The organism is Mucilaginibacter polytrichastri, from assembly GCF_001911425.1.
GTDB classification, from domain to species: domain Bacteria; phylum Bacteroidota; class Bacteroidia; order Sphingobacteriales; family Sphingobacteriaceae; genus Mucilaginibacter; species Mucilaginibacter polytrichastri.
In genome coordinates this window covers 686,787-744,457 of sequence record NZ_MPPL01000001.1, presented here as the reverse complement: position 1 = coordinate 744,457, position 57,671 = coordinate 686,787, and the positions used below count along the sequence as shown (strand labels likewise).

Sequence of the window (57,671 nt, the reverse complement as noted above, 5' to 3'; positions counted from 1 at the left end):
CGAATCGTTAAACTGCCTTCCGTAAACTGCTATTCTCATACGGTATTAAAAATTGAGGTAATTCATCAGCGCATCATAACGATCCATCGCATCGTCATTACCATCACTATTACCAAATACGGCTTTTACATCATAGCCGTATCGTAAAAATGTAGCTGATATACCCGAAACTTCTTGTTTATTAATTTTAAGCGTCACTTCCATCCGGGTAGAGTCCGGAAAAGTGCGAACGTATGAACTTAGTATCTGTGCATTATCAGATTCAACAATTTGGGCCATGTGGGCCAGCGAATTATTTTTATTGGTGATCTCGAGCACTATAATTACGCCCGGGCCCGTTGCCGATGTAAGTTCGGCTATGCCATTAATCATGGCGTTGGCTGTAATAACCCCCATGTAGCCTTTGTTTACATTAAGTACCGGTACAACAGTAATTTGCCGCCCATATAAAGTACTTATCACTTCGTAAATATGCTGATTTTCCAGCACATAAGGGGTGGTAAGCGATAATGGTAAAGCGCTTAAAAGCGTGTCATGATTCGGGTCTGTCAGTTCTTCTTCGGCCAGTAAACCCAAAAACTGATCGTCGTTCACAATGGGCAGGTGCCTCACTTTAAATTCCGCCATACGGTCAAGCGCCTTCTGTATGGTATCAGCGGGGCGCAGCGGTGGTATCGCGTCAACAATCAGTTCTATTGCAAGCATATTATACTTTTAATTTACCTTTTGTAAAAACTCTGTCAAATGCCTATTAAACTCCTGCGGGCGCTCCATCATTGGTGCATGGCCGCATTGGTCTATCCAGTACAATGTGCTGTTGGGTAATAATTTATTAAACTCAACGGCCACTTCCGGCGGTGTAATATGATCATTTTTGCCCCATATAAGCCCTACGGGGATTTTTATTTTATGTAAATCCTTGCCCATGTTATGCCTTATTGCTGATTTGGCCATGGCCAGTATTCTTATTACGCGATTACGGTCATTAATGGTTGCATAAACTTCATCAATTAACGCATCTGTTGCAGTAGCCGGGTCGTAAAAAGTATATTCTACTTTTTCCTTTACAAAATCGCGGCTCTCCCTGCGTGGAAATGACCCTCCGAATGCGTTTTCATACAAGCCGGAGCTACCGGTTAATACCAGCGTTTTTATCATATCCGGGTGCGCCAGGCAGTAAATTAAACCTACGTGCCCCCCCAAAGAATTGCCTAATAATGTAATATTAGTTAATTTTTTATACTTTATGAATTTATGCACAAATTTTGACAACGACTTTACACCCGTTGTAAGCAATGGTAAATCGTAAATAGGCAGTATCGGCAGCACTACGCGGTAGCGATCTTTAAATTCATCTACCACATCTTCCCAGTTACTTAATGCGCCCATTAAGCCGTGCAGAAGTAACAGCGTTTCGCCTTTTCCCTCTTCTATGTATGTGAAACCGTTTTCCTCTTTAAGCTCGTAACTCATATAAACTAAGTAGTATTGGTGTTGTACCGATTTTTATTTCAGTATAAAAAGTATTGTTTATACGCTATAAAGATACTTTTAAGAATTTGAGTTGCAACAATTATAGCAACTAATTATGCCAGCAATTGTTTAACTACTTCTGATATTGTTTTGCCATCGGCCTTGCCTGCAAGTTCTTTGTTGGCAGCACCCATTACCTTGCCCATGTCTTTAACAGATGTGGCTCCTACCCTGCTAATAAGGTCTTTTAGGTAAATTTCTACCGCTTCTTTGCTCATTTGCTGAGGCAGGTAAGCTTCAATAACAGCCTGCTCTTCTACCTCTATCTGGTAAAGGTCATCTCGATTCTGGGTCTTGTAAATGTCTGCCGATTCCTTGCGTTGCTTAACCAGTTTTTGCAGAACTTTAATTTCACCTTCTTCACTTATTTCTTCTGATGCGCCCTTTTCGGTACGGGCCAGTAATAAGGCCGATTTAATGGCACGTAGGCCACGCAGTTTATCGGCCTCTTTGGCCAGCATGGCTTTTTTAATATCCTGATCTATTGTTGTAATTAATGACATAGTGTTTTGGTTGTTAAGTATATTGAGTTACTAAGCTATTGGTTATTGAGGTACAGGTAAAAATTACTTAATAACTCAATAACCTAATAACCATTAACCCTTCCTAAATATATTTGTTGCCGTGGCCTGTGCTGTTGGCATTACAATGATCTCGTTAATGTTTACATGCGCAGGGCGCGATACCACGAACCATATGGTTTCGGCAATATCATTGGCCACCAATGGGTCGAAACCGGCATATACTTTTTTAGCACGGTCTTTATCGCCTTTAAAGCGCACTTCAGAAAACTCGGTTTCTACAGCGCCCGGGTGTACTGCTGTTACCCTGATACCGTGGCTCAGCAAATCAATCCGCATACCTTCGCTTAGCGCCGTAACGGCCGACTTGGTGGCACAATATACATTACCGTTTGGATAAACTTCTTTACCTGCGATTGAACCCAGGTTAATAATTTGCCCCTGGCCGTTGTTAATCATCCAGTTGGCTACCACCTTGCTTACGTAAAGCAGGCCTTTTATGTTGGTATCAATCATGGTGTCCCAGTCATCAAAACTACCGTTCTGTATCGGGTCGAGGCCCTGGCTTAGGCCTGCATTGTTAATCAGCACATCAACATGTTTCCAATGTTCGGGTAAACTTTCCAGGTTGCTGATTACGCTGTCGCGGTTTCGCACATCGAAAGCCGAAACGGCAACTTCTACATTGTATTTGGCATTGATCTCCTGGGCCAGTTTTTCTAACCGGTCGTGCCGGCGGCCGGTAAGTACCAGGTTGTAATGTTGCGCAGCAAATAAATGGGCACAAGCCTCACCGATCCCTGCGGTGGCGCCTGTTATTAAAGCAATTTTAGCCATAGGTGTGTAACTACGGCAGCGAAATTATGTTTTTTTAATTTACTTATTCGAAGTATAAGCTAAAACTTATAGTATGGAGGAATAATTTACTTAACGGAGATGTAAAAGGGTTAGCTTTATCTGAAGCTAGCATATTATTAAAGGAGTTACTCACCTTTAGTTCCGGAGATAATTTAAAATATTCAAAGTAAATGTCGAATCCAACACCGGCTTCCCAGGCATTGTAATTACGCTTTAAGGTAATGGCCTTATCTTCGAGGTTAGCTTCAACATTGTTTGGCTTTTTATTAATAGCAAAAGAAGTTTTTAATCCGCCAATTAAATAAACACGCATATCGCCAATACGGTCTGATTTTAGTTTTAACAGCAATGGAACATCAACCGATGTGGTTTGAATCTGCTTAGAATCATTACCAAGTGTAGCATCAAGGTAAGTATATAATATTTGTTTATCTGCAAACACCAGTTCGGGCGTGGTACGTATCTCGAGATGCTCGTTAAAACTATACCGGGTTACAAAACCGATACCAAAACCAGGCAGGCTGTTTGAACTTATAGAGGCACGTCGGCCTTTATAAGTTGTTGTTACATCAGCCCTGTCTACAACAGTTTGCCAATCGGCTTGCTTAACAATCTTAAAATCGCTGTTGATATATTGAAACGTAAAGCCAAAGCTCAGATCCTGCTGATCGGCACCACCGCCCCATGATGGGACTATGGTATACTGCGCCCATGATTTACAGGTGCAAAAAAACAGTAAAAATAAGATCAGCTTCCCCGCTCTTGTCATTTAATACCCGTGTAAATAGAACAGATGCCAAATGTTAACGATCTGTGCTTAGTTTGCTTATACCCCACCTTATCCATTAAAGTTACAAAACTCTTTCCATCCGGAAACGCTGCAACAGATTCGGGAAGATAAGAATATGCTCTTGAATCTTTAGAAAAAAGCTTACCTATTGAGGGAGTAATATAATTAAAGTAAAAACTATACAACTGTTTTACGGGGAAACTTTTGGGTTTAGAAAATTCAAGTATCACGGCCTTGCCACCCGGTTTTAACACGCGCAGCATGTCGGCCAATCCTTTTTCGAGATTCTCAAAATTGCGCACACCGTAAGCAACGGTTATGGCATCAAAGGTACTGGTTTCAAAAGGCAGGTTCTCAGAATCGCCGCTACGTACTTCGAAACGGGCTGAGAGGTTGCGCTTGGTAATTTTTTGCCTCGCCACATCCAGCATTCCTTCAGAGATATCAACACCCGTTATTTTTTCAGGATTAAGCATCCCCAATGCCTCAAAGGCGAAATCGCCGGTACCGGTTGCTACATCTAATATGTATTTGGGCTGATCTTTCTTTAATTCGTTGATTGCTTTTTTGCGCCAGATGATATCGATCCCCAATGACATAAAGTGATTAAGGAAATCGTAAGTACCAGATATGTTGTTAAACATATCGGCTACCTGCTCTTTTTTGGTAGCCTGCTGACTATTATAAGGAGTTACAGTTTTGCTCATATATTGAGCGATAAAGATAAGGAGATATTTGTTATTTGTTGCTGTAGAATACCCAAATCGTCATTGCGAAGCGCGAAGCAATCCCCGACCAACAGAGCTGACACGTAAATAAAGTACAATCCGTTTTATTATTAGGAATTGTAGAGCAATTTATGAATAGTTAGTTGAATGTATTAGTTTCTGATTTATTAAAGAAAGTGCAAATTGGTCGGGGATTGCTTCGTACCTCGCAATGACGCGCGCAATAGAAGTAATCCCTAGTTAGCCAACCCCTCCATTTTACCAATCCTGCTGTGTTTGTATCCATAAGTAAAATATATCACCAAGCCTATTACCAGCCAAATGAGGAAACGCAACCAGTTGGTATAACCCAACTCTGTCATTAAATAAAAGCAGCTCAACAAACCTAATACCGGGATTAATGAGAGCTTTTTAATAAAACATATAACGCTTAATGCTGCAGCGAGGATAATAAACAGAAAATACGGGAAGTTTTGGTGACGATCCAGTCCGGAGAATAAACCCATAATTGGTTTCCAGAAAAAGTAGATGCCTATAATAAATAGGGCTGGCACAATCCATTGCGAATTGATGTATGGGATCTGGAATTTACCTTTTACAGAAGCTTCTTTTGGCAGCAATAGCACACCACCGCAAACCAGTACAAATGCAAACAGGGTACCAATACTGGTTAAGTCTGTTACCTCGGTAAGGTTCATAAACAATGCCGGTATAGCTACCACAAAACCTGTAACAATAGTTGCAAATGATGGAGTTTGAAATTTAGGGTGAATGCGGGAGAAAGCCTTTGGCAATAATCCATCGCGGCTCATGCTCATCCAAATGCGGGGCTGGCCCAGTTGGAATATCAGCAATACACTTGCTGTAGCAATTACAGCACTGATGGAGATTACATAGCTGATCTTTTTTAACCCAACGTTAGCAAAAACAAATGCTAGCGGGTCGCCAACATCCAGTTTGCTATAATTAACCATGCCTGTAAGCACCAGGGCTATCAGCACGTATAATACGGTACAAATTATGAGGGAGTAGATCATACCACGGGGCAAATCGCGCTGCGGGTTTTCGCATTCTTCGGCCGTGGTTGATATAGCGTCGAAACCGATATAGGCAAAAAATACACCCGACACCCCTTTCATTACACCACCAAAACCATTAGGCAAAAACGGGTGCCAGTTGGCTGGGGTTACATAAAAGAAACCTAAACATATTACGGCAATTACTACTGCAATTTTTAGGATCACCATGGCATTGGTTACCTTTTTGGTTTCGCGGATACCGATATATACCAGGTAAGTAATTACAAAAACAATGGCTAATGCCGGGATATTGGCGATCAGCTTAAAGTTACCAAAACCCGGTGCTGTAGACCATGCAATGGCCTCACTGCGCAATTTTTCGGTAATGTCTGCAACATGCCCGCTGGCTGTTAGCTGCCGAATGGTACCCTCGGCACGGAAAGCACTTAGGTAATCCATTGTTAAATATTCGGGGATATGGATATGGAAACCTTCGAGCAGGTTTACAAAATATTCGCTCCATGATATGGCTACGGCAATGTTACCAATGGCATACTCCATCAGCAGATCCCAGCCGATAATCCAGGCAATTAACTCGCCGAACGATGCATAAGCATAGGTATAAGCGCTGCCCGCAACCGGGATACGTGAAGCAAACTCGGCATAGCACATAGCCGAGAAACCGCAGGTAATAGCGGTTAGCACAAATAATATAGTAACACCCGGCCCGCCATTAAAGGAGGCCACCCCAATAGTAGAAAAAATACCAGCACCCACAACAGCTGCAATACCCATTAGGGTAAGGTCTTTTACATTTAATACTTTTCGGAGATGCGATTCGCCTGCATGTTCGCTATCGCTGAAACCACTGGCAACATCAGCAAGTATGGTATCGATCGACTTTTTACGGAAGATATTTTTCGACATTAAATTCTAATCAATTTACGGAAGTCAAACATAACTATTTTTTCGGTCTATTTGGAGGCATTGTGCTAAATTGCGCCATGAAGATGCGTATAACCGAGGTATTATATCGATTACGATTATTTTTTATTCCATATCTACTCATTCTGTGCAGTTGTTTGATCATTAAGCTGATATATAGCCGCGAGGACATCTATTTTGCTGTCAATAAACACCATAACGACTTTGCCGATTACTTTTTTATTGGCGCAACGGCGGTTGGCGATGGCCTTTTTATGCTCCTGGTAGCCATAATATTAGTATTATACAGTTATCGTAAAGCTTTTTTAATGGCGAGCAGCTTTTTACTGACCACCGTTGTTGCACAGGTTATTAAACGTATTATACGCGCTCCCCGCCCATCGCTCTATTTTACAGACCATAACCATATCTATTACGTAAAGGGTGTAAAGTTACTTTCTTCAAACAGCTTCCCGTCCGGCCATACCGTGCAGGCATTTACTATGGCAGTGGTACTGGCTTATTTTGCGCGGCAAAAAGGCTGGGGCTTTGTATACCTTTTATTGGCCTTGTTTATCGGTTACTCGCGCATGTACCTGAGCGAGCACTTTTTTGAGGATGTAATGGCAGGATCTATCATTGGTACTATTACTACAATAATATGGCTCACTATCATAGATAGCAAGCCATTTATACATACTCCAAAATGGAACAGTGGTTTATTAAGTAAGAAAAAATCTTAACCTACTATTTGCTTTTTCTTCCGGCTGCGCACAACCAGTATAATTATAACAATTAGCAACACACCGCCTGCTATAAGCGCTATTTTAAGTGCTTTATGCATCCCGGTAAATTTGCCATATGTGGTGTACTGATCGGTACCATCTAATGATGGGGCTGTTTTTATAGAGGCAAAAAATTGGTCGGCATCTTTTTTGGCCAAGTCTGCACGCTCTTCCGGGTAAACAAACTGGAAGGTGTAGGTGGCAGCCTTGGTATATAACAACCTAAACCTGCGCACTTGTACACCCTGATCGTCATTATTATCGGTACGCAATAAAAAGTCTCTTACTTCTACGTTATTAATAATAGTGTCTTTATCGTTCATTACACTACTATTACCTGCGCTGCTTTGCAGTTTCTTAATGTATTCTTTAAAAACCTTGTTAAGGTCTTTCTCTTTCTTAAGCGTTTGATTTGATGGATTTGGCGCTTTAATTACGCTGATATAACCTAGCGTACTATTACCGGTAAATACTAGCTGACCAAGCGTGTCTTTCTTTACAAAATCAACCGGTAACGAAACCGTCACCAGGCTATCAATCTGCACGGGCTTATTTACCTGTGCTTGTGCTGTTGCAAATGCAAATATGGTTATGTAAAAACCTATCAGTATCTTTTTCATAGTCCTGTTATAACTAAAAAAACACCGATAGGTTTTAAAGAGTATACGCTAAGTATGTTGAATACTATAGTTTTTCGAGTTCGCTTTTAACAAAAGCAACCAGTTGTTTCACATAATCTGCGCTGAAATCAAATTTAATTCCGGCGGTTTCATAGATCTCTTTAATGGTTTTGGTATAACCCAATTTTAAGGCATCCATGTACTGCTGAAGCCCTTTTTCCGGGTTTTCTTTATAGTTTTTCCATACCGCAATGGCACCTAACTGGGCCATGCCATATTCGATATAATAAAACGGCACTTCAAATATGTGCAGTTGCTTTTGCCATAAATTTATTTCTGCCTCTTTATTACCACTCCAGTCAACAAAGCTGGCTCCAAAACGCTCGTAGATTTGCACCCAGGCTTCGCTGCGTTGCTCGTCGGTATGGTCTGGGTTGGTGTAAATCCAGTGCTGAAACTGATCTACCACGGCTACCCAGGGCAGGGTTTTAATTACATCGATCAGCTGATCGCGTTTGGCACGTTTCAGTTCTTCCGGGTCGGTAAAAAAAACGTCCCAATTATCCATAGAAATCAATTCCATCGACATAGAAGCCAGTTCGGCAACTTCAGACGGACAATGTTTAAAGTCGTTCAGTTCCAGATCTGCTGTCAGGAAGGTATGTACGGCATGGCCGCCTTCGTGTACCATGGTAGTGAGGTCGCGGAAAGTGTTGGCCGAGTTCATGAAAATAAAAGGCGCACCGGTTTCGGCCAACGGATAGTTGTAACCACCCGGGGCTTTACCTTTACGGCTTTCCACATCAAACAGCTTGTTTTCCTTCATGATCTCCAAACGCTCGCCCAGGTAACGGCTGATGTTGCTGAAACATTGGATCGATTTCTCGATCAGTTCTTCACCGTTTTGGAAAGGTTTTAAAGGAGCATGACCAGTAATATCCACATCGGTATCCCATGGTTTCAAAGCTTCCAGCCCTAAAGCCGCTTTACGTTTTTCGGCTTGTTCTTTCAGTACAGGCACCACTTCCAGCTCAATGGCTTCGTGGAAACTATAGCAATCTTGCGGGGAATAATCAAACCGGCCCAATGCCTGAAACATGTAATCACGAAAATTCTCGAAGCCGGCATTCAACGCTACCTTGTGGCGAAGCACCCGCAGCAGATCGAATAGTTTATCCAGCTCCTGCTTGTTCTCTAAACGGCGACCGGTAATCTTTTCCCATGCCTCCTGGCGTTTCTCGCGGTCAGGGCTTTTTAGTATCGCAGCGGCCTGTTCTAAAGTAAATTCTTTATCTCCAATGTGTACCGACATGCCGCCGGTAATAGATTGGTATTTCTGCTGCTCTACCTGGATCTCAGTCTGGATCGGGATATTTTCCTCACGGAACAGCTCCAATGATTTTTTGATACTGCGCAGGTAAACAAAATATTTATCATTATCCAGTTTGTCGAAATATTCGCTCCCAACCAGTTTTTCATTCAGCTCATTGCTGTAAGGCGCAATCTTCGGCTCAATTTCAGTAGCGAAGTATTGGAAATTCTGTAATAGTTCTTCACTTACCGTATCGCAGGTCATGCGGATGTAGCGCCATGCAAAATCTTCTTCAATAGCGGCTTCAAACTCGCTACGATCGCGCAGCCAGTGTTCTAATTCTTCAACAGAGTTAATCTGACGATCACGCAATTCGATCAAAAGTGGCTCTAAGTTTTCCCACTTCATTTCCAGATTTTCGGGTATATAATGTTTTGCTTTTTTATGAATCATGGTGTTTGATCTGCAAATGTGCAGATGTGCAAATATGCAGATTATTGTGAGAATCAGAATTTACAGGATTCAAGAATTAACAGAAATTATGGCCAATTATTGTACCAACCTGAATTTAAGAATTTATCTGAATATTAAAATCGTCATTTCAAGCATTCTGTTAATTCATAAATTCTGCAAATTCTGGTTCAAGAATATCTGGTTCAAAACTATCAGATTCAAAACTATTTAAACAGTGTTTGCGACAGCGTTATAATGCCATCACGGTAAGTGGTCGGTTTTACATTAAAGTATTTCTCAAACTTGTCTGAATTAAAAATATAATCGTGATCGTACTGATAGTACATCTCAACAGAATCTTTTACCAGCGGGTTAAATAAACCGAACAATTGCAGCATCAATTTATTAATGGCCATATAAGCCGGTTTTACTTTAAATACATCGGCTGCCAGTTCCATAAACTGCATACCGGTTAAAGGCGCGGCTGTAGGCACATGCCAGATCTGGTTATCGCTTTGGGGAGTTTGGCCGAGCAGGTACAGGGCCGTGCCACAATCGGGCAGGTAAGAGAATGAGTGCAGGGTTTTAGGTTTACCGATCCATTGCGCCCTTTCGCCTTTGGCATATTTGGCCAGCACCATACTGTCGAAAAAGCTGTTCATGCTTTCGGCTCCATAGAAATCTGCTCCGCGAATAATGCTCGCCTGGATGTTGCCTTGCTTAACCTCATCCATTAATTGTGTGGCAATTTTAGCGCGTACTTCACCTTTTTCGCTTACAGGATTATAGGGTGTGGTTTCAAGCATAGTTCCGTTTACAACACCGTACATGTATACGTTATCGAAGAAAATAAAGCGGGCGTTGGTTTCTTTGGCGGCGTTAATCATGTTCTGCATAATTACTGGCCATTGTTGCTGCCAGATAGTTTTATTGTAAACCAAGCCTGCGCACAGGTAAATAACATCAGATCCTTTTGCGGCTTGCAACACTTCTGCATAGTTTAACAGATCTGCTTTTTGCCAGTTGATGTTGTTACCGGTAAATGTAGATGGCCGCCTGCTAACCAGGCGAATAGTTTCATTATGACTAATTAATTGGCGGGTTAACGCATTAGCGACAGGGCCACCTGCGCCGAATATGGTGTGTATCATTTTTTTCTGTTTGGTATGATACAAACGTACAACCATCCTGAAACAGAAAACGTTATCTTAAGATAAGAAATACATGTGGTAAAAATTAAACTAAGATGCGCCTGCGGATGCGCGAAAGGGAAACAGGCGTAATACCTAAAAAATTGGCAATGTAATGCTGAGGCATTCTACGTAGAATATCGCGGCCCGATTCGAGTAATTTGATATACCGTTCCTCTGGCGATTGGGTAATGAAGGCGGTAATCCTATCATCATAACAGCACAAATAATACTCTGCTATTAAACGGCCAAAACGTTCCATTTTGTGACCCAGTTTTTCGCAGGCCAACATTTCCTGCATACTTTTATAGCTAATCAGGATAAGCTCCGTATCTTCTAATGCCTGGATATAGTTATTAGCAGGTTCGCGTTTTACAAAACTTTTATAAGAGCTCATAAACTCATTCTCAAAACTAAAATAACCTGTAATATCGGTACCATCATTAGCCATGTGAAAATACCGTACAGAACCCTTATTGATAAAGCCGAAATGGTTGCACACCTTTCCGGCTTCTATAAAATATTCTTTCTTTTTCAAGCTAACAAACTCCATGTAAGTGCAAAACAACGCCCACTCGTCTTCATTAAAAACAGCGAAGGGTTGCAGATGCTCCCTATAGTTATATTTAGCTTTTAGCGGATCCATAATCTATCAATCAAAAACAACGTGGCAAATACCACACTTGCTATGCCGTTGGTGGTCATAAAGGCAAAATTTACACGGCTCAGGTCGTTGGGCTTTACCAAGCTATGCTGGTAGTACAGCATGCTACAAAACACACCTATACCCAGGTAATAAGGTATACCCACGTGTGTAAAAAATACCGGCATAATAATAAACGCCGCCGATAGCACATGCAAAAAGCTGGACAAGTTTAATGCCTTCACCTTACCCAAATAGGCAGGTATAGAATGTAGTTTTTCGCTGCGGTCAAAGTCTTCATCCTGCAGGGCATAGATGATATCAAAGCCGCTTACCCAACATAAAACGGATAAGGAAAATAGCAATGGCAAAATATTAAACTCGCCGGTTACAACCAGGTAGGCACCTATCGGGGCCAATGACAAACCTAAACCCAACACCAAATGGCACAATGCAGTAAAGCGCTTGGTAGCACTATAACCCATTACTACCAACAACGCCACAGGCGAAAGGTAAAAACATAATGGATTAATAAACCAGGTAGCCGCCAAAAATAGCCCACAATTTACCAAAGTAAAAGTAAGCGCCGCCGCCGGGCTAATCCTCCCTGCCGGGATATCGCGCACTTTGGTACGCGGGTTCTTAATATCAATGTCTCTATCCAAATAGCGGTTAAAGGCCATGGCCGAATTACGCGCAAAAACCATACACAGCACCATCAGCAACAGCTTCTGCCATTCGAATTTATGAGCTGTGGTTGTTACTGCCAGAAAGAAGCCGATAAATGCAAATGGCATTGCAAATATGGTATGTGAAAAGGTTACTAGAGAGAAGTATTTTTTCATGTGTTATTATTTTTCATTACCCTCTAGAGAAGGGTTAGGGGTGTGTTTTTGCATTATTATTTTTAGATGTGAAGTCTAAAATATATGTTTCAATTGTTCTAAGCACATTATCCAGATCATGCATTACTTCAGCTTCATCAAATCTAAGTACTGTCAGATCATATAATTTCAGTTCGGCGTCTCTAATTAAATCCTCATTATATTTTTCTTCGTGATTGTGATATCTACCATCTAATTCTATGACTAAATTTAACTCGTAACAGTAAAAATCGACTATGTAATTTAGTAATGGTTTCTGACGATGAAAGTCATAACCATAAAATTGTTTATTTCTTAATGTTTGCCAAAGAGCTATTTCACCAGGTGTACTATCATTCCGAAGTTTCCTTGCAAATTCTTTTAGTTTTGAATCATAAGGGATGATCTTCCGTTTCACTTGATGATAACTTTACTCATGTAGAAACACACCCCTAACCCCTCTCGAGAGGGTAACTATATAGCAGTTGGGACAAAGGTATAAATAAAAAGCCCTGATCTATAAAATCAGGGCTTTTACCATTAATCTACTTTATTGTAATTAGTACTATTGTACTGTATTACTTTTACGTCATTAGTTGTAAAACCTAAACCGCTTTGAGCGTTTGGATAAGTAACCTCAAAGCTATCCAAGTTCTTATCACTCAATGTAATTTTGGTCGGGTAAGTCTTTTTGTCTCCTAATAAAGATTTACCAGTCACATCTGCAGTATACAGCTCTATGCTGGTATTACTGGTGAAGTGTAAGAACTCATAAAAATCTGTTTTGCTTATGACACCAGTAAAGCTAAATTTTTTCCATGTGGTGTTTACAAGTTCTGTTTTTGGATACCTTAATGTATCATCTGTTGTTTTGCTACATGCCGTTATGCAGCATGCGATAAGCAGTGATAAGATTGCTTTTTTCATTTATGTGAGAATTTGGGTTAAAAAATAAGCGTGACTGATATTTACCTTTCGCTACCCTGGCTTCTCACGGCCAAACACACAAAAAGATACAGCCACGCTTTTACAGCGTACTTGGTATCTCGGTTGTGTGCTTGCTAATTGTGAGAATTTGGGTAGCACTCCGATGTTAGTACAATATTTTATTTTGCCGGTTTATTTTCCGGGGGTTTACCTAAAAAAGATGCCGCTATTACATCTTCAAAACTGCCTTTGATAGCCAGTTTTGTTTCAGTATGCTTTTTGGATCTTTTTTTAGGTTGTTGTTGCTCTTCCTTTTCTTTATCCATAAGATTCAAAGTTATGAAATTAATTTCGCGTAGGTAAGACGTTTGCCGTTTACGTTTTTAATGGCATCGGTAAACCTTACCGTATCCAGTACTTTACGTGTGTTATATTTAAATCCAAACTCATGGCAATATCTATGCAAGTGCTTAGGACTTACCTGATGAAATGTGCCAATGATGCCGCGTTTTAAATGACTCCAAAACCCTTCCAATGTGTTAGTGTGGATATTACCAGGCCTAACATATTCGTTTTCAGAGTGCATAACAACCTCATGGGTGTAAGTCTTATCTAATCCTTTATATGCACCGAAACCGTCAGTAATAACAGTTGATCCGGGTTTTACATTGGCATATATAAACGGCTTAATTGAATCTCCATTAGCCAAAGGCGTAACAATAGTAATGATGCTGCCATCCCTTTGCAGCATTGCCACTACAGGCGTTTTATTGATTGCGCCTGTACCTTTCTCATTTAATAATCTACGTGCCTTTGAGTGTTTATTACGGTGCTTACCGCCGATGTATGTTTCATCAACCTCAACCGTTCCCTCTAACATTTGCGGTGCATTATTAGTAAGCATTTCGCGTACACGGTGTAATAAAAACCATGCTGTTTTTTGCGTGATATTTAGATCCCGGCTTAACTGTAAACTACTGATACCTTTTTTATGAGCAGTTGCAAGATAAATGGCAGCAAACCAATAGCGTAATGATATTTTAGTATTCTCAAATATAGTTCCAGTTGTAACGCTGAATTTCTTAGCACACTCTTTAGCCTTGCATTTATAACCCCTGTTGGTTACATAAGCACCAACATTACCGCAATGCGGGCATGACGGCGTATCACCCCAACGCGAATCAGCAAGATACTTAACGCACGTTGCATCATCTTTGAAATAATCAAATAGTTGTAAAAGGCTTTTAAATTGAGTTGTCATTATCGTATAGTTTGCTGACACAAAGATATAGCTTTGTCCCGATAACTTCTAATTTAATTAATAATATTTTGTAGTTTAGCAGGACAACAACAACCTTATCATCATGTCAAATCAGCAGGATATATTAAGTAATCCCCATTTATTAAGGGGACATATTTTAGATCAAACAATTACGTTTGAAAGAAAAATAGACGACTATTTATCAACTTATTTTGCTGGTAATATTGTTTACTGAAAGAATAACACTGGATACAAAGAAGCAAATATTTGTTAGTATACTTAATCAACGCAATAAAGAGTTTACAACTAAGCATCCTAACTTTATTAAAACATTAGATAAATTAATACCTCATAGAAATATATTTGCTCATTTGGAGGTTGAAAAAGTTAAAGATAATGGGGATTTTGTATTCAAAAAATACAAATCAGGAAAACTAATACCTCAGATATATAGCAGGGAAAAGATGTGGAATATATTTATGGAGATGACTTATGTTAACCAACAACTTAACATACTTATACAGGAAATGCCCCCTCTGTCTTGATACCCGGCCGAGTACTTCAAACTTCATAGGAGGCACCCATTGTCTTAAATTTCTTGATGTAAATATACTGATTAACAAATACTTAATCAATAAAAAATGAATTTATCTTTGTCCCAACTGCTATATAGTTACCCTCGAGAGGGGAATGAAAAAGGATAAGTTTTTAGGTTCTTATTCCCCTCTCGTGAGGGGTTAGGGGTGTGTTCTGCGTTATTTTCTACTTATAATCCATATTATCAATCCCCTTAAACCGGGCATTAACACCATCAATAAAATTAAGTACTTCGTCGCGGCCAAGTTTATTTTCGGCTGATGTTACAAAGTAATCAGGCATCGGGTCGAAGGTTTCGGTTAGCTTGCTTTTAAACTGAGCCACGTTCTGGTCTGTTTTTAAGCCCGATTGCTTATCGGCCTTGGTAAAAATAATTACAAAGGGTAAACCGTGTTCGCCAAGCCAGTTACAAAATTCCAGATCGATCTTTTGTGGCTCCAGGCGGCTATCAATCAGTACCATTACGCACTGCAAACTCTCGCGCTTATCAAGGTAAAAGCGGATAAACTTGTTCCAGTCTTCCTTTTTACTTTTCGAAATCCGGGCATAGCCGTAGCCGGGTAAATCAACCAAAAACCAATCGTCATTGATCAAAAAATGGTTGATCAACTGGGTTTTACCGGGTGTTTGTGAGGTTTTAGCGAGGCCTTTTTTTGCGGTTAGCATATTAATAAGCGACGACTTACCTACATTTGAGCGCCCTATAAATGCATACTCGGGTTTCTCTGGTGGGGGTAGTTTTGATACCTGCGTATTACTGCAAATAAATTCTGCCGATTTTACAATCATAATGCAAAGGTAGAGTTTTAGTTTAAAGCATGGTAATATCACCAATTTTACACTGATGCAACACTAAATGCAAAGGTTAATATTAAATTTGAATGTTTAAACATATATTTTATGGCTGATTATCAAATCCCGGCTCAAACCCGTATAGGGCACGTTCATTTAAAGGTTAGTAACCTGCAACAATCATTAGATTTTTATTGCGGACTGCTCGGTTTTGAGCTGATGGTTAATTATGGCGACAGCGCTGCTTTTATATCGGCAGGTGGTTACCATCATCATATTGGCTTAAACACCTGGCATAGTAAAAATTCGCCCCCTGCACCCGAAACCGCACCTGGTTTATATCATACTGCTATCTTATATCCCGAGAGGAAAGATCTGGCAGCAATATTACAGCGGTTGATCGATGCTAAATACCAAATTACAGGAGCATCTGACCATGGTGTTTCTGAAGCTATTTACCTGAATGACCCTGACGAAAACGGAGTGGAGTTATATTGGGACCGCCCGCGCGAACAATGGCCAACAGACGAGCATGGCAATTTTACCATGTACACCCGCCACCTGGATATGCAAAGTTTAATGGCCACATTGGACGAAAATAATTTATCGTAGAGACACAATACTTTGTGTCTCGTATACAGAACCGCCTAAACGCAAAGACACAAAGTATTGTGTCTCTACAGTATAAAGTATAGAACAAGAAAGGCCGTCCCGATTTTATCAGGACGGCCTTTCTTGTTGATATTTTAATATTATTTTACCCGATGTATCTGCACCGTTTCGGGGTCAGCTAACATCAGTGGTACTTTTTCAACCGTTACAAAGCTCAGGTCGAGGCCAAAGTTGCGTTCTTCAGACAAGCTGATCTTCTTTAACTGGGTATAGAGCTCCATCACACCTTTTTCATATAATGACAGGGAATGTGAGCGTGATACCACTTTCTCGATAACTACGAAGCGGAAATCACCAACAATTTTGTGCTTGTTCAGCGATTCGTACCTGCTGGTAATATCTACCTCGCCTTTTTTAACCAGGTCTTCTACCACTTTTCTAAACAAGAGGTTAATCTGCTGTTCCACTCGGAAACCCAGTTTAAAGTCGATACGGATAAGTTTGTTCGGCACCAGGAAGTCAACTTCGTATTCACGGGTATAAGGTTCATCCATTACGTCAACGTGTACCAGCCAGTACACATCGGCACGCTTAGGCTGCTTTTGCAGTATGGAGTAAATGATCTTAGATTCTATTTCCGAATTAAAGTTAGCGCTGGTTAAGTATACCAGTTGCGAGGCATACTTGCTTACGCTATTATCGTCGCTCAACTCTTTAATAATGGTGTAATAATCTTCTATTTCTACAAACTTCACATAGCGGTTCCGGATTTTACGGGCCGTGTGCCATGTCCACATTATGCAGAACAGCACCGCACCTACAGAAAGCGTAAACCATCCACCATGTACAAACTTAATTAAGTTACCAAACAGGAAGGTACCCTCTATGGTAAGATAAACCACTAAGAACAGGGTAATAACATAGGTAGGATATTTGCGCCGCCGTAAAAATTTAGATACCAGTATGGTGGTCATTAACATGGCTACCGTTATACTTAAACCATAGGCAGCCTCCATCCTGTCAGACGCTTTAAACAGCAATACCACGCCGATACAACCGGCACATAACAGCCAGTTAACGCTTGGCACATATAATTGCCCTTTCTGTTCAGACGGGTAATTGATCTTTACTTTAGGCCAAAGGTTTAAACGCACGGCCTCGGCTATCAGCGTAAACGACCCCGATATTAAAGCCTGGCTGGCAATAATAGCAGCGATAGTGGCAATGCTGATACCGTAGATCAAAAACCAGGTAGGCATGATTTCATAAAAAGGATTATGAATATTTAAGTCTTTGGTTTCGCCCTGAAATTTAAGCAACCAAACAGCCTGGCCCAGATAATTGAGTATCAAACAGCTTTTTACGTAAACCCAGCTTACCCGGATATTGTCGCGGCCGCAATGCCCCAGATCCGAATACAATGCCTCGGCACCTGTGGTACACAGGAAAACCGCACCCAAAATGGTCAATGCCTTCGGGCTGGTACTTAACAGTTCGAAAGCATAATAAGGGTTAAGCGCTTTAAGTACATAGGGAGCCTGGGCTATTAAAACAATGCCCAAAACACCCATCATACTAAACCACAGAAACATAATTGGCCCAAAAGCCTTGCCTACCAATGAGGTACCAAACTGCTGAATAAAGAACAGGAAGGTAATAATGGCAATAACAATGTAAATGGTTGGCAGCTGAGGGTAATATGTTTTTAAACCTTCAATAGCCGCCGAAATGGTAATAGGCGGTGTAATAATACCGTCGGCCAGTAAAGCGCACCCTCCTAACACGGCCGGTACAATGAGCCATTTGGCCCGCCTGCGTACCAGCGAGAAAAGTGAGAAAATGCCGCCCTCGCCTTTGTTATCGGCTTTTAATGTAATAACTACATACTTAAGTGTGGTTTGTAAAGTTAATGTCCAGAAAATACAGGATACTCCACCGAGCACCAGCACCTCAGAAATGCGCTGACCGCCAACTATAGCTTTAAAAACATATAATGGGGATGTTCCGATGTCACCGTAGATAATACCCAAACTGATAAGGATACCAGCAGCGGTGAGCTTGTTTAAATCTTTGTGTTGTGTCACTATATTGTTAAAAGATGCTGCAAAAGTATTAAATGTTTGGTTATAACATAACGGCGTCCATACTCGTATAATTAACACGTAAACAACATTACAACCATTAAAGGTTTAATTTTGTTAAAATTTGTTAAAATTATTAAGAAAAACGCATTGTACTTAGTACATTAAGCTGGTTAATTTATAGTTTTGCAATGTGAACTTGAATTATGAGGCAAAAATTTACTTTTAATTTTTTATGGATACTATTAATTGCGGTGGCAATATCCATAAATTTTGCCTTCGGTTTTTCGCAGCAGTTTAAAACCGACACCGCCTACCTGCGGATCAAAAACGCAAAAGCCAACCCGCATAGCTCTTATTTAAAAAACGGTTTCCATTTAAATTTCCCTGCTATCAAGGCATTTGTGTCGCCGGCATCAAAAGTGGGTATGGCTAAACCACCCGATGACAGCAAGTTGCTAAGTAACGTAACCATTTTCCCCAACCCGGTTACAGACCAGATTAATCTTAAATATACCATTACCCGTAATACCAATGTAACCATTAAAGTTATGGATGTGCTGGGTAATAACGTACTTACCCTGCTATCGCAACGGATGGATCCCGGAGAACAAAAGTTTTCTTATAACCTCAACAAGCAACTTACCAGCGGCTTTTACTTTGTACGGGTTGTAGTAGGTACAGAATCTGTGATCAAGCGCATTTCTGTGCTTTAGATAGCCCCCTGAAGGGGAATAAAAATCTTACTTGCATTTCTTACCCTTTTGTAATTTCGATCGTAGGGCGAAACCTTCTGCGCGCGAACAACTGTACAAGATTTCTCCCTACGGTCGAAATGGCTACATATTATCTAAACGCTCAACGCAAAATTTTAATTACAGCCAACATCCTGCATGTTTTAATGTTTAGCTTTGGCATTTACACCTGTTTACTTGTATGAAAATAATTGCCATCGGCCGTAATTATGCCGAACATGCCAAAGAGCTGAACAACCCTGTACCTACAGTACCGGTTATTTTTATGAAGCCCGATACTGCTTTGCTAAAAGATAATAAACCTTTTTACCTGCCCGATTTTTCTGACGATGTACATCACGAAATTGAGGTGGTTTTAAAAATAAGTAAGGAAGGCAAGCATATCGACGAAAAATTTGCAGCCGGATATTACGACGAGATTGCTATTGGCATTGACTTTACCGCCCGTGATATTCAACAAAAACATAAAGAGAAAGGCCTGCCCTGGGAACTGGCCAAAGCATTTGATAACTCTGCCCCGGTAAGCAATTTTTTGCCTAAGGATAAATTTGCCGACCTGTATAACATCGGTTTTAAACTGGATGTTAACGGCCAGGCACGCCAGGCAGGCAGTACTAAAGACCTAATCTTCTCTTTCGAAAAAATCATTGCCTTTGTATCCAAATACATCACCCTTAAAAAGGGCGATTTAATTTATACCGGTACCCCCGAAGGCGTAGCCAAAATAAACGTAGGCGACCACCTGGAAGGTTACCTCGAAAATGAAAAACTTTTAGACTTCTACATTAAATAACGCATGCTGAAATACCCCGCTGTTGCTGCTCTATTACTTGCACTTTTTACACAAAATAAAAAAGCACAAACGCCAACCATACAAAGCAAAACCTACCCGCAAAATATATTCCGCTACCCGCTCGATATCCCGCCCAGCACGGCCGGGGGCTTTGGCGAACTACGTGGTAACCATTTCCACTCCGGTTTAGATTTTCGCACCAATCAGCGCGAAGGCTATCCTGTACACGCTGTTTATGATGGCTACATATCACGTTTAAGGGTACAGTTTGGCGGTTTTGGTAATGCACTTTACATTACACACCCAAACGGTTATACCTCGGTGTATGGCCACCTGCAACGGTTTAGCCCCGAGATATTGCAAGTGCTGCGCGAGCAGCAACGCATTCAGCAAAAAGACCTGGTTGATATTAGCCTTACCCCTATGCAGCTGCCTGTTTACAAAGGGCAAATTGTGGCATGGTCGGGCAATACGGGAGGGTCTGCCGGGCCGCATTTACACTTTGAGCTGCGCGACAGCCAGAATGAAGAAACCATTAACGCCCAGTTATTCGGCCTAACTATTCCAGATCGTGTACCTCCAACCATTTCGGCCATAGCACTGTATAAACTTAATGGTAATCCATTCAGCGAGAAAACGGCACATACTTTTTACCCGGTAGCCGGGGCTGCAGGTCATTACCATTTGGCCAATTCGCAGGTGTTAGAAATTGGCAGCGATGCCGGTTTAGGTATTGCCTGTGTGGATCAAAACAGCGCATCGGCCAACCGAAACGGTGCTTACTCTATCGAGGTTAAGCTAGATGGCACCATCATTTACACCATGGCCATGGAGCGCTTCGCCTTCGATCAAACGCATGCCATTAATGCATACATAGATTATCCTACAGCTCAAACTACCGGCCGGATGATGCAGAAATGTTTCATTTTGCCGGGTAGCAAAATAACCATCTACCCCCAATCTGTAAACCGGGGTATTATTAAATTAACCGATGATGCCGTGCATGATGTAGAGTACGTGGTAAAAGACGTGGCCGGCAATACATCAACCCTGGCCATAAAAATAAAGGCCGGGCCGGAGAGTAAAGCAATAGCTGCACAACCTGCCGCAGGTACAACCCGTTTACACTACGATCAAAACAATGTATTTAGCAGTGATAATTTAAAAATGATCATTCCGCCGGGTAATTTGTATGACGATCTGGATTTCACCTTTGCCAAATTGCCTAAGCATGCCGGGGCATATTCGGCTACCTATCACCTGCATAACCGCCTAACCCCAATCCACGACCAGTTTGAAGTATGGATTAAGCCCGACAGTACCATCGGTACATTAGCGAACAAAGCCGTTATAGTTGGAGCCGATGAAGCAGTTTACGAAGATGGTTATGTGAAAGCCCACGCCAAAGGCTTTGGCGATTTTTACGTACGTTTAGATACCGAACCGCCTTTTATTCGCCCCCTTAATATCATTAATGGTGGCAGCATGGCCGGTAAATCAAAAATTTCTTTTAAAATTGGCGATAGTTTATCAGGAATTAAAGCTTACCTCGGCAAAATTGATGGCGAATGGGTATTAATGGAGTGGGATTATAAAACTAAGCTTCTAAATTATACCTTTGATACCAGCATAGCCCCCGGCAAGCATAAACTTGAATTAACAGTTACAGATAATAAAGATAACGCGGCTACATACACCGCAGATTTTTACAGATAATGGCAACTTTAACAACAGGCACCAAAGCACCCGACTTTACAGCCAAAGATCAGAACGGAAAAATAGTTTCACTGGCAGATTTTAAAGGAAAAACGACCATCCTTTATTTTTACCCAAAAGATGATACCCCCGGTTGTACTGCCGAAGCTTGCGATTTTAGAGACAATTACCAGTTTTTAAGCAGCCAGGGTTACGAAGTAATTGGGGTGAGTGTTGATGATGAAAAATCGCACAAAAAATTTGAAACCAAATACAGCCTGCCCTTTACCCTGATAGCCGATGTTGACCATGAAATTGTGGAGGCTTACGGTGTTTGGGTTGAGAAAAACATGTACGGTAAAAAATATATGGGTGTTGCCCGCAACACTTTTATTATCGACGCCGATGGTGTAATTAGCCAGATCATTGAAAAAGTTGACACTAAAAACTCCTCTCAGCAAGTTTTAGACCTGTTGAAGAAATAAATATTTAAGCATAAACCAACCTTCCGTAATTAATGACTACTGATATTGATGAATTAAAAAGTATCGCCTCGCAAGTAAGACGCGATATTGTTAGAATGGTACACGGTTGCCAATCCGGTCACCCGGGCGGCTCTTTAGGCTGTACAGATTATCTGGTTGCGCTGTATTTCTCAGCCATGAACCACGATTCTGAATTTAACATGGACGGCATAGGCGAAGACTTGTTCTTCCTGTCAAACGGCCACATATCCCCAGTATTTTACAGCGTACTGGCGCATGCTGGTTACTTTGATAAAGCAGAATTAGCTACCTTCCGTAAACTGGGCACCCGCTTACAGGGGCACCCTACCACACATGAGCATTTACCGGGTGTACGTATTGCCTCAGGCTCACTAGGCCAGGGCTTATCAGTTGCCATTGGTGCTGCACAGGCTAAAAAACTAAACAAGGATGCCAGTTTGGTTTTCACCCTGCATGGTGACGGCGAATTACAGGAAGGCCAGATTTGGGAAGCTGCCATGTATGCCCCACACAATAAAATTGATAACCTGATTGCTGCTGTTGATGTTAACGGCCAGCAAATTGATGGTTCTACCAAAAATGTATTATCGCTTGGCGATCTGCATGCCAAATGGACTGCCTTTGGTTGGGATGTACTGGAAACCCAGGGTAATAACATGGAGTTCCTGCTGTCTACCTTAGCCGAAGCCAAAAGCCGTACAGGCCAGGGCAAACCAATTGTAATTTTACTGCATACCGAAATGGGATACGGCGTAGACTTTATGATGGGCAGCCACAAATGGCACGGCGTTGCACCTAACGATGCACAACTGGCACAGGCTTTAGGGCAGTTAGAAGAGACTTTGGGAGACTATTAATTTAGTCAGAACCAAGAGTCAAGAATCAAGAGACAAGACATTAATCATAGAACTTAAAAATATTCGAACTCCCTCTCCTATGGAGAGGGCTGGGGTGAGGCTCTTCTCATGAAAAAATACACTTACACAGATAAAAAAGATACCCGTTCGGGCTTTGGCGCCGGACTATTAGAGGCAGGTAAACGTAACGAACAGGTGGTTGCACTTTGTGCAGATTTGATCGGTTCATTGAAAATGCAGGATTTTATTGCGGCTTTCCCTGAGCGTTTTTTCCAGACTGGTATTGCCGAAGCCAACATGATGGGTATGGCTGCCGGTTTAACCATTGGTGGTAAAATACCTTTCACAGGTACATTTGCTAATTTCTCAACTGGTCGTGTTTACGATCAGATTCGCCAGTCTATTGCTTACTCTAATAAAAATGTAAAGATCTGCGCTTCACACGCAGGCTTAACCCTGGGCGAAGATGGTGCAACCCACCAGATCCTGGAAGACATAGGCCTAATGAAAATGCTACCCGGTATGACGGTTATTAACCCGTGCGATTACAACCAGACCAAAGCTGCAACCATTGCAATTGCAGAATACGAAGGCCCCGTTTACTTACGTTTTGGCCGCCCGGTTGTGCCTATTTTTACAGACCCTGATCAAAAATTTGAGATCGGTAAGGCATGGATGGTTAATGAAGGCGCAGATGTAAGTATCTTTGCAACAGGCCATTTGGTTTGGGAAGCTATACAGGCAGGCGAAATTTTAGCAGAACAAGGTATTGATGCCGAGATCATTAACATACATACCATTAAACCGCTTGATGCAGAAGCAATATTAGCATCAGTACGTAAAACAGGTTGTGTAGTTACCGCAGAAGAGCATAATCGCTTAGGTGGCCTTGGTGATAGCGTTGCACAGGTACTGGCAACACAGCTGCCAACCCCACAAGAGTATGTGGCTGTAGATGATAGCTTTGGCGAAAGCGGAACACCGGAGCAACTGATGACAAAATATGGTTTAGATGCTGCCCACATTGTAGAAGCAGCTAAACGCGCCATTAAAAGAAAAACAAAGTCGGCAGTAAGTGCTTTATAGTATTAACTCTTAAAAAAGATAAATGTCTGTACAGGTTGAAGATGCCGAAATACTAAGCAAGTTCCAGGACGTAAAAACCAGGAATGAAGCCTTTAATCTTTTATTGAAGAAATATCAGCAGAAAATTTACTGGCATGTTAGACGCATGGTTATTGATCATGATGATGCCGACGACCTGGTGCAGGACGTGTTTATTAAGGTGTGGAAAAACCTCGAAGGCTTTCGCAGCGATGCGCAGCTTTACACCTGGATGTACCGCATTGCTACCAATGAGTGCATCACGTTTTTAAATAAGAAGAAACAGAAAAACAATATTTCGCTCGATGAAGTTTCGTACGAACTAGCCGACACACTTGCCGCTTCTACTTATTTTGACGGCGACAAGGCGCAGCTTAAATTGCAGCAGGCCATATTAACCCTGCCCGACAAACAACGCCTGGTATTTAATATGAAATACTTCGACGATATGAAGTATGAAGAAATGTCGGACGTGTTGGGCACAAGTGTGGGTGCTTTAAAAGCATCATTTCACCTGGCGGTCAAAAAAATCGAAAGCTTTCTGTTATCTAATGATTAATTTTAATTTTTGCTTTAAACCTTTTAGCACTATTTATATCTATAATACGATATGACAAGCGATATAGACAATAAAGAATGGCCAGATGAATATCCGTCACTTAAACAGGTTAACCCAAATAACCCGTTTACAGTACCGGCTGGCTATTTTAGTGAGTTGGAAGGGAGGATAATGTCAGTCATAAATTTAAGTGAGTCACCATCGTTACAGTCTTTTATTGTACCCGATAATTATTTTGAAACATTAAGCAGCAATATTGTAAGCAGGATTAATATTGAAGAAAAATTTAATACCGATGAGCAAAACTTCACTGTACCTCAAAATTATTTTGAGAACATGGAGCTGCAAATTAAAAGTCGTATTGCTGTTGATGACGCCTTAAAGGCCGATGAGCAAAGCTTTGCCGTACCTCAAAACTACTTTGAGGATATGGCAGCGCAAATTAAAAGCCGCATTGTAATTGAAGATGCATTAAAAGCTGATGAGCGAAGTTTTGCCGTGCCTCAAAATTACTTTGAGGATATGGCAGCGCAACTTAGCAGTCGCATTGTAGTTGAAGAAGCAATGCAGGCAAAAACATCGTTTACTGTTCCAGAAAATTATTTTGAGGAACTTAACCGCAAGGTATTAAACCAGGCAGCTGGTTTAGAAGCGGCTAATCGTAAAGGTGTGATCAGGAGGCTGGTATCAACTGCAGCATTTAAATATGCGACCGCTGCCTGCTTTACCCTGGTTGTAGGTGCTGCTATTTTCATCGGGCAGATAGATAGCCCTTCTGCAAAACACGATAGCACTTATTTGCATAAGGCATTATCAGACATTCCGGATAATGATATTGAGAGCTATTTACAATTACATATGGATGCCGGTGATACCCGCAGTGTAATTGACCAGGCCGATCAAGGCAAAACAAATAACGTAAGCACAGATGATCTTACAGATTATCTAAGTAATATTTAACAAACCGGAATGAATACGCTGATGAAATATCTGTTTTTTGTGCTGCTGCTTTTTTGTATGCGGTATGAAACAAGTGCGCAACCAGGGGCTCTTCCGTATCGTAATTCGGTGCCCACAACAACGTACCGCCCAAACTTTAACCCAAATAACAGGGCTAACGGGATGCGTAAGCTCGAGGCAACACGTAATGCGTACATCAACAAAAGGCTTAACCTTACACCAGAGGAAGCAGAACGTTTTTGGCCGATATATAACCAGTACCAAACCGAATTAGGTGCGGTATTGCGCCAGCGCCGCATCAATAATTCTAACCCACAGAATAATGGGATTGACCAGGTAGACCGGGATATTAATTATGAACAACAGATCCTCAGTATCAGAAAACGTTATAAAGACGATTTTTTAAGAATACTGCCTCCCGAAAAGGTAAGCCTGCTGTACCAAAGCGAACGCGAGTTTAAAGACGAACTCATTAAACAGCTTCGTGAGCGTAAACCGGAGGGACAGCGATAATTCTCTTTAATTTGTTGATGAGATAATTTGTCAATTTGCTGATTAATTACATAAAATTAATCAGCAAATTTGTGCTTTGTAATGATTTGCTATTTTATTAACAAATCATCAAATTATCTCATCAACAAATTAACATGCTAACCCTTCGCCAGCTCTTTTTAGCCAACAACGCCCAAACTACCGATTTCCCTTTACTGCTGGAGTTTGAGCAAGCTAAAGGTATTTATATGTACAATGCCGATGGCAATGTCTATATGGACCTAATATCTGGCATTGGCGTAAGTAATATTGGCCATGGTAATGATGCCGTTATTAATGCGATTAAAGAGCAGGTAGATAAATATATGCACCTCATGGTTTATGGCGAATACGTGCAAACCCCGCAGGTACGTTTTGCCGAAAAGCTGGTAAGCCTGCTTCCATCAACATTAAATTCTGTTTACTTTGTAAACTCCGGCACAGAAGCTGTTGAGGGTGCTTTAAAACTTGCTAAACGTTATACAGATCGCAAGGAAATTATCTCTTGTCATAACTCCTACCACGGTAGTACGCATGGTGCATTGAGTGTTATGGGTAATGAGCATTTTAAAACGGCTTATCGCCCATTATTACCCGATGTTAGTTTTATCAATTTTAATAACATGGCCGATCTGGCCAGCATCACTGAGCAAACTGCCTGTGTAATAGTGGAAACCATACAGGGCGAGGCCGGGATCCGCGTACCTGATGCAGCTTATATGCAAGCCTTAAGAAACCGTTGTACCGAAACAGGAACGCTGCTGATTCTGGATGAAATTCAGGCTGCCTTTGGCCGCACGGGCAAATTATTTGCCTTTGAGCATTTTTGCATTGTGCCCGATATATTATTGCTGGCCAAAGCTCTTGGCGGCGGCATGCCGGTAGGTGCATTTATTGCATCTGCAGAAATTATGTCGGCATTGAAAAACAACCCGATACTGGGTCACATTACTACATTTGGCGGCCACCCTGTATGCTGTGCGGCCGGCTTGGCTGCACTAAACGTTTTACTGGATGAAAATTTAGCAAACGGCGTTGAAGAAAAAGGACAGCTATTTCACCAATTACTGGTTCACCCGGCCATCAAACAAATTCGTGGTAAAGGCCTGATGCTGGCTGCCGAGCTGGAGAGTTTCGATTTCAACAAAAAAGTAATAGACCGCTGTATAGAAAACGGCCTCATTGTAGATTGGTTTCTGCACTGCGATAACTCTATGCGTATTGCCCCTCCCCTTATTATCACCCTTGATGAAATTAAACAGGCCTGTGCAATTATTTTAGAAGCGATAAGCTACTTTAGTTAAACACCTGCCTGTAAATCTTTGGCAGTTTAGCCCTATTCAGCTATTGTGATAGTGTATTGGTATAGTTTATGTACTATATTGTACGCAAGTGTGCATTTGCCGTAAAAAGCAACGTAAAAGCATATTTTCAACTTCACGTTGCCCTTTTTTTTAGTCACACAATGTCAAAAAAAGAGAATTCAGTTCCACTTGCCTAACTTCTATTTAATACATTCTACCAAAACATGAAAATAGCTTACATTTCAACCTACCCACCCCGCGAATGCGGTATTGCAACATTTAACCAAAATCTGATGCGCGCCATCAGTGCGAATTTTCCAGAAAGAAGCAATTTGTCGCAAAGCGGTTTTGTTGTAGCTGTTAATGATTCAGAGAACCTGCAGGAGTATGAATACCCGGAAGAGGTAAAATATGTGATCCGCCAGAATGATCAAAAAGATTATATCCGTGCTGCCAATTATATCAACACCAGCAATGCCGATGTTTGCATCCTGGAGCATGAATTTGGGATATATGGCGGCGAAAGTGGCATCTATATTTTGCCATTGCTTAACCGTTTAGAGAAACCGCTTATTTCTATTCTGCATACCATATTACGCGAACCAAGTTATGTGCAGCGCATCATCATCCGCGAAATTGCCGAGCAATCGTCAAAAATAATTGTGATGAGCCAGCGTGCGGTTGAATTCCTGACAACTATTTACGATATCGCACCAGAAAAAATCCAAATCATTGAGCACGGGGTTCCTGATCTGGAAGAACCGGAAATTAACCCGGTAAGTGAGCTCACCGCATTTAAAAACAAACGTGTACTGCTTACCTTTGGCTTAATAAGCCGCAATAAAGGTTTGGAAACTGTAGTAAGAGCCTTACCCAAAATAGTAGAGAAGCACCCTGATGTTATGTACGTGGTATTAGGCAACACTCACCCTGGCGTAGTAAAACACTCGGGCGAAGAATACCGCGACAGTTTAAAAACACTGGCTGCCCAGTTAAAGGTGTCAAATCACCTTACTTTCATCAATAAGTTTGTATCAGAAGAAGAACTGATTAATTACCTGACTGCTGCCACCGTGTATGTAACACCATACTTAAATGAGGCACAAATTACCAGCGGTACGTTGTCGTACGCAGTAGGATCTGGTGCTGCAGTTGTATCAACACCATACTGGCATGCTACCGAGCTATTGGCGCACAACAGGGGACGTTTGTTTGATTTTAAAGATGCCGATGCCCTGGCAGATAATATAAATGATTTGCTGGATAACGAAGACAAACTAAATACACTTAAACAAAATGCTTACGAATACGGCTTACACCTGCGCTGGCCTAAAACAGGTGCCGAGTTTATCCGCGTAGCGCAGGAATCATGCTTAAACCATGACTTTAGCGACAAGATATTAAAGAACAGCATTGTTGACCCGGAGATACTGCCAAAGTTTAGCCTGACACACGTACACCGCCTAACAGACGATACTGGCATTGTACAGCATGCTAAATATGGCATCCCAAATTTAAAAGAGGGCTATTGCCTGGATGATAATGCCCGCGCCTTAATTATGGCATTAATGGCTTACCAACGCAACAAAAGCCAGGAAGCATTAGAATTATTGCCTATTTACCTGAGCTATATTCACTACATGCAACGCGATGACGGTAATTTCCGCAACTTTTTAAGCTTTGATCGCCGTTACCTGGATGAAGTTGGTTCTGAAGATTCATTTGGCCGTACCATATGGGCGCTTGGCCACTTAATTAGCTGCGCGGCCAATAACTCGTACCGCGAGTTTGCGATGGAAATTTTCCACAAATCGTATCCGCATTTTCAAAATCTGAAACATATTCGTGGGATGGCAAATACCATTATCGGCATCTGCCTTTACCTTAAAGTTTACCCTACCGACGAAGGTATGCTGGCCGAATTGGTTAGATTAACACAACCGCTGATTGATGCTTATGAAAAAACACAATCGCCAGACTGGCAATGGTTTGAAGAAGGCATGACCTATGACAATGCCATTATGCCATTAGCCCTGTTACACTCGTGCGAAATTACCGGAGATGAAAATGCTAAACGGATTGCTATCAATACCATGGCATTTTTAGATAAGCTAACCCTTTCTAATGGTTACTTAAGCCCTATTGGTAACGATGGCTGGTATTATCGTGGCGGGGTATTCCCTACTTTCGATCAACAGGCTATTGAAACAATGGCTATGGTGATGATGCATTTCCAGGCGTATGAAACATTCCGTCAGCCGGAGTATATCGAGAAAATGTTTTTAAGCTATAAATGGTTCCTGGGCGAAAACACACTGCGCGCACCATTGTATGATTATGAAACCAAGGGCTGTTGCGATGGATTAATGCCCAATGGCATAAACCGTAATCAGGGCGCCGAAAGTACCTTAGCGTATCTTATTTCGCATTTAACGGTATTAAAAGCCTTTGAATTGGAATACGAATACAAAAAATTTGACCAAAGCGTTAAGGCTTGTTAATGAGAGTTGCCGTTTTAGCCCCTGTTGCCTGGCGCACACCGCCCAGGCACTATGGCCCTTGGGAGCAAGTAGCGTCAAATATTGCCGAAGGACTGATTAAAAAAGGTGTTGAGGTAACCCTTTTTGCCACCGGTGATTCTATTACCGGCGGTACATTAGCTGCTGTTTGCGAAACGGGTTATGAAGAAGACCGAACCCAGGATGCCAAGGTGCTGGAATGCCTACACATTAGCAACCTAATGGAAAAAGCTGCCGGTTTTGATCTGATCCATAACAACTTCGACTTTCTACCGCTTACCTATTCGGGATTGATAAAAACGCCATTGATTACCACGATACATGGCTTTTCGTCGCCAAGGATTATACCGGTTTATAAGAAATATAATAATCGTGGACATTATGTATCCATCAGTAATTCGGATCGTAGCTCGGAGTTAAACTATTTAGGCACTGTGTATAATGGTTTAGATACCAAGGATTTTACTTTTGTAGAACAACCAGAGGATTATCTGGTGTATTTCGGTCGAATTCACCCAGACAAGGGCACGGCTGAGGCCATTGAGATAGCTCAGAAAACTAAACGCAAACTATTAATTGCAGGGATTATCCAGGATGAAGGTTATTACAAAAGCAAAGTAGAGCCCTATATTGATAATGATCAGATCATTTATGTTGGCCACGCAGGCCCGGACAAGCGGAAAGAGCTTTTGGGTAAAGCGGCAGCATTATTGCACCCTATTAGCTTTAATGAACCATTTGGCATGAGTGTAGCCGAAGCTATGCTTTGCGGCACGCCAGTTATTGCTTTTAACCGTGGCTCGATGCCAGAGTTAATTAAAGACCAAAAAACCGGCTTTTTAGTAAATAACGTTGAGGAGGCTGTTAATGCCGTTAATCAATTAGCAGCCATAAACAGAAAAGATTGCTACGATTGGGCCTCGGCCAATTTCTCGTGCGATAAAATGGTGGATGATTACTATAGGCTTTACGAGCAGATATTGGGTAATTAGTTCTTAGATGTAAGTCATTTATGAGGCTGGGAATACTTCCCGGCCTTTTTAGTTTATCCCTTTAAGTAAAAGGAAATATGGTATTTAATGTTACAAAAGCAAATGGAAAAATTTCTATATTTATTAGAAAAATTTCTATATTTGTATATGAGCAAGATAAATAAAAAAGATAACCCGGCTAAAAAAGCTATTTACAAAAATGCAGCTTCTACTGCCAATATGGTAAATGACTACGCCGTTGCTTATGTGAAAACACCTGTCAACAATATTGATGCAGCCGCTTATCATCCATTTTACGCAAACCCTGTGGCTTTACTTACCAGCTCAAAAAAAGGGTTGGAGGCTAAAGCAGCCTTAGATTTTTTAAATCTGTCTGGCTTTAGCCATCAGCAGTTTCAGGAAACTTTTAAAACCACGGTTAAAACCATACAAAATTATACCAACCAAGCGCAAAAGCTCGATGCATCGCTCAGCGAAAAAATATTAAAGGCCTTTGCGCTATTTGAAAAAGGCATTGCCATATTTGGCTCTGCCGATGTTTTTTACAAGTGGCTTAACCTGCCCGCCTATGGTTTAGGTAACCAAGTCCCTTTCGATATTTTAGATACTTTTACCGGCGTTAACCTCATCGAGGAAGAACTCATCCGCCTTGAGTACGGAGATTTAGCATAGCAATGCTGATCTATAGAATTACGCTTAGCAAGTTTGCTGACAAATTAATGGCATCCGGCAGGGCAGCACGCTGGAACCCTAACGAAACCGAGGTTATTTATACAGCATCTTCACGATCATTAGCTTGTTTGGAGAATGTGGTACACCGTAGCCAAGTGGGCCTCAATCAGCTTTTTAGTATCCTCACGATTGAAGTACCTGATAACCTGAAAAAGGGAGTAATAAAACTAAGTGATTTGCCAACGGACTGGAGAGAATTTGCCCAAATGCCCTTAACCCAAAACATTGGCGAGAATTGGTTAACCAAAAGCGAAACAGCCATTTTACAAGTCCCATCTTCTATTATAGAAGAAGAAGTTAACTATCTCATTAACCCGCAACACATAGATTTTAAAAAAATTAAGCTATTAAGAACTGATCGCTTTGTATTTGATATGCGGATAAAGAGCCCCTCCTAACCTCCCCGAAGGGGAGGAATAATAAAGTTAAATTTCAAAATATTTAAAGTCCTCTCCTTTGGAGAGGATTTAGGAGAGGTTTCTATGCACCGTCACTCAATAACCTGTCAATCAAAGCATCTACTTCCACTTCTGCAAATGAGGTAGAGTAATCAGACAAGCCGTAAGGGATTATCAGTTTATTGTTATGAATAATAGAACCGCACGAGTAAATAACGTTGGGTACGTATCCTTCACGCTCTTCACTATTAGGCACCAATAGCGGCTCCTTTAAACGGCCGATTTCTACAGCAGGATCATCTAATTTCAACAAGCTCACGCTTAGTACATATTTACGCATCGGGCCAACGCCGTGGGTTATCATAATCCAGCCGTGCTCAGTTTCTATAGGCGAACCACAGTTACCTATTTGCACAAACTCCCAGCTAAACTTAGGTGTCTGTAACTTAATAGGTTTCTCCCAGATATTGATTTTGTCCGAATACATGATGTAGTTATTCCACCCATCAATACGGGAAATCATTACATATTTACCATTGATCTTACGCGGAAACAGGGCCAGGTTTTTATTCTGTGCACCATCGCCATACAAAGGCATAATACGGAAATTATAAAAATCGTTGGTTTGCAGCAGTTTGGGCATAATCAATGCGCCATCATATGCTGTATAGGTGGCATAGTAAACCGGGCTGCCATCATCGTTAGTAAACTTTACAAAACGGGCATCTTCTATACCTTTACGCTCATACTCTGAAATTGGGAATATTACGCGGTCAGAGATATCGGTATCCATCGAAAATACGATCTCGTAATAAGAATCTGCCAGCCAGAGGATCTTGTCATACTCGAGCTTCTTCAAGTCGTCTGCCTGCAATTTTTGAGAATCTAGTAAAATACGGCGCAGATTTGCGTATTCGAAATGATGATCGAGTTTACCTTCAATCTCGCTTAACACATCAATATTTATCTGCGTTACTACCGCTTTATCAAAAAATAATTTTTTATTATATACCGCATTACGTACAATTTCGGCCTCATCAATATAGCTACCTGCCGGTATTACGGTGATGTTGTTATACCGGTCAATTAGCGCACGGCGGAAAGTGATAGACGAAATGTGCCCCTCGCCCACTGCCCTAAAACTGATGATCACCCGGCGTTCGCCATCTTCCAGATCGCTTTGATCGGGGTCTTCAATAATTGAGGGATTAAAAAATGCGGCAGATTCGATAGAATACTCATGGGTAAAATACGAACCGATAAGCAGTTTTAAATATACTGTAAGGCTGTCATAATCGATATTAAGTTCTTCGAAAAGGTTTTTTAGTTTACTGCAGTGGCGGTTCAAAACACGGGTAATGTTTCGGTGCCTTTTAGAATATTCTTGCAGCAGGGGCGAAATGATACCGAAGGCTTCTTCTTCGGTTAATTCCATAACCCTTTGTATTACTTCTTTAGCACGGTCATTACCATTGAAAAAAAATCGTGCAATAACACGTTTCGGATCGGGATTTACTCTGACGGGCTTACGCTCAATAGAAAGTCTCATATAAAAACAGTTAACACATTAACAGCAACACAGCTAAATTGATTGCAGCAATTTTACAAACCTTAACTTATATTTCAGCATTTAAGATCGTATTTATTGAAACACGTTTATTTTGAAGATAAGTTTTACTTTTTTGTAATTTGGCAGCAATATGAATGTTTTAATTGTTGAAGACGAAAAAAGTTTAGCCCTTGAGCTTGATGAGTATTTAAGCCACGAAGGTTTTACCGTTGAACATGCCCGCACGCGCAAGTCGGCCGAGGAAAAGATTTTTGTAAACAACTACGATTTTATCCTGCTTGACCTTGGTTTGCCGGATGGCGATGGCTTTGAGCTGCTGAAAATGTTTAAGCAATTAAAAGAGCGCGATGATGCGGTGATCATATTAACGGCCCGTGCGGCTGTTGACGATCGTGTACGCGGCCTGGAAGAAGGTGCAGATGATTATCTGCCCAAGCCATTTTCATTAAATGAACTGCTGGCTCGTATGCATGCTATTACCCGCCGCAAGCACAAGCTGGAAAGTAATGAAATAACCGTTAAAGGTTTTAAAATAAACATCCAGAACCGTACCGTTAGCTTTGGTACCGAGCGCATTAACCTTACCCGTAAGGAGTTTGAAATATTAAATTACCTGGTTTTAAACAAGAACAGGGTAATATCGCGCACCAACCTTACAGAGCATGTTTGGGGCGATGTACTTGAGATCAACTCCGACTCGAACTTTGTTGACGTGCATGTTAAAAACTTGCGCAAAAAGTTAGCGCAGCATGCACCTACAGATTGGTTTGAAACTGTGCGCAGCATTGGCTACCGCATTAATATTTGATAAAGCTAAACCATGAAACTGCAGTTTAAACTGGCTTTATACAATACACTTACTAAGGTGGCTATCATCTTTTTTACGGGCGGGGTTATCCTTATCTCGCTCGAGAAAATATCATATCATCATATTTCGCTGCGGCTGGAAGCCAAAAAGAATGAGTTTTTAAGAAGCCTTTCTACTAAAAGGATATCACAGATTCTGGAACAGCACAACAGTTTTACAGACTATAATATTTTAAAAGACGATTATATTATGCTGAAGCAAGTAAAGTATGAGCACATTACTACCGTGGTTGATACTTTTAGCACCGCACAGCGTACAATAGACAAAAGCACCGACACCTACCGCATATTAACCTGCAAGTTCAATTATTACAAGCGCACCTATATACTAGAGGTAGGCAACACTATTGATGCAGTAGAAGACCTTAAAAACACCATTAAGGGATTTACTTTGGTTATCCTCATCTTCGCCCTATCGTTAACGTTAATTAGCGACCTTATTTTTACCAAATACCTGCTTAAACCATTTTATAACATTATCGAACATAAGCTCATCCGTGTAAATGATCCGCTTAATTTTGATTACCAGAAGGTAGAGACATCTACCCAGGACTTTAACCTGCTGGATGACAGCATTAACTCGCTGATGAAAAAAATTACGGATATGTTTTTGCTCGAAAAGCAATTCATAGCCAATGTTTCGCACGAGTTAATGACACCGATCTCTATCATAAGCTCGCGGCTGGAAAACATATTGCTGCATGAAGGATTAACGGAGGATGCCGAAAATAAAATCTTTGCATCGCTTAAAACATTGATCCGTTTAAAATCTATCATTAACAGCCTGCTGCTTATATCGCAGGTAGAGAATAATCAGTTTAATAAAAACGATATTGTTAAAATACCCGAGGTACTTGCCGAAATAAACGAAGAACTGGAAGACCGCCTGGAAGACAGAAACGTTACTTTAAATAATACACTGCAACATAAACAGCTGATTATTGGCAACCGCAGTTTAATGCACACCTTGTTATTTAATTTAATTAATAATGCTATTAAGTACAATCATCAGGGTGGCAGCATTACTATTATTGATAAGATAGTTAACGAGCATTACATACTCCAAATTATTGATACTGGGGTTGGGATGGATAATATACAGGTAGAAAAAGCCTTTACACGTTTCGAAAAGCTGGATACAGACGAGCGCGAAAGTTACGGCTTGGGGCTGGCCATTGTAAAAAGCATAGCCGCGTTTCATAAAATAGACATCAAGGTTACCTCAGAAAAAGATAAGGGGACAATTATTAGTCTCCAATTTAACGACCGACAGTAACTTCACTAAATCTTCATATAGCATCCGCATCTTTGAGATGTAAAGTTTTAGTTTCGAGTTACCCCTATTTGGAGGCTGTCCGGTTTAAAGTTCCGGGCAGCCTTTTTTTATACCATCTTGTTCCGTTTAATGAGATAAGCCTTTAACAAATCATAATAACCATTGTGTATGCCGGCATCAATCAGGTCTATGTGGTATTGGGCACATTTCAGTTCCAGTTCTTCACGATAAGTCTTTAATGAAGCCTTGTAGCTATCTCTCACCTTATTGGGGTGAACTCTGATTTCTTCCCCGCTTTCCATATCCACGAAATGATGCGGCCGGTTATCAAAACCAAAGTCTACTTCGTGCACACGGTCGTTCACATTAAAAATGATCACCTCGTGCTTATTATATTTTAAATGCTGAATAGCAGCAAACAGCTCATTGGTTTTTTCGGCGCTCATACTGTTCTCCAGCATATCGCTGAATATAATCACCATAGAGCGCTGGTGAATTTCTTCGGCAACCCGGTGCAGTACTTTGCTGATATTAGTACCGGTATTTATTTTAGGCTGATTGTATGCCTGCTCTAACTGTGCATACAGGTGAAACAAATGTGTAGTTGTAGAGCGGGCCGCACTCAGCATTTCTACTTCATCGGCAAACAGACACAGCCCAAAGGCATCCCGCTGTTTCTTAAACAGGTGCATCAATGAGGCAATGGCATACACGCTAAACTGCAGCTTACTCATGCCCTTAGCCGGGAAATTCATAGAAGACGAGGTATCCAGCAACAGGTAGCTGCGCAGGTTGGTTTCTTCCTGGTACTGCTTAACAAACAGCTTATCGGTACGGGCAAATAACTTCCAGTCGATGTTTTTAACAGACTCGCCAGTGTTGTACAACCTGTGTTCGGCAAACTCAACAGAAAAACCATGGAATGGACTTTGATGCAAACCGGTTATGAAGCCCTCAACTACCTGCCGGGCCAAAAGCTCGAGGTTTGCCAGATGCCTTACCTGCTGATCGCTGTTTAATTGTGCCATGTTCTAAAATACAAAAAACGCCGTAACATAAGTTACGGCGTTCTAATATTATATTCTTTTCCGGGGGTTATGCCAGTTGTTTTTCTAGTTTACCAGACAATACCGATTTTGGTACTGCACCGATTTGCTTGTCAACAATTTCTCCGTTTTTGAAAAACAATAACGCAGGGATGTTACGGATACCGTATTTCATTGAAATACCCGGGTTATTATCTACGTTAACTTTACCTACAATTGCTTTTCCGTCATATTCTTTCGCGATATCTTCTACTACCGGGCCAACCATACGACACGGACCACACCACTCTGCCCAAAAGTCAACTAATACGGGTTTATCTGATTTTAACACAAGCTCTTCAAAGTTTGCGTCAGTAATTTCTAAAGCCATGATTTTTAAATTAAATTATTCAACAAATATATACTATTCAAAATACTTGCCACAACTGTAAGTATGACAATGTGACAATTATATTATCAGAATGTTTTCTTTTGACTGTTTTAAGAGAATCATCAATCTGAGAAGGAGTTGAGAGTCGGGAATCAAGAGTCGGGACAAAACTTAACAATTAGTAGGCTATCTTAATTCTTGGTTCTCGATTCCTGATTCTAATAATCAGTACGCTGGCCTGACTGTTCCCACTGTTTAAAGGCCTTTAAAGCCTCATTACGCAGTAATTGCACTATGGGCAATTTACGCTCGGCCATCGGCAGGTCCAGCTCATCATAAATAAAATGATCGTCGAAACCTACAGCTGCGGCATCAGCCTTGGTATTGGCATAGTAGATCTTATCCAAACGCGCCCAGTAAATAGCGCCAAGGCACATAGGGCAAGGCTCGCAGCTGGTATAAATTACGCAACCGTCTAAATTAAAGGTATTTAATTGCTGACAAGCTAACCGGATGGCAGACACTTCGGCATGCGCTGTTGGGTCATTAGTGGGTACTACCTTATTAGCGCTTGCAGCCACCACTTCACCATTTTTAACTATAACAGCACCAAACGGCCCGCCTAATCCTTCCTGCACATTTTTAACAGACAGCGCTATAGCCATCTGCATAAATTTTTCGTGTTGTGTAGTTTCCATATTCTCTAAAAGTAAAGCCCCCAATTTTGGCCGAGGCTTTAAATCGTTTTTATTTATTTGAAGTCGATTAGTTTTGGTGCGTCAGCCACAAAGCTGTCCAATACCCCATCGGCTATCTTAATAGGCCCATTAAAACGTGTAGCGCCTGTTATGCTTTGTATTGCAGCAGCCTCGGCGGCCATTTTTTTGGCACTGGCAAAATAGCGCCCTGCTGCCGTACTATTCCGGCTGGCTGCATCAAGCCCTGCAGCGGTTAACTCAAGCGCGCGTCCCCATAGCTGCATAGCATCAAGCCATGGCCGCGACTCCTGCGCAAAAGCCGCATCAACTGTACCCGAACGGATAATGTCGGGAGCCGACGAAAACTCGTTAGCGCATTTTATAAGGCTGGCTATTGCCAGGTGGCGGGTTACATCATCGCCGCCCGCAACAGCTTCGCGCACGCCGTCCAGCGTTGCTTTCAATATGGGTGCCTGTTCCTGCCAGGGCTGGCTGCCAAACGTTGGAGCCATGTGCTGTGTATCAAAAAAGGTAAGTAGCGCAGCCGTTGTAAGTTCATCACCGCCGGCCAGCTCGCGTGCAGCAAAATGCCAGGTAAGGTTCGCGTCATATGCCTTATCATTCCAGCCAAAGGCAGCAACACCTGTTACAGCAGGGCGGCTGGCGGCCTCCTGGTTCATTGGGTTTGATAAGATTCCGCTCAGTTCGGCCGCTAATCCGGCTTCACGGCGAGTATATGGCGCAAGGAGTAAACGGCCCGCGGTTTGCGCATAATCGTTAACCGGGTAATTATCCCATAAAAGTGTTTTGCGCCCAAAAGCTTTTGTAGCCGCTTGCGCATTTGTGATGGCAATAGCCGGTGGCACCACGTCGGTACCGGTCCATTGTACTACAATTTTGGGGTCGAGGTTTTTGCGCAGGGCCGCTTTGTAAGGGCTTTCTTTAGCGTCGTAATATTCGGTTGGAACCATAATCAGGGGGCGGGCATCCGGGTCATGCGCATTAAGGCTTGCCTGCACTGCGTTAAGAAACTTAGCTTGCGCCGTGCCGGCAGCTTCCGCACTGGGCGGGCCAAAAGTTTTTTTATCGAGGTCGCAGTTCCATTTGGTATACTCAATATCATCAAGGGCTACATAAAAGTTGTGTACGCCTATCGAACGCAGGGCATCAAATTTATGTTCTATCTGTTTTAGATCAGCCGGATCAGAAAAGCAAATAGTTGGGCCGGGCGATATCGCGTATACAAAGTTGATATGGTCGCGTTGGGCTGTTGCTACCAGTTTACCAAGCTCAGCTAACGTTGCTTTTGGGTAATCTTCGCGCCAGCGATCACGGGCATAAGGATCATCTTTAGGGCTGTATACATAGGTATTAGCCTTAACCGTGGCCAGAAAGTCGAGGTGCTTAGTACGGTTTTCCATTGACCATGGCGCACCGTAAAATCCTTCGATTGTACCACGAATGGGCATGGCCGGGTAATCCTGTATCACAAGCGACGGGATATAAGGGCGCTGCGCCAACTGGCGAAAGGTTTGCACCGCATGGAACAAGCCATCAGCATCATGGCCGGCAAGTGTAATTTGTGCGCCGCCCCCCCTGGCTATACTTACTATGGTGTAACCTTCGGTATGGGTATCTATTGCAGTACCGCTTTGTTTTAAAGCTTCGTTAATTAAGCCGGCTTTACCTGTGCCAATTACTACGTAGGTGCCGTCCAAAATTGAGGGCAAATGCTGTGCTGTTGTAATATTAATTACCCCGGCCTTTGTTAATATTATACGCAACTGCGCAACGGTTTCGGCATCGGTTCCAGGTGCCACTACCAGCGTTACCGATTTACCCAGCACAATAGCGCCCGTGCTAATATCAATCAATTGCGGTGCCGGGAATATCATTGGTAATGTTACCACCGACCCGGATACCGGGTTATCCGTTTGCTGAAGTAGATGCCCCGGCTGGGCGAAAATAGTGCCGGCGCTCAGCACTAAAGCTGTTGCACAAGTAAATAATTTATTCATGAATTTTTAAAAGTTAAACCTTAACATACCCTGGTGCAGTTTTCAGGCAAACACACCTTACTGTCGATTTTTATCGCTATTATAATACTTTTTGATTAGGCATGGGGCATTTAAACTTAAAAACTTTTTGAATATGCCGGGCAAGCAGAGCAAGCAGCATAAACAAAATAAATTGCTGTCTCAATCTTAATCGTTAGTACATAAAAAGCACAAAAAAAGCCCAGACACCTTTAATAGATGTTTGAGCTTTTTTTTAATGTTTATGTAATCAAAAATAGTCAGCCTAATTTAGAGACCACCAATTATGATTTTAGATTATTTTTTGTCTTTAGCGTAAGCATCGTTAAGGCCTTTCAAAATGTCGGCAGTAATGTCAAGGCTTGCATCGCCATACAGCATGTTAGCATTACCTTTTTGGTAAGTAAGTACCATTTTGTAGCCTTTGTCTTTAGCATATTGCTTTACAAAATCAGAGATTTTTTCGTAAAGTTTAGCTTGCTCAGCAGCCTGGTCATTCTGTACTTGCGCACCTGCATTTTGCTGGTAAGCCTGCAACTCTTGTTGTTTACGTTGTAAACGTTGCTCAGTAGCCTGGCGTGCATCTGCAGCCATGGTACCTTGGTTTTTCTGATACTCGGCAACCTCACGCTGAAAAGCCTGACCTTTTGATTGCAGGTCTGTTTGTGCTGCTTTGCCTTTGGTTTCTAAACGGCCGGTCATGTCTTTTACATAAGCATATTTACTAAGCAAGGTATCTTGATTAATGTACACAATCTCAGATTTTGCTGTTGCAGTTGTACCAGATGATGCCGGAGTAACAGAAGCAGTTGCCTTATCGGCAGTTTTGTTTTGGTTACAGGCAACAACCGCAGTTGCCAGTATAACACCTAAAGTAAGTTTTGTAAAAACCGAACCCATTTTTTTCATTCTACGTTTATAAAATTTTACCGACAAAGATAAAATTTCAATCTAATTATCCTAATCATTCAAAATGCTTATTCGCGCACGCTTTTTATCCACACGCCTGCCTTAATATGGGCATTTTTTTGTATTTTTGTTAGTTATTTTAATATTAACCAATGAGCGAAGAAAATCAGGACAGATCCAATTATTCAGCAGACAATATACAGGTTTTAGAAGGGTTAGAGGCGGTTCGTAAGCGGCCGTCGATGTACATTGGCGATACCGGCGTTAAAGGTTTACACCATTTAGTTTATGAGGTTGTTGATAACTCGATAGATGAGGCTATGGCCGGCTATTGCGATACCATTAACGTTATTATCCATCCGGGAAATTCTATATCTGTAAAAGATAATGGCCGTGGTATCCCCACCGCTATGCACACTAAAGAAAAAAAATCGGCATTAGAGGTTGTAATGACCATCTTACACGCCGGTGGTAAGTTTGATAAAGACACATATAAAGTATCGGGCGGTTTGCACGGTGTGGGTGTAAGTTGCGTTAACGCCTTATCTATCCACTTAAAAACCAACGTTTACCGCGAAGGCAAAATATTTCAGCAGGAGTATTCTAAAGGTAAACCAATGTATGATGTTAAGGTGGTTGGCGAAAGCGACACTACCGGTACAACACAATGGTTTCAGCCCGATGCTGAAATTTTCACCACTACACTAGAGTATAAATACGATACCCTGGCATCTCGTTTACGCGAGCTGGCTTACCTTAACAAAGGTATTCGCTTAACGTTAACAGATGAGCGCGAAGAACTCGAAGACGGTACCTTCAGAACCGAAGAATTTCACTCGGAAGGCGGCTTAAAAGAGTTTGTTAAGTTTTTGGATGGTACCCGTACCCCAATTATTCCCGAGCCTATTTATGTAGAAGGTAACAAACAAGGCATCCCGGTAGAGTTGGCTTTGCAGTACAATGATACCTACTCAGAAAACGTACACTCTTACGTAAACAATATCAATACCATTGAGGGCGGTACACACGTGGCCGGTTTCCGGATGGGTTTAACACGTACTTTGAAAGCTTATGCAGATAAGTCTGGCATGTTAAAAAATTTAAAAATAGATATTACCGGTGATGACTTCCGCGAGGGGCTTACTGCTGTAATTTCTGTTAAAGTAGCCGAGCCACAGTTTGAAGGCCAAACCAAAACCAAGTTAGGTAATAATGAGGTGAGTGGAGCGGTAAACGTAGCCGTAGGCGAAATTTTATCTATCTACCTGGAAGAAAACCCGAAAGAAGCACGCCTGATTGTTAACAAGGTGATACTGGCAGCTACTGCACGCGCAGCAGCCCGTAAAGCACGCGAAATGGTACAGCGCAAAAGCGTGATGACCGGCTCTGGCTTACCTGGTAAACTATCAGATTGTGCCAACAGCGACCCTGCCTTATGCGAGTTATTTTTGGTAGAGGGCGACTCGGCAGGTGGAACTGCCAAACAAGGCCGTAACCGCGAATACCAGGCTATTTTACCACTACGTGGTAAAATACTGAACGTGGAAAAAGCCATGGAGCACAAGATCTACGAAAACGAGGAGATTAAAAACATGTTTACCGGCCTGGGCGTAAGCATTGGTACGCCCGAAGATAATAAGGCGCTAAATCTTAATAAACTGCGTTACCACAAAATTGTGATCATGACGGATGCTGACGTGGATGGCTCGCACATTACCACCCTGATTTTAACCTTCTTTTTCCGTTACATGAAAGAGCTGGTTGAGTTTGGCTACGTTTATATTGCAACCCCACCACTTTACATGGTTAAAAAAGGTAAAGAGTTTGAATATTGCTGGACCGACGAGCAACGTGATACCGCGATACAGCGCTTAAAAGGTGCTGGTAAAGAAGACAGCGTACATACCCAGCGTTATAAAGGTTTGGGTGAGATGAATGCCGAGCAGCTTTGGGAAACCACCATGGACCCTACCCGCCGTACATTACGCCGTGTAAGCATCGAAAACGCAGCAGAGTGCGATCATACCTTCTCTATGCTGATGGGCGATGAAGTTGCCCCGCGCCGCGAGTTTATTGAAAAAAATGCCAAATACGCACGTATCGATGTGTAATTAAAACACATATAACTGCCGTTTAAATTAGCGGCATTGATAGAAAAGCCTTCATAACAGAAGGCTTTTCTGGTTTATATACTTTTTTTATAAATCTTACATCAAATTTTACGTATATGATTTAATTAATAATAACATAAAGTGTAATGCGGCGAAATCTATTTGCATTATTTGCCAATAATAAAACACTATTGCGTGTTTTTTTGTAATATTAACATTAAGAATTTACTTCATAATGAAGCCTTTAGCCCTTACTTGTTAAAATATCAGCCATTGAAATTTACTTTAACGTTACTTTTTTTATGCCTATGCCTTACGTGTACTGCAGCTACAGGCAATAGTAATGTTGATAGCTTAAAGCAAATACTGAAACAAGCCGGCAGTAAAACCAGTGCCGATACAATAAATGTTAACAGATACAATATACTGGCTGCCGCATACTTCCAATCTAACCCAGACAGCGCTTTTTATTATGGACAAAAAGGTGTTGATTTATCACGTAAAATACACTTTGATGCCGGTTTGGCTAATGGCCTGCTGCAAACCGGGCGTGTAGATTATTTTAAAGGTAAATCGGCAAAGGCACAGCGCGAGCTTACCGAAGCAGTTACTCTATTCAAAAAACTGGGCGATAAGAAAGGTATAGCTACCTGCTATGAGTATTTCGGGGCCATGTATACCCTACTGGCCGATTATACCCTGGCAATAAAATACCTGGACCTGGCGATTGACATTAATAATCAGGCGGGGAATGATGAATGGATGCAAACAAACCTGTATAAAAATATGGGCAATGTTTACTTCAGTAAGGGAGAACTATCAAAATCGCTCGACTATTATTACAAAGCCTTGTTTATTGCTATTAAAAACCACTATACGTTACTTTCGGGCAATTTGTACAATAATATCGGGGCTGTTTTACAAAACATGGAGGTTTACCCCAACGCGCTTAATCATTTTAAAAAAGCGCTCGAAATTCTTAATGGAACAGATAATACACAGGCACTTGGTACTATCAACCAAAACATAGGCGAAATATTGTTAGCTCAAAACAACCTCGATAGTGCCATTATCTACCTAAACAAAGCCAATTACATTGTAAAGAAACAAAATGATAAGGATGGCTTAAGTTCGGTTTATACAGACCTTGGTTTATGCTATGCTGCCAAAAATGACTATAAAAATGCGATTAGCTATATTGATACTTCGTTGCAAATAGCTAAAAAATATAAGATAGTTTATAATCAGGCCTATGCATTAATAGGTTTAGCAAACGTATACAATCAACAAAAAAATTATAAGAGTGCCTATAAAAATGCATTGCAGGGGCGGCAGCTTTCAATTAAACTGGGTAATTTATCTATAAAAGCCAATGCTGCTTTACAACTCAGTAAAGCTTTAGCCGGCCTGGGTAAAGAAGCCAGCGCTTATCAGTTTTTAAAACTGTATATCAATTTTAAAGATCAGCTAAAGAGTAATGAAAGTATTGAAAAATCAACAACCTATAATTTTGAACTTACCTTTGCTTTAAAAGAACGCCAGCTTAAACAGCAGCAGCACGAAAAAGACCTTATTTACCAGCAAAAGGCCCATAACCAACGGTTAATAAATTTGATATTTGTGGTAATTATTTTAGCCATGTTACTCATTACAGGTATTTATTACCGGGAGAAACGCCAGCAGCAAAATATTAACGTAATGCTTGAGCATAAAAACCATGAGGTATTAAACCAAAAAACCGACCTGGATGAACAAGCTAAAAAGCTTCACGATCTTAATAATTTAAAAGACCGCCTTATCTCCATACTTGCCCATGATCTTCGTGCACCCCTAAGTACTTTACGCGGCTTATTTGGGCTGTTGCAAGATGAAACTATTACGCACCAGGAAATGGTAGCGATGATACCCAATGTATTGAAAAAACTGGAGTATACGTCAGATTTTCTGGATACCCTCCTTTTCTGGATCAACAGCCAAATGGAAAGTTTCGATACATCGGTTAAAACCTTTTCTGTATCTGAACTGGTGCAAAATGAGGCAGACAGTTATGAAGCAGAAGCCGGCTTAAAAGGCATCCGCTATAGCACCAAAATACCACAAGGACTAACTGCAAATGCCGACCCTAATTCTATCCGTATTGTGGTACGCAATTTAATAACCAATGCTATTAAGTTTTCTGACTATGATGATAGCATACAGATTTCTATACAGCAGGATGAAGCGGCGCAGAAAATCATTGTAAAGGTTACAGATACAGGCGTGGGCATGTCGGCCGATCAGTTAAACAAGTTGTTTAAAAGCAAAGTAGAGAGTAAAAACGGCACCAATAATGAATCGGGCACGGGCATGGGCCTGCTGTTCTGTAAAGATTTAATTGAAAGGTGCCACGGAGAAATATGGGTAACAAGCAAACCTAGCGTTGGCACCGAATTTACTTTTACTATCCCGCTTATATGCTAAAAAGAGGTGTTCACCATCTACTTCTTAAATGTTTCCTGCATTATCAGATTTATACTGAAACTAATTTTATGAATACACATCCATTTTCATGATGTGATGAAAAATCCGGATATTGACGGCCTGATGGGGCGCTACTGCAATCATCTGAATAAATTATTATCAATACAAATCAACATGAGCATCTACCTAACAGCATTATTGAAATGTAAAGCCGGCGAAGCCGCACAAGTAAAACCGTTATTACTGGATTTGGTTGCTGCTTCTTTAAAAGAAGAAGCATGCCTGCAATACGAATTATACCAGGATATCGAAAACGAAAACCAGTTTATTTTCCACGAAACCTGGCAAGATGCAGCCGGATTAGAACTACATACTCAACAGCCACATTACCAGCAATTCGGCCAGCAAGTTGGCCCATTACTGGAAGAGGCGCCTGTGCTTCATAAAACCCAACGCATTGGTTAAATAAAAACATCCCGCCTTTAACTGAGGCGGGATGTTTTTATTTACAGCACAATCTTTTAAGCAGAATAGTATGTTGGAGATATAATGCTATCGCGTACTATTATGCCATTATACTGCTTTGCTTAAAATTAAAAAGGATAACCAATAGCTAAGTTAAAGATCCCATTACCCAGTTTTGGGGTAACCCAGTTACTACCCGGCTGCCAAGGCCTAAGTATAGGTATACCATAATCGGTACGGATAACAAGAATGGTTACATCAAACCGTAAACCAAAACCAATATCTGCGGCTAACTGCTTGTAAAAGTTTTTGCCGAAAGTATCCTCGCCAGGTGTGGCTGTTCCGTCTGTTCCTGTTAATTGCTGGTGATTGAGATTCCAAACGTTGCCTGCGTCTACAAACAAAGCTCCGTTAACAATACTGAAAAGCTTAGCCCGGTACTCCACATTAGCCTCAAGTTTAATATCACCTGACTCATCTGGCAAGAAACCTTTAGTACCAACAAAATAATAAGGATCTACAGTACCTGGGCCTACAGATCTCGCCCTGAAGCCCCTTAAACTATTGGCCCCTCCTGCATAAAATTGCTGGCTATATGGTAGGTTAGTTGAATTACCATAGGCTAAACCAAAGCCGGTAGACAGGCGTGCCGCAATCTTGCTGTTTGGCCCGAGTTTATGAAAATACCTGACCTCATTCTCGAGTTTAATATATTGATTGAATGGCAGGCCGAATAACTTAGTAGTATCACCGCTTTTTACGTTTGCCCCTCTTATCAAACCATAAATATTATTAGATAAACTTATCTTTCCCGAATATAAAAATGTATTGGTACGATAGGCATCAACCGTATTATCGTAAGTAAAGCTATAGCTTGGGCCCCAGGTAAATTGCGGGGCAATTACGTGTGCTAATGTCGGGTTTCCTGTATTTTTAATACTATCCTGATACAATGCAGTTACACTGCGCGGATGTATATAAGTTATCTCCAGTAAATTAAGGGCATGCTGGCGGTACTGGTCTTGTTTCCACTGGTAACCGAATGCGCCATTGTACGAATCTAAAGTATACAATTGACTACGGATAACCAATGATCCTCCCAGGGTTAACGTAGTGTGCGGTATATAGGCATTATCTGCTTTAAAGTTAAACGGGCTCACAAAGCGCGGCCAGCTTAAAGAGGTTTGTACACCAATCTGCGATACCGCATAACCACCGTTTGATTGCCCTACCTGCCCATCCGTACTACCTAATGCAGTAACGGTTAACAGCTCGCCGGCTTTAAAAGTATTCCGGTTTTTCCAGCTTATACTGGCTTGTACACCATTATAGCTAGCCGAAGTGGTTCGACCCAACAAATCAAACTGAATAGATTTTTTAGGATATGGGGTTAACTGGTAATACACATCCAGCAAGGGCGAATCCGGAGTTACATCCTCAAAACGGTTCTTAACAAACTTAAACGGCCCCAGTTCAATAAAACGGTTTAATGATTTGGTATGGTCGGTACGGTTATATACTTCGCCGGGTTGCAGCAATACTGTGTTTTTAAACAGCCATGGCTTAACCGTTTCGCGCTTGCCCTGTACCATATAGTACCAACGGTATTTTTTGGCCGAATCGAGTTTTAAAGCCGTATCACGCAAAGTGTAGTTAGGGTAAACATAAATATTTCTGATGGTGTAAATAGTTCTGGCTAGTTGTGGGGTTTCTTCTTTAACCTTTACAAACATATCAACCTGGTGGCCTTCAATGGTACTATCAACCCGCAGTTTAATATCCTCCGGTGCAAAGTAAAAAAAACCTTTTTCCTTTAACCGGGCATCAATACGCAGTCGCTCGTTTTTAATTACATCCAAATCATACTTGTCGCCTACCTTAAGCAGAGATTCTTTAGCAGTACCTGCAACCGCAGTATCTACGCCCTCGGTACTTGTAGGGAAAATCACTTTCCTTATTTTATAAGCCGGGCCGGTAGCTGCTGTAAAAACTGCCTTGGCTGTGCGGCCTTTGCTTACGGTATCACCATTTACCTGCGCCTGGAAATAACTTATGTTTTGCAGGCGATTGGTTAGTATCTGGCTGCTTTTATCCAGGTCTACATCACTTACAAATACAGGCGGTTCGCCTTTTCTGTGCAGCCAGGCCCTAATGCCTTTAGTTTTGGTGGTTTGGGTAATATTCCATAAATACAATTTTGGCCGTAAGCCTAAAATAGCGCCATTGGGTTTAGGGCGCAGCAGGGCTTCTAACTCTGTAATCAGCGCTTTCGAATCATTCTTTTTGATATCCTTATTAACAATTTTAACCTGCCCGCCGGTATATAGTTTCTCGCCTTTGGGTAAGTATTTAGTATTACTGCATGCGTTTAACACAATAGCCAACAAAAATATATATGGTAGATTTTTAGTCATGGTTTAATTTAATAGATCTTCTTCTTCCTGTTCTTGTGGTTGCGCGGTACCAGTACCCGCCGCAACCGCTTTCTTATCATCTGCAGGCTGCTTTGCATCGTCTGCTGCTTTTTCTTTTTTCTTCTGCTCTTTCTGGTCCTGATTGTATTTCTTCTGCAATGCTTTCTCACGTTTGCTGCTCCGTTTAAATAGCTGGCTAAATCTGTTATAATCCATAGTAAGGGTAAAGCCCACACCTGTTTCTATAACCTGCCCCTGCAAAACAATGTACTCATCGCGGCGATAAGCCCTCAGCATATACCTGCCATCTTTACTCAGTTTGTAATTAGCTGATAAATTGCCAGCAATGTTGCTTGTTTTTTCGTTAGTCTGTGCACCTTCCAGGTTAAAGTTATTACCCACGGTTACTGTTAACCTGTCATTCAGGAAACGTTTGGACAAGCCTATATTCAGATCTGTACGGTTTTGCGCCTGCCCGGTTGAATAATCCTCTCCAGATTGCAGGTCGAAATTAAGATCTACACCAGAGATCAGGCTGCCCGCCATACGGTTCAGCTGGTCTGACAACATGCTGCTTACAGTATTACGTACCAAACCTTCGGCAGTAGTACTGCCACCTTTGCTTTCCAGTGGATTATCGCCAATAAAGTGCCCCAATACCAATACACCCAAAACTTGTTTATTCATCTCGTTCGGATCTGATCTTACCTGGTCCAAACGGGTATTTACGATGGTGACAATATTGGGCGATACGGTATAATTACTATCCGGCAGTACAATATCAAAACTGATAGCCGGCGACATCAGCTGATTTTTAAGGTTGAGGTTGACGTTAAAAGGCAGCTTTTGTTTTAACATGGTAGCCTGCACATCATCGGTTTGATCTTGTACCAAATCAATAGGCGGCACTTTAGCTATGTAAACAGCGGTAAGGTCTATGTTAGCCGTTGTTGGGTCGCCGGTCCATACAATGGTGCTGCCCGATTTAAAGTTAAACTTGCGTACCACGGTTGCATAAGCAAGGGTGTATGAACCTTCGGCAACAGTGTAAGTACCTGTTAAGTTAACTTTACCGCTTGGGTCAATACCACCTTGCAATGAAGCTTCACCCTTAATATGCACCACATCGCCATTACGCTCATCTAAAACGATATTAAAATTGGCTTTCTTGCTTATGTTTACCACCATGTTAATATCCATGCCGGTAACTTCAGTCTTTTTAAGCGAATCCAGTTGTTTTGCCAGCAATACCGAATCGGTATGCGGGGTATCCTGGTCAAAGAATTCTACAACCCCTTTCCGGTCTTCTACGCTTGGATCAGTAGTTGGCAGTACAATCGTTAAGTCTGTTTTATCGTTTACGTCAAGCGTACCATCCACAATGGGTTTGGTCATATCGCCACGTACCTTTATCCGTGTATCTATAAACAGCTTGCCATAGTATAATTTATTATCGGTATGGGTAGAATTCATCACCCTGAAATTTTTGGCATTGATATCCAGGCCAAATTTAAAATCGGTATAGGTAGTTGTATAAACCGCACCTGTTATCACAGCTTTGGCCCCGGTAGAGTCTACCATGGTAAAATCGTTAAAGTGAATACCATCGCTGGTAAACGAGATAGTCTCTTTAGGCATCTGGAAATAAGAGTTGAGCATAGCCACGTTAAACCCAACCTGGTTAAACTTAACATCGCCCCTAATGGCCGGAACATCTGTAGTCCCCGTTATTTTAAGCTGGCCCGATAGGTCGCCCTTAGCCCCTTTTATAGCACCAAACGTAAAGCCCTGGATACTCTTCATATTCAGCTTCACGATGTTGAGCGTCATATCAAAACTGCTTTTCGGGCTGGTAGTGTAAACCCCATCCAGGTTTACCTCATTTCCCTTGCCCGTAATACTCACATTAGCCGCATAGGCATTAGCAGTCTGGTTATTTACTTTAATAGCAATATTACCTACCGTATCCTGCCTAAAGCTAAAGTCGGTTAAGTTCATGTTAGCCGTAAACTTGGGCGATTTCTGGAAATCGCTTACTGTAGCATCCCCATTCAATGTCCCCCCTACCAATAACGAATCCTGGCGTGCTATCTTGGCCAGATCCTCAATGTGGAAGTTTGTAAATTTGATATCTATTGGCGAATTAAGCGTTTGCGGGTTACTGTTTACACTTAAAATCTGGCCGTTATTGGTAATGGTAAAATCGCGTGCTAAAATCCCTTTGGTGCCAAATTGTAATGCATTGTTTGGGTTAACCACCCATTGCAGGTAATCTAACATCAAGCCGTTTTGCAAAAAGCTGAACTGATAACCACCATTCAACGCGCTAAACACACCCGCTAATCTAAAACGTTCTTTTTTGGTAGCATCGCGCATTTGCACGTTTAGGTTTAACTTATTGTTTTGCGCACTACCGGTAATGCTTGGGTATAACAGGTCTATAGACGTACCAACTTTAATATCATCAAATGTTAAACTATAGTTTAATGCATTATTGGCTGTATTGATATTAAGCTTACCATTGTTTATTGTATTAGTACCATAAACAACTTTTGGTATAGTGCCATTAACCAGCAGTTCTCCGGTTGTGCTATTAAAGCGGCCATTAATTAATACCGGATCAAGCTGTTTTAAATCAGGCACCAATTGAGCCACCATCGGCGTTTTTACCGCATGGATATCAAATGTAAATTGCTGCGGCGAATATTTAGGCTTGATAGTACCCTTTACCATACTGGTATTGTAATACTTGTCTATATTATCCTGTAAAGCGGTGGCTATCTCGGTCAATTTATATTTACCGCCGAGGTGTGCAGTAAGCATCGGTATTTTTAACCGCAGGCTGCTGCTATCTGCATTGGCAGTAGATACCAGGCTAATAGTATCTAATTTTATCCGTTGCCCTTTATTTACCAATATCATGTCGGTAACTGTAGCCTTACCATTTAAATAATCAGGATCAGCAGTTGGGAAATTAGCCACCAGTTTACCGTGGAAACGCATATCATCCTTCACAAAATGTAACTTTTGCAGGTTAATGCTATCGATCATTAAACTAGCAATAATAGATGGATATTTTTTATTCATATCAGCTTTGGCATCCAGGCTAAAGTTGATGTTGGGGTCTTTCATCCGGGCTGTTGCAGCGTATTTACCATTTACGGCAGTACCTTTAGCCACCAGGTTACGATAGTTATAACCTTTTATTTGCGCACTTGCCACATTAGCGTCAAACTGCAGGTTAAGATGCTTTGGGTCGATGCCAGTACCTTTTACATTAGCAGTCAGTGTTAAATGCCCAACCATTTGCGGTTGCTTAGTTAAGGCACCTGCATTCAGGTTATTTACCTTTACATTGGCAGTATATGCCAGCTTTTTCATGTTATCCGCATTCTTTACATGCGCAATAGCATCAATGGCACCATAGCTTGATCGTAGTATCAGTTTGGTATTCAGATCCTTCATATTGCCTTTCAGGTTACCCTTCAGGCTTAGTTTTTCGGGGATACTTACACTGGCCGGGATCATCTTTTTATCTACCAATCTGTAAATATCCCGGCGACTGGTAGTTAGATCGGCAATATTAACATCGAAGGTTGCTTTCGTCGGGTCTGTTTTACCATTAACAATCATCCCTTTAATAGCTGCCGATGCTTTGATATGGGTATCAGACAAACCCCGAACTTCCAGGTGAGGGATGCGCAGGTTATTAACCGTACCGGCAACCTTGCCATCAATACGGAACACCGCATTAGGCGAGCTTTTAAATGGCTCCATCGAAGCCATAGTCGGCATTACCAGTAAAATATCTTTAAGGCCTATACGGGTGCCATCTAAGTTGGCATTGATGCTTAGTTTGCTGAGATCTTTAGTGATCGCATCTATTGATGGATAGCCCACCTGTACATCTTTTTGTAATATTGAATTGGGTGTTTCTATGTAAAGGTCTTTCAGATACGAATTTTTAAGCCCGTAAAAAAATGAGGTGTGAAACTTGCGCAATGCCAAACCACTTTTATCGCTAAAGGTAAACTCATTGATGCGGCCCGATGTGCTATCGGCAGTGTAGTTAATATTTTCAATATCGGTATTGAGGTTGCGGATATACATATGGCCATAATCCAAGCCTTTGGCAACCGGCTTTTGGGCATCGTTATCAAACTTAACATTGTCATTGGCCAGCGTTACCTTACCCACCATAACCGACCATGGCTTAGTCGATGTGGCCGGGGTCATCAGTGTATCTATCTTTTTAGCCGCTTTAATCACAGCTTTTTGTACACTCTCTGGTTTAGCCAATCTTAGCGCAGCATCGGTATTACTTAACTCAACAGATTTAATATCTACCTTTTGCTTAAGCAGATCCAGCTTATTAAACTCAACCAGAAATTTACCCAAATCCACACTGGTTTTCATTTCCTTGGCCTGATAATAAACTTTAACCCGGTTTACATCAATGGTACCCAGATCGAGCGCCATGTTAAGCGGCTTGGTAGCGGTATCAACCGCAGCAGTTTGCGCAATGGAAGAGCCGGTTGGCGTTTGGATAATGCGCGCGTTAACATCCGACAGATTAATCTTCGGGATGCTGAACTTCATTTTGTCCATATCAAAATCTTTGATCCGGGTATCAAAGTGGCCCAGCAAAAACTTAATATCATTACCGGTGGTCTGGTCTTTATATTTAATGTTAATTTTATCAAGAATGATCTTATCCAGCGAAAACTTCATGGTAGAGGTGGTGTCTTCGGGCTTTACCTCTTTCTTTTGCTCGCCTGCAAATGCCTTAATTATATAGTCAAAGTTAAAAACGCTGTCTTTGTTACGGCTTACATTGGCAGTAATGCCGTCGAGGTTAATCTCATTGATCTCTACTTTATGATCCAGTAGTTTTAGCATGCTGATATCAACCTTTAATGACTTTCCGGCAATCAGCGTATCTTTTTTCTGATCTTCAAAGTAAACATCCTCTAACACCAGCATTTTTGGGATGCCGAGCGTAATATGGCCAATGGCAACCTTGGTATGAATTTTTCCTTGTAAATAATTTACGGCTTTGTCCTTCGCGAAGTTTTGAACTGCCGGTACCTGTATCAAAACAAATACAAGCAACACTAAAAAAATGACACTTGCAATTATCCAAAGAATAGTTTTTATAGCTATACGTCCAAATCGTTCCAATATTAGTATGTTTTCAAAGTTGAAGATGATGTTATCGCCTACTATTACAAACAGCGTGCAAAAGTTGTTTGTACCCAACCTCTGTAAAAGAAAATTTAATTAGTACATTAATTTTTTAATTTAAAAATTGCGCATTATGTAATACGTCGCATTAAAAAAGCCGCTTAGTATAAAACTAAACAGCTCCGAAAAAATAAGCTATTCTTAATTATAACGATACGCCTTTTATAGTTATTTAAGAAAAGCCCCCCGTGCTCTCTCACCGGATATTCAACTAAATCTACCCTGTTACCTATTAACATTTTGACGCCAATGTTAAAAAATAAGTGAATGTTTAGCATATGGGTAGCTAACAAAATTGGTAAATTTGTGCTCTTCTTTTTTTGAACGACAGGGATTAGTTATGCCAGATTTTTCGCACTTACACGTACACACACAATTTTCATTACTGGACGGCGCTGCCGACATTGGCAAGCTCTATAAAAAGGCTGCTGCCGATGGCATGAAAGCGCTGGCCATTACAGACCATGGTAACATGTTTGGTGTGTTTAAGTTTGTGGCCGAAGCCGGTAAGCATAACGTAAAACCCATTGTAGGCTGCGAGTTTTATGTGGTAGAAGACCGCCATAAAAAGCAGTTTACCAAAGAGAAACGCGATGTACGCCATCACCAGTTATTAATTGCCAAAAATGCCGAAGGCTATCGCAACCTCATTAAGCTCTGCTCATTGGGTTACATGGAAGGCTTGTACAGTAAATGGCCGCGTATTGATAAAGAACTGATATTAAAGCACCATAAAGGTTTAATTGCTACCAGTTGCTGCATAGGGGCATCTGTGCCGCAGGCTATTTTAAAGAAAACAGAAGAAGAAGCCGAAGCCGAATTTAAATGGTGGCTGGATCTGTTTGGCGAAGATTACTATATAGAGCTGCAAAGGCACGAGATTAACGAGCAGCAGATCATTAACAAAACGCTGCTTAAATATGCTAAAAAGCACAATGTAAAAGTAATTTGTTCTAACGATTCGCACTACGTGGATCAGCAGGATGCCAATGCGCACGATATTTTACTGTGCGTAAACACCGGCGACATGCAGAGCACCCCTATTGCCACCGATGAAGAAGGTGGTAAAGGCTACAGGTTCGGTTTCCCTAACGATCAGTTTTATTTTAAAACGCAGGCCGAAATGGGCAAGCTGTTTCATGATATCCCAGAATCGCTGGATAATACCAACGAAATTGTTGACAAGGTAGACGTACTGAAGCTGAAACGCGATATTATGTTACCTAACTTCCCGATACCGCAGGAGTTTGCCATACACAGCGGCCCCGAATCGGATGTATTGAACCAGTGGGAATACCTCAAGCACTTAACCTTTACAGGCGCCAAAGAAAGATATATTGATATAACACCCGAGGTTGAAGAACGGATAAACTTCGAGTTGTTTACCATCCGTACCATGGGTTTTGCCGGGTACTTTTTAATCGTGGCCGACTTTATTAAAGAAGGCCGTAACATCGGGGTATTCATTGGCCCGGGCCGTGGTTCGGCAGCAGGCTCGGTTGTGGCTTATTGCACCGGGATCACCAATATCGACCCGATGAAGTACAACCTGCTGTTTGAGCGTTTCCTGAATCCCGATCGTAAATCGATGCCCGATATTGATACCGATTTTGACGATGAAGGCCGCCAAAAGGTTATTGATTATGTGGTAGATAAGTATGGCCGCAACCAGGTAGCACAGATCATTACCTACGGCTCTATGGCTGCCCGTACCAGCATACAGGATGTTGGCCGGGTGCTGGATATGCCCCTTTCTGAGGTTAACTTAATGAAAAAACTGGTACCCGACACATTAGGTATCACCCTGAAAGCAGCTATTGACCAGGTGCCCGAGCTGAAAGAAATTTATACCAGTAAAGACCTGCGCGGTATTGTACTGCGCGAGGCCGAAAAGCTGGAAGGCTCGGTACGTAACACCGGCGTACACGCAGCAGGTATTATCATTGCACCCGAAGATTTAACCAACATAGTGCCGGTTGCTACAGCAAAAGACTCCGACCTGCTGGTTACCCAATATGATGGCCGCGTAATTGAAGATGCAGGCGTAATCAAAATGGACTTTTTGGGCCTAAAAACGCTGACCATTATTAAAGGCGCGTTAAGGATGATTAAGCATAACCATGATGTGGTTATCGAGATAGATTATATCCCGCTTGATGACCAGTTGACTTTTGAGCTTTACCAACGCGGCGATACCAACGGTACCTTCCAGTTTGAAAGTGACGGTATGCAGATGTACCTGCGCGATCTGAAACCCGATAAGTTTGAGGATCTGATTGCCATGAACGCCTTGTACCGTCCGGGCCCGATAGAATACATCCCAAACTTTATTAAGCGTAAGCACGGCCACGAACCTATTACCTTCGATTTGGCCGACATGGAGGAATACCTGGGCGAAACCTACGGTATTACCGTATACCAGGAGCAGGTGATGCTTTTATCGCAAAAACTGGCCGGCTTTAGTAAAGGCGATGCCGACGTTTTGCGAAAGGCAATGGGTAAAAAGCAAATTGAGATCCTTAATAAAATGGAGGCCCAGTTTATGGATGGCGCCATTGCCAAGGGCCACCCCAAAGATAAACTAACCAAAGTTTGGACAGACTGGAAAGCATTTGCCCAGTATGCCTTTAACAAATCGCACTCTACCTGTTATGCTTTCGTAGCATACCAAACGGCCTACTTAAAGGCGCATTACCCGGCCGAATATATGTCGGCGGTATTAAATAACCAGAATAACATTGAGAAGATTACCTTCTTTATGGACGAATGCCGCCGGATGGGTATCCAGGTTTTAGGGCCGGATATCAACGAGTCTGACATGGCATTTACCCCTAACCAAAAAGGTGAGATCCGTTTTGGATTTTCGGGAATCAAAGGCGTTGGCGATAAGGCGATAGAAAGCATTATTGAAGAACGCAATGCCAATGGCCCCTACCAGTCTATTTATGATTTTGCAAAACGCTCTAACGTACGTAACGTTAACAAAAAATCGTACGAAAACCTGGTGTACAGCGGAGCATTTGATGGCTTTAATATGAAGCGCGCCCAGTTTTTTGCCAAAACAGAAAACGGTATACTAACTGGTATAGAGCGCATGATTAAGTTCTCTAACGATTACCAGAACACACAAAACAGCTCACAGTCATCCTTATTTGGTGGCTCTATAGCCTCCTACATACCCGAGCCGCCTATGCCCGAGTGCGAAGAGTGGCCGCTGATAGAAAAACTGAAATACGAAAAGGATGTGATCGGTATTTATTTAACCGGCCACCCGCTCGATAATTATAAACTGGAACTAAGAGACTATTGCAACAGCACAATTCAAGACCTTAAACTAATGGTTAAAGCCCGCTCTGGGGAGGGTGGCGATGATATTGCACTGGCCTTTGCCAATCTCCGAAAAAAAGGCGAGATTAGAATAGGTGGATTAATGGGCAATGTGCAGCATCGCATGACTAAAACCGGGAAACCCTTCGGCACCTTTGTGCTTGAGGATTACAACGAATCTTACGAATTTGCCTTATTTGGCGATGACTATATTAAATTCCGCAACCATATGTCGGATGGTTATTTTGTACATATTAAAGGTAACATTGAAGAGAAGTTTCGACAAAAAGATAACTGGGACTTACGGATAGCGACCATTGATCTGCTATCTGAAATGCGCGAAAAGGTGACAAAATCTATCACCGTAAACGTTGAACTGCATAATATCAACAGCCAGTTTATGGAGAAATTGCATAAGGCGATAGAAACCAATCATGAGAAATATCCATCCAAAACCTGCGCTCTCAAATTTTCGGTGCGGGATGATGAAGGTTACAATGTAAGCATGTTCTCCAAGTCAATTAAAGTAAACCCAAGCAACGAACTGCTCGACGAAATATTAGCGATAACAAACGTTTTACCCGTGCTGGCATAACACTATTGTGTTTTTTTAACACAATAATGCCTGATAAATTAATATTTTACAGTTAAAATTTCTTTTTTA

The 57,671-nt window shown here is 41.6% G+C and carries 49 protein-coding genes (1 of these 49 only partly in view); 22 read left to right on the top strand and 27 right to left on the bottom strand.

Annotated elements, in window-relative coordinates; genetic code table 11:
* The 8 genes from RG47T_RS03370 to RG47T_RS03335 form a co-directional block, all read right to left on the bottom strand.
* Positions 1-39, bottom strand: the beginning of a protein-coding gene (locus RG47T_RS03370; RefSeq protein ID WP_074488122.1) for an NAD kinase. 840 nt of this gene lie to the left of the window's left edge; only the first 39 of its 879 coding nucleotides appear in the window; the start codon lies at positions 37-39; its stop codon lies beyond the left edge, outside the window.
* 6 nt (positions 40-45) lie between these two features.
* Positions 46-705, bottom strand: coding sequence for a CBS domain-containing protein (locus tag RG47T_RS03365; RefSeq protein WP_074488121.1), 660 nt, complete (start codon positions 703-705; stop codon positions 46-48).
* Between the two features lie 9 nt (positions 706-714).
* Positions 715-1,473: an alpha/beta fold hydrolase gene (locus RG47T_RS03360; protein ID WP_074488120.1), complete on the bottom strand. Its 759-nt coding sequence runs from the start codon at positions 1,471-1,473 to the stop codon at positions 715-717.
* A gap of 113 nt (positions 1,474-1,586) precedes the next feature.
* Positions 1,587-2,036, bottom strand: a complete 450-nt coding sequence (locus RG47T_RS03355) for a GatB/YqeY domain-containing protein (protein WP_074488119.1) — start codon at positions 2,034-2,036, stop codon at positions 1,587-1,589.
* A gap of 93 nt (positions 2,037-2,129) precedes the next feature.
* Positions 2,130-2,891: an SDR family oxidoreductase gene (locus RG47T_RS03350; protein WP_074488118.1), complete on the bottom strand. Its 762-nt coding sequence runs from the start codon at positions 2,889-2,891 to the stop codon at positions 2,130-2,132.
* A 43-nt stretch (positions 2,892-2,934) separates the two neighbouring features.
* The gene (gene porT, locus RG47T_RS03345; RefSeq protein ID WP_074488117.1) at positions 2,935-3,681 is read right to left on the bottom strand and encodes a type IX secretion/gliding motility protein PorT/SprT; all 747 of its coding nucleotides are present in this window, start codon (positions 3,679-3,681) and stop codon (positions 2,935-2,937) included.
* Positions 3,678-4,409 carry a bifunctional demethylmenaquinone methyltransferase/2-methoxy-6-polyprenyl-1,4-benzoquinol methylase UbiE gene (gene ubiE, locus RG47T_RS03340; protein ID WP_074488116.1) on the bottom strand — a complete coding sequence of 244 codons (732 nt, stop codon included), beginning with the start codon at positions 4,407-4,409 and terminating at the stop codon, positions 3,678-3,680. Before ubiE ends, porT begins: the two co-directional genes overlap by 4 nt.
* A gap of 257 nt (positions 4,410-4,666) precedes the next feature.
* Positions 4,667-6,376, bottom strand: coding sequence for an amino acid permease (locus tag RG47T_RS03335; RefSeq protein WP_074488115.1), 1,710 nt, complete (start codon positions 6,374-6,376; stop codon positions 4,667-4,669).
* Positions 6,377-6,453: 77 nt separating this feature from the next.
* On the opposite strand from RG47T_RS03335, the gene RG47T_RS03330 reads away from it, so the two are divergent.
* Positions 6,454-7,116, top strand: coding sequence for a phosphatase PAP2 family protein (locus tag RG47T_RS03330; RefSeq protein WP_083627282.1), 663 nt, complete (start codon positions 6,454-6,456; stop codon positions 7,114-7,116).
* On the opposite strand, the gene RG47T_RS03325 is transcribed toward RG47T_RS03330, so the two are convergent.
* The 10 genes from RG47T_RS03325 to yihA all read right to left on the bottom strand — a co-directional run bounded on the left by RG47T_RS03325 (position 7,113) and on the right by yihA (position 15,813).
* Entirely contained in the window at positions 7,113-7,778 is a 666-nt protein-coding gene (locus tag RG47T_RS03325; RefSeq protein WP_074488113.1) for a hypothetical protein, read from the bottom strand. The two genes, RG47T_RS03330 and RG47T_RS03325, sit on opposite strands and share 4 nt — an antisense overlap.
* Positions 7,779-7,842: 64 nt before the next feature.
* Positions 7,843-9,543, bottom strand: coding sequence for a M3 family oligoendopeptidase (locus RG47T_RS03320; RefSeq protein WP_074488112.1), 1,701 nt, complete (start codon positions 9,541-9,543; stop codon positions 7,843-7,845).
* Positions 9,544-9,767: 224 nt separating this feature from the next.
* Positions 9,768-10,694, bottom strand: coding sequence for an NAD-dependent epimerase/dehydratase family protein (locus tag RG47T_RS03310; RefSeq protein WP_074493079.1), 927 nt, complete (start codon positions 10,692-10,694; stop codon positions 9,768-9,770).
* Positions 10,695-10,779: 85 nt separating this feature from the next.
* The gene (locus tag RG47T_RS03305; protein ID WP_074488110.1) at positions 10,780-11,379 is read right to left on the bottom strand and encodes a Crp/Fnr family transcriptional regulator; all 600 of its coding nucleotides are present in this window, start codon (positions 11,377-11,379) and stop codon (positions 10,780-10,782) included.
* Entirely contained in the window at positions 11,367-12,221 is an 855-nt protein-coding gene (locus RG47T_RS03300) for a UbiA-like polyprenyltransferase (protein ID WP_074488109.1), read from the bottom strand. The genes RG47T_RS03305 and RG47T_RS03300 overlap by 13 nt, the downstream gene beginning before the upstream one ends.
* A gap of 34 nt (positions 12,222-12,255) precedes the next feature.
* The gene (locus RG47T_RS03295) at positions 12,256-12,657 is read right to left on the bottom strand and encodes an endonuclease domain-containing protein (RefSeq protein ID WP_074488108.1); all 402 of its coding nucleotides are present in this window, start codon (positions 12,655-12,657) and stop codon (positions 12,256-12,258) included.
* A 122-nt stretch (positions 12,658-12,779) separates the two neighbouring features.
* Positions 12,780-13,166, bottom strand: coding sequence for a hypothetical protein (locus RG47T_RS03290; RefSeq protein WP_074488106.1), 387 nt, complete (start codon positions 13,164-13,166; stop codon positions 12,780-12,782).
* Between the two features lie 179 nt (positions 13,167-13,345).
* A complete protein-coding gene (locus RG47T_RS25925; RefSeq protein WP_171972465.1) occupies positions 13,346-13,492 on the bottom strand; it encodes a hypothetical protein in 147 nt (48 codons plus the stop codon).
* 11 nt (positions 13,493-13,503) lie between these two features.
* On the bottom strand, positions 13,504-14,427 hold the full coding sequence (locus RG47T_RS03285; RefSeq protein WP_074488105.1) for an IS1595 family transposase: 924 nt from the start codon (positions 14,425-14,427) through the stop codon (positions 13,504-13,506).
* Positions 14,428-15,189: 762 nt separating this feature from the next.
* Positions 15,190-15,813 carry a ribosome biogenesis GTP-binding protein YihA/YsxC gene (gene yihA, locus RG47T_RS03275; protein WP_074488102.1) on the bottom strand — a complete coding sequence of 208 codons (624 nt, stop codon included), beginning with the start codon at positions 15,811-15,813 and terminating at the stop codon, positions 15,190-15,192.
* Between the two features lie 111 nt (positions 15,814-15,924).
* On the opposite strand from yihA, the gene RG47T_RS03270 reads away from it, so the two are divergent.
* Positions 15,925-16,428, top strand: a complete 504-nt coding sequence (locus RG47T_RS03270) for a VOC family protein (RefSeq protein WP_074488101.1) — start codon at positions 15,925-15,927, stop codon at positions 16,426-16,428.
* 140 nt (positions 16,429-16,568) lie between these two features.
* Here RG47T_RS03270 and RG47T_RS03265 read toward each other — a convergent pair whose 3' ends face one another.
* Positions 16,569-18,512, bottom strand: coding sequence for a KUP/HAK/KT family potassium transporter (locus RG47T_RS03265; protein ID WP_074488099.1), 1,944 nt, complete (start codon positions 18,510-18,512; stop codon positions 16,569-16,571).
* A gap of 203 nt (positions 18,513-18,715) precedes the next feature.
* Here RG47T_RS03265 and RG47T_RS03260 point away from each other — a divergent pair, with 203 nt between their 5' ends.
* The 14 genes from RG47T_RS03260 to RG47T_RS03195 all read left to right on the top strand — a co-directional run bounded on the left by RG47T_RS03260 (position 18,716) and on the right by RG47T_RS03195 (position 32,214).
* The gene (locus RG47T_RS03260; protein ID WP_074488098.1) at positions 18,716-19,225 is read left to right on the top strand and encodes a T9SS type A sorting domain-containing protein; all 510 of its coding nucleotides are present in this window, start codon (positions 18,716-18,718) and stop codon (positions 19,223-19,225) included.
* A gap of 220 nt (positions 19,226-19,445) precedes the next feature.
* Positions 19,446-20,057 (top strand): fumarylacetoacetate hydrolase family protein, encoded by a 612-nt coding sequence (locus RG47T_RS03255; RefSeq protein WP_074488097.1) that lies wholly within the window; start codon positions 19,446-19,448, stop codon positions 20,055-20,057.
* A gap of 3 nt (positions 20,058-20,060) precedes the next feature.
* Positions 20,061-21,773: a M23 family metallopeptidase gene (locus tag RG47T_RS03250; protein WP_074488095.1), complete on the top strand. Its 1,713-nt coding sequence runs from the start codon at positions 20,061-20,063 to the stop codon at positions 21,771-21,773.
* The gene (gene bcp / locus RG47T_RS03245) at positions 21,773-22,237 is read left to right on the top strand and encodes a thioredoxin-dependent thiol peroxidase (protein WP_074488093.1); all 465 of its coding nucleotides are present in this window, start codon (positions 21,773-21,775) and stop codon (positions 22,235-22,237) included. Before RG47T_RS03250 ends, bcp begins: the two co-directional genes overlap by 1 nt.
* A gap of 32 nt (positions 22,238-22,269) precedes the next feature.
* Complete coding sequence (locus RG47T_RS03240) at positions 22,270-23,115, top strand: transketolase (RefSeq protein WP_074488091.1); 846 nt, start codon at positions 22,270-22,272, stop codon at positions 23,113-23,115.
* Between the two features lie 108 nt (positions 23,116-23,223).
* A complete protein-coding gene (locus RG47T_RS03235; RefSeq protein ID WP_074488089.1) occupies positions 23,224-24,201 on the top strand; it encodes a transketolase family protein in 978 nt (325 codons plus the stop codon).
* Between the two features lie 22 nt (positions 24,202-24,223).
* On the top strand, positions 24,224-24,778 hold the full coding sequence (locus RG47T_RS03230; RefSeq protein ID WP_074488088.1) for an RNA polymerase sigma factor: 555 nt from the start codon (positions 24,224-24,226) through the stop codon (positions 24,776-24,778).
* A gap of 51 nt (positions 24,779-24,829) precedes the next feature.
* Positions 24,830-25,738 (top strand): hypothetical protein, encoded by a 909-nt coding sequence (locus RG47T_RS03225; protein ID WP_074488086.1) that lies wholly within the window; start codon positions 24,830-24,832, stop codon positions 25,736-25,738.
* A gap of 9 nt (positions 25,739-25,747) precedes the next feature.
* Entirely contained in the window at positions 25,748-26,251 is a 504-nt protein-coding gene (locus RG47T_RS03220) for a hypothetical protein (RefSeq protein WP_074488084.1), read from the top strand.
* A 134-nt stretch (positions 26,252-26,385) separates the two neighbouring features.
* Positions 26,386-27,573: an aspartate aminotransferase family protein gene (locus RG47T_RS03215; protein WP_074488082.1), complete on the top strand. Its 1,188-nt coding sequence runs from the start codon at positions 26,386-26,388 to the stop codon at positions 27,571-27,573.
* A gap of 224 nt (positions 27,574-27,797) precedes the next feature.
* Entirely contained in the window at positions 27,798-30,074 is a 2,277-nt protein-coding gene (locus RG47T_RS03210; RefSeq protein WP_074488080.1) for a glycosyltransferase family 4 protein, read from the top strand.
* On the top strand, positions 30,074-31,084 hold the full coding sequence (locus tag RG47T_RS03205) for a glycosyltransferase family 4 protein (protein ID WP_074488079.1): 1,011 nt from the start codon (positions 30,074-30,076) through the stop codon (positions 31,082-31,084). Before RG47T_RS03210 ends, RG47T_RS03205 begins: the two co-directional genes overlap by 1 nt.
* Before the next feature lie 147 nt (positions 31,085-31,231).
* Positions 31,232-31,756 carry an Xre family toxin-antitoxin system antitoxin gene (locus tag RG47T_RS03200; protein ID WP_245770772.1) on the top strand — a complete coding sequence of 175 codons (525 nt, stop codon included), beginning with the start codon at positions 31,232-31,234 and terminating at the stop codon, positions 31,754-31,756.
* A 2-nt stretch (positions 31,757-31,758) separates the two neighbouring features.
* The gene (locus tag RG47T_RS03195) at positions 31,759-32,214 is read left to right on the top strand and encodes an RES family NAD+ phosphorylase (RefSeq protein ID WP_074488078.1); all 456 of its coding nucleotides are present in this window, start codon (positions 31,759-31,761) and stop codon (positions 32,212-32,214) included.
* A gap of 82 nt (positions 32,215-32,296) precedes the next feature.
* Here RG47T_RS03195 and RG47T_RS03190 read toward each other — a convergent pair whose 3' ends face one another.
* On the bottom strand, positions 32,297-33,763 hold the full coding sequence (locus RG47T_RS03190) for a glycoside hydrolase family 130 protein (RefSeq protein WP_074488076.1): 1,467 nt from the start codon (positions 33,761-33,763) through the stop codon (positions 32,297-32,299).
* Between the two features lie 151 nt (positions 33,764-33,914).
* On the opposite strand from RG47T_RS03190, the gene RG47T_RS03185 reads away from it, so the two are divergent.
* Both RG47T_RS03185 and RG47T_RS03180 read left to right on the top strand, forming a co-directional pair.
* Entirely contained in the window at positions 33,915-34,592 is a 678-nt protein-coding gene (locus RG47T_RS03185; protein ID WP_074488074.1) for a response regulator transcription factor, read from the top strand.
* 12 nt (positions 34,593-34,604) lie between these two features.
* Positions 34,605-35,927 (top strand): sensor histidine kinase, encoded by a 1,323-nt coding sequence (locus RG47T_RS03180; RefSeq protein ID WP_074488072.1) that lies wholly within the window; start codon positions 34,605-34,607, stop codon positions 35,925-35,927.
* A gap of 107 nt (positions 35,928-36,034) precedes the next feature.
* Here RG47T_RS03180 and RG47T_RS03175 read toward each other — a convergent pair whose 3' ends face one another.
* The 5 genes from RG47T_RS03175 to RG47T_RS03155 form a co-directional block, all read right to left on the bottom strand.
* On the bottom strand, positions 36,035-36,955 hold the full coding sequence (locus RG47T_RS03175) for a DUF58 domain-containing protein (protein ID WP_074488071.1): 921 nt from the start codon (positions 36,953-36,955) through the stop codon (positions 36,035-36,037).
* 67 nt (positions 36,956-37,022) lie between these two features.
* Positions 37,023-37,343 carry a thioredoxin gene (trxA, locus tag RG47T_RS03170; RefSeq protein ID WP_074488070.1) on the bottom strand — a complete coding sequence of 107 codons (321 nt, stop codon included), beginning with the start codon at positions 37,341-37,343 and terminating at the stop codon, positions 37,023-37,025.
* 218 nt (positions 37,344-37,561) lie between these two features.
* On the bottom strand, positions 37,562-38,041 hold the full coding sequence (locus tag RG47T_RS03165) for a nucleoside deaminase (RefSeq protein ID WP_074488068.1): 480 nt from the start codon (positions 38,039-38,041) through the stop codon (positions 37,562-37,564).
* Between the two features lie 53 nt (positions 38,042-38,094).
* Complete coding sequence (locus RG47T_RS03160; protein ID WP_074488067.1) at positions 38,095-40,059, bottom strand: glycoside hydrolase family 84 protein; 1,965 nt, start codon at positions 40,057-40,059, stop codon at positions 38,095-38,097.
* A gap of 315 nt (positions 40,060-40,374) precedes the next feature.
* On the bottom strand, positions 40,375-40,986 hold the full coding sequence (locus RG47T_RS03155; RefSeq protein ID WP_074488065.1) for an OmpH/Skp family outer membrane protein: 612 nt from the start codon (positions 40,984-40,986) through the stop codon (positions 40,375-40,377).
* A gap of 152 nt (positions 40,987-41,138) precedes the next feature.
* Between RG47T_RS03155 and gyrB the strand changes: the two genes are divergently transcribed.
* The 3 genes from gyrB to RG47T_RS03140 all read left to right on the top strand — a co-directional run bounded on the left by gyrB (position 41,139) and on the right by RG47T_RS03140 (position 46,022).
* Entirely contained in the window at positions 41,139-43,097 is a 1,959-nt protein-coding gene (gyrB, locus tag RG47T_RS03150; RefSeq protein WP_074488064.1) for a DNA topoisomerase (ATP-hydrolyzing) subunit B, read from the top strand.
* 273 nt (positions 43,098-43,370) lie between these two features.
* Positions 43,371-45,557 carry a tetratricopeptide repeat-containing sensor histidine kinase gene (locus RG47T_RS03145; RefSeq protein ID WP_139235619.1) on the top strand — a complete coding sequence of 729 codons (2,187 nt, stop codon included), beginning with the start codon at positions 43,371-43,373 and terminating at the stop codon, positions 45,555-45,557.
* Positions 45,558-45,731: 174 nt separating this feature from the next.
* Entirely contained in the window at positions 45,732-46,022 is a 291-nt protein-coding gene (locus RG47T_RS03140) for a putative quinol monooxygenase (protein ID WP_074493075.1), read from the top strand.
* A 128-nt stretch (positions 46,023-46,150) separates the two neighbouring features.
* Here RG47T_RS03140 and tamL read toward each other — a convergent pair whose 3' ends face one another.
* Both tamL and RG47T_RS03130 read right to left on the bottom strand, forming a co-directional pair.
* The gene (gene tamL, locus RG47T_RS03135; protein WP_074488061.1) at positions 46,151-48,436 is read right to left on the bottom strand and encodes a translocation and assembly module lipoprotein TamL; all 2,286 of its coding nucleotides are present in this window, start codon (positions 48,434-48,436) and stop codon (positions 46,151-46,153) included.
* 3 nt (positions 48,437-48,439) lie between these two features.
* The gene (locus tag RG47T_RS03130; protein WP_083627532.1) at positions 48,440-53,617 is read right to left on the bottom strand and encodes a translocation/assembly module TamB domain-containing protein; all 5,178 of its coding nucleotides are present in this window, start codon (positions 53,615-53,617) and stop codon (positions 48,440-48,442) included.
* A 403-nt stretch (positions 53,618-54,020) separates the two neighbouring features.
* On the opposite strand from RG47T_RS03130, the gene dnaE reads away from it, so the two are divergent.
* On the top strand, positions 54,021-57,602 hold the full coding sequence (gene dnaE, locus RG47T_RS03125; RefSeq protein ID WP_074488058.1) for a DNA polymerase III subunit alpha: 3,582 nt from the start codon (positions 54,021-54,023) through the stop codon (positions 57,600-57,602).
* Positions 57,603-57,671 lie beyond the last annotated feature (69 nt).

Excerpts from the sequence above, each read along its gene's own strand:
- RG47T_RS03175 (WP_074488071.1), bottom strand. The coding sequence starts at position 36,955 with ATGGCACAATTAAACAGCGATCAGCAGGTAAGGCATCTGGCAAACCTC.
- gyrB (WP_074488064.1), top strand. The coding sequence starts at position 41,139 with ATGAGCGAAGAAAATCAGGACAGATCCAATTATTCAGCAGACAATATA.
- RG47T_RS25925 (WP_171972465.1), bottom strand. The coding sequence starts at position 13,492 with ATGGATAAAGAAAAGGAAGAGCAACAACAACCTAAAAAAAGATCCAAA.
- RG47T_RS03225 (WP_074488086.1), top strand. The coding sequence starts at position 24,830 with ATGACAAGCGATATAGACAATAAAGAATGGCCAGATGAATATCCGTCA.
- RG47T_RS03250 (WP_074488095.1), top strand. The coding sequence starts at position 20,061 with ATGCTGAAATACCCCGCTGTTGCTGCTCTATTACTTGCACTTTTTACA.
- RG47T_RS03165 (WP_074488068.1), bottom strand. The coding sequence starts at position 38,041 with ATGGAAACTACACAACACGAAAAATTTATGCAGATGGCTATAGCGCTG.
- RG47T_RS03290 (WP_074488106.1), bottom strand. The coding sequence starts at position 13,166 with ATGAAAAAAGCAATCTTATCACTGCTTATCGCATGCTGCATAACGGCA.
- RG47T_RS03205 (WP_074488079.1), top strand. The coding sequence starts at position 30,074 with ATGAGAGTTGCCGTTTTAGCCCCTGTTGCCTGGCGCACACCGCCCAGG.
- RG47T_RS03210 (WP_074488080.1), top strand. The coding sequence starts at position 27,798 with ATGAAAATAGCTTACATTTCAACCTACCCACCCCGCGAATGCGGTATT.
- RG47T_RS03325 (WP_074488113.1), bottom strand. The coding sequence starts at position 7,778 with ATGAAAAAGATACTGATAGGTTTTTACATAACCATATTTGCATTTGCA.
- RG47T_RS03155 (WP_074488065.1), bottom strand. The coding sequence starts at position 40,986 with ATGAAAAAAATGGGTTCGGTTTTTACAAAACTTACTTTAGGTGTTATA.
- RG47T_RS03255 (WP_074488097.1), top strand. The coding sequence starts at position 19,446 with ATGAAAATAATTGCCATCGGCCGTAATTATGCCGAACATGCCAAAGAG.
- RG47T_RS03190 (WP_074488076.1), bottom strand. The coding sequence starts at position 33,763 with ATGAGACTTTCTATTGAGCGTAAGCCCGTCAGAGTAAATCCCGATCCG.
- RG47T_RS03180 (WP_074488072.1), top strand. The coding sequence starts at position 34,605 with ATGAAACTGCAGTTTAAACTGGCTTTATACAATACACTTACTAAGGTG.
- RG47T_RS03335 (WP_074488115.1), bottom strand. The coding sequence starts at position 6,376 with ATGTCGAAAAATATCTTCCGTAAAAAGTCGATCGATACCATACTTGCT.
- tamL (WP_074488061.1), bottom strand. The coding sequence starts at position 48,436 with ATGACTAAAAATCTACCATATATATTTTTGTTGGCTATTGTGTTAAAC.
- RG47T_RS03270 (WP_074488101.1), top strand. The coding sequence starts at position 15,925 with ATGGCTGATTATCAAATCCCGGCTCAAACCCGTATAGGGCACGTTCAT.
- RG47T_RS03330 (WP_083627282.1), top strand. The coding sequence starts at position 6,454 with ATGAAGATGCGTATAACCGAGGTATTATATCGATTACGATTATTTTTT.
- RG47T_RS03300 (WP_074488109.1), bottom strand. The coding sequence starts at position 12,221 with ATGAAAAAATACTTCTCTCTAGTAACCTTTTCACATACCATATTTGCA.
- ubiE (WP_074488116.1), bottom strand. The coding sequence starts at position 4,409 with ATGAGCAAAACTGTAACTCCTTATAATAGTCAGCAGGCTACCAAAAAA.
- RG47T_RS03185 (WP_074488074.1), top strand. The coding sequence starts at position 33,915 with ATGAATGTTTTAATTGTTGAAGACGAAAAAAGTTTAGCCCTTGAGCTT.
- RG47T_RS03240 (WP_074488091.1), top strand. The coding sequence starts at position 22,270 with ATGACTACTGATATTGATGAATTAAAAAGTATCGCCTCGCAAGTAAGA.
- RG47T_RS03160 (WP_074488067.1), bottom strand. The coding sequence starts at position 40,059 with ATGAATAAATTATTTACTTGTGCAACAGCTTTAGTGCTGAGCGCCGGC.
- RG47T_RS03360 (WP_074488120.1), bottom strand. The coding sequence starts at position 1,473 with ATGAGTTACGAGCTTAAAGAGGAAAACGGTTTCACATACATAGAAGAG.
- RG47T_RS03195 (WP_074488078.1), top strand. The coding sequence starts at position 31,759 with ATGCTGATCTATAGAATTACGCTTAGCAAGTTTGCTGACAAATTAATG.
- RG47T_RS03200 (WP_245770772.1), top strand. The coding sequence starts at position 31,232 with ATGAGCAAGATAAATAAAAAAGATAACCCGGCTAAAAAAGCTATTTAC.
- RG47T_RS03215 (WP_074488082.1), top strand. The coding sequence starts at position 26,386 with ATGCTAACCCTTCGCCAGCTCTTTTTAGCCAACAACGCCCAAACTACC.
- porT (WP_074488117.1), bottom strand. The coding sequence starts at position 3,681 with ATGACAAGAGCGGGGAAGCTGATCTTATTTTTACTGTTTTTTTGCACC.
- RG47T_RS03355 (WP_074488119.1), bottom strand. The coding sequence starts at position 2,036 with ATGTCATTAATTACAACAATAGATCAGGATATTAAAAAAGCCATGCTG.
- RG47T_RS03350 (WP_074488118.1), bottom strand. The coding sequence starts at position 2,891 with ATGGCTAAAATTGCTTTAATAACAGGCGCCACCGCAGGGATCGGTGAG.
- RG47T_RS03260 (WP_074488098.1), top strand. The coding sequence starts at position 18,716 with ATGAGGCAAAAATTTACTTTTAATTTTTTATGGATACTATTAATTGCG.
- RG47T_RS03305 (WP_074488110.1), bottom strand. The coding sequence starts at position 11,379 with ATGGATCCGCTAAAAGCTAAATATAACTATAGGGAGCATCTGCAACCC.
- RG47T_RS03285 (WP_074488105.1), bottom strand. The coding sequence starts at position 14,427 with ATGACAACTCAATTTAAAAGCCTTTTACAACTATTTGATTATTTCAAA.
- dnaE (WP_074488058.1), top strand. The coding sequence starts at position 54,021 with ATGCCAGATTTTTCGCACTTACACGTACACACACAATTTTCATTACTG.
- RG47T_RS03235 (WP_074488089.1), top strand. The coding sequence starts at position 23,224 with ATGAAAAAATACACTTACACAGATAAAAAAGATACCCGTTCGGGCTTT.
- RG47T_RS03310 (WP_074493079.1), bottom strand. The coding sequence starts at position 10,694 with ATGATACACACCATATTCGGCGCAGGTGGCCCTGTCGCTAATGCGTTA.
- yihA (WP_074488102.1), bottom strand. The coding sequence starts at position 15,813 with ATGATTGTAAAATCGGCAGAATTTATTTGCAGTAATACGCAGGTATCA.
- bcp (WP_074488093.1), top strand. The coding sequence starts at position 21,773 with ATGGCAACTTTAACAACAGGCACCAAAGCACCCGACTTTACAGCCAAA.
- RG47T_RS03230 (WP_074488088.1), top strand. The coding sequence starts at position 24,224 with ATGTCTGTACAGGTTGAAGATGCCGAAATACTAAGCAAGTTCCAGGAC.
- RG47T_RS03140 (WP_074493075.1), top strand. The coding sequence starts at position 45,732 with ATGAGCATCTACCTAACAGCATTATTGAAATGTAAAGCCGGCGAAGCC.
- RG47T_RS03320 (WP_074488112.1), bottom strand. The coding sequence starts at position 9,543 with ATGATTCATAAAAAAGCAAAACATTATATACCCGAAAATCTGGAAATG.
- RG47T_RS03220 (WP_074488084.1), top strand. The coding sequence starts at position 25,748 with ATGAATACGCTGATGAAATATCTGTTTTTTGTGCTGCTGCTTTTTTGT.
- RG47T_RS03365 (WP_074488121.1), bottom strand. The coding sequence starts at position 705 with ATGCTTGCAATAGAACTGATTGTTGACGCGATACCACCGCTGCGCCCC.
- trxA (WP_074488070.1), bottom strand. The coding sequence starts at position 37,343 with ATGGCTTTAGAAATTACTGACGCAAACTTTGAAGAGCTTGTGTTAAAA.